This is a genomic window from Paenarthrobacter sp. PPS72 (assembly GCF_048537125.1).
GTDB classification, from domain to species: Bacteria; Actinomycetota; Actinomycetes; order Actinomycetales; family Micrococcaceae; genus Arthrobacter; species Arthrobacter nitroguajacolicus_E.
The window spans coordinates 1-41,582 of the sequence record NZ_JBLYIE010000007.1 but is presented as its reverse complement, the minus strand read 5'-3'; the positions used below and the strand labels follow the sequence as shown (position 1 = coordinate 41,582).

The following is a 41,582-nucleotide window of genomic DNA, read 5'->3' as shown; positions in this document are numbered from 1 at the left end:
GATCGGGTTGAAGGGCTTGGGATGTGAGAGAAGGTTAGAAGAGGCCCATGGGGTTGCCATCAGCATCGACGTCCATGCGCATGGCCGCCGGTTCCTTGGGGAGCCCGGGCATGGTCATCACCGCGCCGGTCAGTGCAACAATGAACCCGGCACCCGTCTTGGGAATCAGCTCGCGGACGTGCACCCGGAACCCTTTGGGCGCACCAAGCCTGGAGGCATCGTCGGTGAAGGAATACTGGGTTTTCGCCATGCAGACGGGGAGTCTTGACCAGCCATTCTTCTCGATCTCGGCAAGGCGTTTGAGCGCGGGGACCGAGAACTCCACGCCGTCGGCCCCGTAGATCTCCTGCACAATCGTCTGTATCTTGTCTTCAACGCTGAGTTCCAGCGGGTACAGATGATGGAAATTGGACGGAGCATCCAACGCCGCCGCGACCTTGGCGGCGAGCTCGTCACCACCGTCGCCTCCGCCCCCGCGGCCCCAAACATCAGCGACGGCGGCCTCCACGCCCTCTGCTGTACACCAAGCGAGTAACCACTCAAGTTCCTCTGGAGTGTCGGTTCCGAACTTGTTGATGGAAACAATGGGGGCGATGCCGAACTTCGCGACGTTGCCCACGTGCCTCTTCAAGTTTTCGACGCCGGCTGCAACGGCTTCGACATTAGGCTCGGCGAGGTTCTCCTTGGGAACGCCGCCCTGCATTTTGAGGGCGCGGATTGTTGCAACCACCACGACGGCGGACGGCGCCACTTCGGCGATGCGGGCCTTGATGTCCATATACTTCTCGGCACCCAGGTCTGCGCCGAACCCGGCTTCGGTGACCACGACGTCGGCAAGCTGCATCGCGGTGCTTGTAGCGATCAATGAATTGCAGCCGTGCGCGATGTTCGCAAAGGGGCCGCCATGGACCAGTGCGGGGGTGCCTGCAATGGTCTGGACGAGGTTCGGCTTGATGGCGTCCTTCAAGAGCATGGTCAGCGCACCCTCCACGCCCAAGTCCGAAACGGTGACGGGGGCACGATCGTAGGTGTAGCCGAAGGTGATGCGTCCCAACCGTGCGCGAAGATCATCAAGGTCGGTGGCGAGGCAGAAGACCGCCATGATTTCCGAGGCGACGGTGATATCGAAGCCGTCTTGCCGAGGGACTCCCTGTAGGGGGCCGCCGAGCCCGATAATGACTTCCCGTAGCGAGCGGTCGTTCATGTCCAGCACGCGTTTGAACGTCATGCGGCGGGGATCGATGCCGAGTTGGTTGCCTTGGAAAATGTGGTTGTCAACGAGTGCCATGAGGGCGTTGTTGGCAGAGGTGATGGCGTGGAAATCGCCCGTGAAGTGCAGGTTGATATCGTCCATGGGCAACACTTGGGAGTAACCGCCGCCGGTTGCCCCGCCCTTCATTCCCAGGATGGGACCAAGGGACGGCTCGCGCAGTGCGATCATCACTTTGTGGCCGGCGCGGGCAAGGGAGTCCGCCAGTCCCACGGTGGTGGTGGATTTGCCTTCGCCTGCCGGGGTGGGGGACATGGCCGAGACCAGTACTACTTTGCCGGGTGCCTTACCTTGGGGGAGCACCAGCTTGGAGGTGTTGATCTTGGCCTTGTACGGTCCGTACAGCTCGAGGGCATCCACATTGATGCCCGCGCGATCTGCGATCTCTTCAATGGGAAGCATGGTGGCGTTATGGGCAATTTCAAGATCGCTGTGGATCTTGTTTTCAGACATCGTTGTCCTTCGGCTCTGCCCGCAGCGGGGATGCTGCTGCTGGGGTGCTTACGCTGTGCGCGCCAATCTACCAGCCCGGGAACGGTTCCCGGCGGAGACTCAGCGCCGGGGAACCAGCAGGCCGCCCACAGCTTCCCGGTAGCTTTCCAAGGTGATGGCGGCAGTGCGCTGCCATCCAAAGGACTCGGCATGGGTGGCGGCGAGCCGGCCCATGTCCTCCCGGGTTTGAACGTCGTCGTAAAGATCTTCGAGGGCATCTGCCCAGTCGGTGGGGTCGTGACCGTCCACCAGCAGGCCGGTCCGCCCGTCCGAGATGGCACGGGAGAGGCCGCCCACGTTGGTGGCCACTACAGGTGTACCGCACGCCTGTGCTTCCAACGCCACAAGCCCGAAAGACTCGCTGAAGGAGGGCATCACCACCACGTCTGCGGACCTGAACCAACTGGCCAGCTCCGGCGCCACTACTGGCGGCCGGTGCGTGACGACGTCGGCCAGCCCGGCGTCTTCAATAAAGTGCTGGAGGTTGAAGTCCTTGGCTCCGCTGAGGGAACCCAGAATGGTCATTTCCAGATCGATGTCAGGCCTTCGTTGACGAAGGATGCCGGCTGCCTTAACGAAAACCTGGGGGCCTTTGAGTCGCTGTATCCTCCCGGCGAAGAGGATATGGAAACTGTCAGGCCTGACACCCCGCAAGGACCGTGACTTCCGCCGGAACGACGGCGTGAAAACTTTCAGGTCAACCCCGGGCGGCGCGACGTCAATCCGGTCAAGGTCAGCCCCGTAGTGGGACACCAGTTCGTCCGCCTCTGCAGGGGTATTGGCCACCAGCCGGGAGGCGCCGTCAACAATCCGTTGTTCTCCTTCTTCCCGGCGCCTTGGCTCAGGCCGTTCACCGGATTCCAGGACGAGGTTCTTAACCTTCGCCATGGTGTGCATGGTGTGGACCAGCGGAACGCCCCACAGCTCTGACAAGTCAAGCCCTGCAACGCCGGAAACCCAGTAGTGGGAATGGATGGCGTCGTAACGGCCATGGAGTTGTTGGTGGCGGATCTTGTCGATCTCTTCCACCATGTGATGCAGGAGGGCCGGCAGTTCTTCCTTGGGAACTTTGCGGCGCGGGCCTGCCATGACGTTATGAACGCAGACACCCGGGCCGGGATGCTCGACGGCGGGCTGGCCGGCTTTCGTGGACCGCGTGAAGATTTCCACCTCCACACCGGACTCGGCAAGTGCCATGGCCAGGGCCCGCACGTAGACGTTCATTCCGCCCGCATCTCCCGCGCCGGGCTGCTCCATGGGGGAGGTGTGCAATGACAGGAACGCCACACGACGGATCAACGGCACCCGGTCCTCCTCAAGATCACGGCAATAATCAGCTTTGCCCTGCAGAAAACACTACTCCTGCGCTCGAGTCCCAAGCCGAGCAAACTCCGCTATGTGGACAAGGCTGCTAGCGTGGCGGCTGTGAGCCAAGAACAAAACTTCCACGTCCGTAAAGCAATGCCGGAAGACTGGCCCGGCATGTGGTCCATCCTGGAGCCTGTGATCCGCGGCGGCGAGACCTTCACCTGGGACCGTGACACCACAGAGGATGCAGCCAGGACCAAGTGGAACAAGGAAGCTCCCGGACAGACCTTCGTGGCGGTGCATGACGATACCGGTGAGATCCTGGGCACAGGGGAGTTCCACGCCAACCAAGCCGGAGGTGGGAGCCATGTTGCGAACGCCGGATACATGGTGGGGGCCAACAACTCAGGGCAAGGCATCGCCCGGGCGTTATGCGCTTATTCGCTGAGCGAAGCCAAGGCAGCAGGCTTCCTTTCCATGCAGTACAACGCCGTAGTGGAAAGCAACGTTCGCGCCGTGTGGTTGTGGCAGTCCATGGGGTTCAAGATTCTGGCCACGGTTCCCGAGGCCTTCAACCACCCGGAGATCGGCTTGGTGGGCCTCCACGTCATGTACAGGAAGCTCTAGGTCCACAACTGGCTTAGCTCAGGAAAAGCTGCCTCGTACCCCGCCAGCAGTTGCTCGCCCAAGGGCACGGAACCCACCAGCGGGTGCGCGGCGAAGGCCTGTACGGCGGCCTCACGATCACCGCCAACCACAGCACGGACCGTCAGCCGCTCAACCTCTTTAACGTGTTGCATCAGGGTGAGGAACTGCCCCTCCGGTCGGTCCTGCGGAAGCGGCAACGCGCCGTCGGGCGTCACCTCGCAAGGAACCTCGACGACGGCGTCCGCCGGCAACCCGGGAACAGCCACCTCGGCGGTAGACCCGGCACGCAACACCGGCGAGTTGGGCACATTGAGGATCAACTGGGCGGTCCCGCCACTGGACAGGGCACGCATGACGGACAGGGCAACGCGTTCGTAGCCGCCGCCCGCGAGGTCGGATTCGTCGCGCTGCTCCCCGTGCGTCCGGGCCTCGGCCAGATAGCCTTCCTCGCGGGAGCGTCGCGCAGAGTCCCAGAGCCCATAAGGATGCGAATCCTGGAGGAGCGACGGATAGAGCGACTCTTGCTGGTGGTGGATGGACGCGCCCCGCGTTTCACGCTGTCCGCGGATGGCCTCGGTGGCTTGTGGGGTTTGGTAGTAGTAGTAAAGGTATTCGTTGGGCAGGCAGCCGAGCTTTTCCAAAGTGTGCTGCCCGAACAACCGCCCCTCTTCCATGGTTTCAAGAGCGGCGTGATCGGACAGCAGCCCCGGCAACAGATCCCGTCCACCAGGCGCCAACCGGTAAAGCCAGCCCAGGTGATTCAGCCCGTAGTAGCCCACGCCGTCGAGCGTTCCTTCTTCAAGGGGCGCACCAGCAGCGCGGGCAGCACGCTGGACCAAGCCACCGGCGGAATCGCAGATACCGATCACCTTGCGCCCAAGGACAGGAACCAGTGCTTCGGTGACCATGCCTGCAGGATTGGTGAAGTTGATGAGCCACGCGTCAGGGCAATGGCGACGCATCGCTTGGGCAAGCTCCAGCATGCGGGGGATCGAGCGGAGCGCATACGAGATGCCGCCGGCCCCGGTGGTCTCCTGTCCAAGCAGCCCCAACCCCAAGGGCACTTGTTCGTCCGCGATCCTCCCGGCAGTGCCGCCCGGGCGGATCGCGGCGAACACCATGTCTGTGCCCGTGAGTGCCTTCGCAAGGTCTGTTGAAACCACGACGGCGGGTGCGGAACCTTGGTCCGCGGGCATGTCGCGGAGTACCGCCTCAATAGCGGCCAGGCGTGCGCCGTCCACATCAAAGAGGACAAGTTGGTCCACCAACCCGGCAAAAGGACCCGCACACAAGGCCCGGTATATAAGTGGAACCCGGAATCCGCCGCCACCGGCGATCATGAGCCGCATGGTCCGAGTCTATGCAGCCCAGTACGTGCAGCGTAGTCTGCCGTGCATGGACGCTATGCCCCAGCGACGGTTCGACCCCCTGGCTGCCGTACGGTCGGACGGAGACCACCAGTGCGACCTCCTCCTGACCGGAACCGTTTTCCAGGACATCATCTTCACCGGACTCCCGCACGCCCCCGAACCCGGCACGGAGGTGTGGAGCGAAGGCATGGGCAGCTGCCCCGGTGGCGTTGCCAACCAGGCCATCGCTGCCGCACGCCTCGGCTTACGGACCAACCTCGCGGCAACCTTCGGCGACGACGGCTACGGCGACTATAACTGGCAGATCCTGGAAAGCCAGGAACACGTTGACCTCTCACTCTCGCAAAGAGTTCCCGGCTGGCACTCACCGGTCACGGTATCCATGTGCGTGAACCAGGACCGGTCCATGGTCACCCACGGGCATCCCGCCCCGATCAGTTCCTCCGAACTCATCGGCACGCCACCCAAGGCGCTTGCCGCGGTCGCTGACCTGGGCGAGGAACTGGAACCATGGATGCTCTCAGCCAAGGAGGCGGGAACCAAACTCTTTGGCGTGGTGGGCTGGGACCCCACAGGTCAGTGGTCAGAGCGCCGGCTGGACCAGTTGGGGAATTTCTACGCTTTCCTGCCCAATGCCCCTGAGGCAATGGCGTTCACCGGCAAAGCAGACCCTTGGGCAGCGCTGTATTCGCTGGCTGACCGGGTTCCCGTGGCAGTGGTAACCCTCGGCCCCCAAGGTGCGGTGGCAGTGGATTCGGAAACCGGGGAAGAGGAATGGGTGCCGTCCCTGCCGGTATCAGCGTCCGACCCCACAGGTGCGGGCGACTGTTTCGGGGCAGCCTTCATCGTGGGGTGCCTTGCAGGGTGGAGGCTGGGGGACAGGCTTCGGTTCGCGAATCTTTGCGCCTCCTTGGCGGTCCAGGAGGTGGGCGGCTCACTGGCAGCCCCGGGATGGGGCGACATCGCTGACTGGTGGCAACGCGCCAACGCGCGGAAGGAGCGCCAGTCGAGTCAATGGCTACGGCGCTTCGCCTTCCTGGAACCGATCGTGAAGGACATCCCGGCGGAAGCCCAGCGGCGGGCACGGGCCACCATCGCCCACCTGTCTGACGCCCAGTAGCGCCCCTCTGCCGTTCCGGCGGGCGCTGCAGTTAACCCGAGTTCACTGACAGCACTAGAATCTCTAGGGTGACTTACGAAGCAGCTGCAGATATCGGTATCGGGTCGAGGGCCTCCATAGCAAAGTCAGCGGTGCTGGAACGCTCCGCCGTGATCGACCTCGACGCCGTGCGGCATAACGTACGTCAGTTCGTGGGGATCGCCTCCCCGGCCGCTGTCATGGCCGTGGTGAAGGCAGACGCTTATGGCCACGGGGCCGTACAGGTTGCCCGGGCAGCACTCGACGCAGGAGCGGCCTGGCTGGGTGTCGCCCACATTTCCGAGGCGCTCGCCTTGCGCGCCGCCGGAGTCGATGCCCCGCTGCTGGCCTGGCTGCATACCCGCGAAAGTAACTTCCAAGCGGCAGTCGCCGCCGGCCTCGACGTCGGAATTTCCGGCTGGGAACTCGAGGCCGTGGTAGCTGCAGCCCGCGAACAGGAGCGGCCTGCGCGTGTGCACCTCAAAGTTGATACGGGATTGGGTCGAAACGGCTGCACCATTGAGGACTGGGACCAGTTGCTGGGCCAGGCCATGGAGTACCAGGACCAAGGGCTCCTGAGGGTGGTGGGGATATTCTCGCACCTGGCCGTAGCCGACGAACCGCAACGCCCGGAAACCGATGATCAACTGGCTGTGTTCCGCGAAGCCCTCGCCATGGCAGAGGACGCCGGCGTGGATACCGAGGTCAGGCACATTGCCAACACCCCTGCCGCACTGTCCCGCCCCGATACACACTTCAACCTTGTCCGCGTAGGCCTGGGGATCTACGGGTTGTCCCCGTTTGACGGGGCAACGTCCGCGGAACTTGGGCTGCATCCGGCCATGACCGTCCGGACCCTGCTGTCCAACTGCAAGAAGGTCCCCGCAGGCCAGGGTGTTTCCTATGGACTCAACTACCGGACCAGCCAGGAAAGCACGCTGGGCCTGGTGCCGCTGGGCTACGCGGACGGTGTCCCCCGCATCGCCACTGGAGGTCCTGTAAGGGTGGACGGAACCAACTACCCCGTAGTAGGCAGAATTGCCATGGACCAGATGGTAATTGATTTGGGACCGCTGTCCCCTGAACAGGCGGCGGGCCTGAAAGGCGCTGAAGCCGTCATGTTCGGCAACGGTGCCCACGGTGGTCCCACCGCGGATGACTGGGCGGCCGCAGCGGGAACCAACAACTACGAAATCGTGACGCGCATCAGTCCCCGTGTGCCACGCACCTACGTCAACGAGCTACCCGCCCGGGCCGACCACCACAACGCAACAGATACGGCAGGCCTGTGAGCGAAGCCCAGTGGGAGCGCACCCTTACGGTCACGACGGCGGAGCAGACCCACGCGCTCGCAGCAGCTTTGGGTGGGGTGCTTGAGGCTGGGGATCTCCTGGTCCTGACCGGCGAACTGGGCGCGGGCAAGACGACTTTCACCCAAGGACTTGGCGAGGGGCTGGGAGTCCGTGCGGGCATCATCTCCCCGACGTTTGTCCTGGTACGGATCCACCCCAATCTTGCCGATGGCCCCAGGCCTGGCGGGCCGGACCTGGTCCATGTTGACGCTTACCGGTTGGACTCGGCAGCGGAAATTGACGACATCGATCTTGAGAACACCATGGACACGGCGGTCACTGTGGTGGAGTGGGGCCGGGACCGGGTGGAGCACCTCTCGGACAGCCGCCTGGAGGTTGACCTGCTCAGGCCTCTTGGTGGGGAAGGTTCAGCAACCACAGGGGAAAGTTCAGCAACCACAGGGGACGTGCTGGGCTTTGACACCGATGACGACGACGAACCCCGCACCATCATCTTCCGTGGCTTCGGTCAGCGCTGGGCCGAGGTACCGCAACTCCTTGAAAACACAACACCGGTGGAAGGCAACTGATGCTGATACTGGCCATTGATACCTCAGCGGTTGCCAGTGCGGCCCTGATTTCCGACGATGCCATGGAAAGCGTGGTGGATTCTTTCGCCACGGAGGACACCCGAAGCCATGCCGAAGTGCTGGCTCCCGGAATCGGGAAGCTCTTGGCCGGCGCGGGCGTCACCGGGTCGGACATCGATGCGATCGTCACTGGTGTGGGACCGGGTCCTTTCACCGGATTGCGTTCCGGCATTGCCACCGCCCGCACCCTCGCTTTCGTCTGGGACAAGCCGTTGTACGGGGTTATGAGCCTGGATGCCATCGCCCTTGAAGTAGCGGAGTCCACCGCTGCGACTCCCGAATTCCTTGTGGCTACCGATGCCCGGCGCAAGGAGGTCTACTGGGCCCGCTACACCCTGGCCGAGGGCCAGCTTCCGGAACTCGTGGACGGCCCCCATGTTGGTTTCGCGTCCGAACTTCCTGACTTGCCGGTGTTCGGCGCGGGTGCCGGCTTGTACGCCGATGTACTCACAGCGGATGAAGATTTCGCGGCCACCCAACCGGATGCGGCCTCGCTGGGCCAGTTCGCCCTGGCCAAGCTCACTGCCGGGCAGGCCCTGCTGGACTCGACACCGTTGTATTTGCGGGAATCGGACGCCCAGGTCCCCGGGCCAAGGAAGCGTGCACTGTGAGGGAAGGGACACTGTGAAACTCTCACCCAAGCTGGAACTCGCCGGGGTTTCCCTCCGCGAGATGACGGAGGCGGACATCCCGGCCGTTGAGGCCTTGGAGCGCCGGCTGTTCCCGGTGGACGCCTGGCCTTTGCAGATGTTTTTCGATGAGCTGGCCCAACCCGAGACCCGGCGTTATGTGGTGGCCGAGGTGGCTGGGGAGATCGTGGCTTACGCGGGATTGATGTGTATCGAGCCGATCGCGGACGTCCAGACGATCGCCGTCGTGCCTGAATTTGAGGGCAAGGGCATTGGCTCAGCAGTCCTGACCGAACTCATTGACGAAGCACGGCGCCGTCGTGCTGAGGACGTTCTGTTGGAGGTCCGGGCGGACAACCCCCGTGCCCAGCAACTGTATTTGCGGTTCGGCTTCGAGCAGATCCACGTCCGTCCCCGCTATTACCGGGACGGCACGGACGCGCTGATCATGCGCCTTGAACTGAACAAACCACACGAAGGAGCCACAGCGTGAGCGGGCCGTATCCGGAACAGTCCCGGCAGCCGCTGGTGCTTGGCATCGAGTCGTCCTGCGACGAGACCGGTGTCGGGATCGTGCGGGGGACCACCCTGCTGACCAACACGGTGTCCTCCTCCATGGAGGAGCATGTTCGCTTTGGCGGTGTTATCCCGGAGATCGCCTCGCGCGCGCACCTGGACGCTTTCGTGCCCACCCTGCAGGAGTCCTTGCGCGTGGCCGGCGTTACCTTGGACGACGTCGACGCCATTGCGGTCACCTCCGGTCCCGGCCTGGCGGGTGCCCTGATGGTGGGCGTCTGTGCTGCGAAAGCCCTGGCCGTTGCCACCGGCAAGCCGCTCTACGCCATCAACCACTTGGTGGCGCACGTCGGCGTGGGGCTGTTGGGTAGGCCAGCCTCGCCAGGAGCGCCCGACGCCGGTGCTGCCGCCGGCTTGGGTGCCGGCAAACTGCCGGACAATCTCGGAGCCCTGCTGGTATCCGGTGGGCACACTGAAATCCTGCGCATCCGGAGCATCACGGACGACGTCGAGCTACTGGGTTCAACAATCGACGACGCCGCCGGGGAAGCCTACGACAAGGTGGCCCGCATCCTCGGCCTTGGGTACCCGGGCGGACCCGCAATCGACAAATTGGCACGCCAGGGCAACCCGAAGTCCATCCGCTTCCCGCGTGGCCTCACGCAACCCAAATACATGGGCACTGCGGAGGAAAAGGGCCCGCACCGCTACGACTGGTCCTTCAGCGGCCTGAAAACAGCTGTAGCCCGGTGCGTTGAGCAGTTCGAAGCCCGCGGCGAGGAAGTCCCGGTGGCGGACATCGCAGCAGCGTTCCAGGAAGCGGTGGTGGACGTCATTAGTTCCAAAGCGGTCCTGGCCTGCAAAGAGCATGGCATCACTGACGTCCTGCTGGGCGGAGGTGTTGCAGCGAACTCGCGGCTCCGGGAATTGACCGGGCAGCGCTGTACGTCCGCGGGAATCAAGCTGCACGTTCCACCGCTGGACCTGTGCACGGACAACGGAGCCATGGTTGCCGCGCTCGGAGCCCAGCTGATCATGGCCGGTATCAGGCCCAGCGGAGTCTCCTTCGCGCCGGATTCCTCCATGCCGGTGACTACGGTGTCAGTGACCGCCTAGCGCCTTCGCGGGCTACGCGTCCGGTCCCTTGCGCATCTGCTGCACGAGGTCCCTGACCACTGCCTGCAGGTCGCCGTTGTGTTCCGCGGCCACGCGGCGCTGGCGCTGGTAGCTTGCCCCGCGCTCGATGATCTTCAGGACGTCGGCCAGTTCTTCGGTGCAACCGAGCTTGGCCGCTACAGGCTCCAGTCGCGCGACGGTTTCCGCCAGGTGCTCTGTGACCAGCTGCTCGTTGCCGGCGGCGTCAAGGATAATGATGGCTTCCATCCCGTAGCGCGCTGCACGCCATTTGTTTTCCTGCACATGCCAGGGAGGCATGGTGGGGATGCTTCCGCCGGCGTCGAGGATGGAGGAGAACTCATCCACCAGGCACTGTGTCAGGGCGGCAATGGCCCCTACTTCTTCAAGGGTGGCCAAGCCGTCGCAGATGCGCATCTCGATGGTGCCCAGGTTCGATACTGGCCGGATGTCCCAGCGGATTTCCGACGTTGCGTCGATGACTCCGGTGGTGAACATGTCCTGGACATAGGACTCGTAGGCCTCCCAGGTTTCGAACTGGAAGGGAAGACCGGCGGTGGGAAGCTGCTGGAACATGAGCGCACGCTGGGACGCGTAGCCGGTTTCCTCTCCGGCCCAGTAAGGGCTGGAGGCGGACAATGCCTGGAAGTGCGGAAAATAGTTGACCAGGCCATCCAAAATGGGAAGGACCTTGTCCCTGCGGTCGATGCCAACGTGGACGTGGACGCCGTAAATCACCATTTGGCGTCCCCACCATTGGGTCCGCTCGATCAGCTTGGCGTAACGCTCCTTGTCCGTGACGGGTTGGAGCAGGGGAGGGCTGAACGGGTGGCTGCCTGCACAGAACACTTCCACGCCCATGGGATCGGTGACTTCCCGGACTGCCGCGAGGGAACGGCTGAGGTCCTCTTTGGCCTCCTTGACTGTCTCGCAAATGCCGGTGACCAGTTCCACAGTATTGAGGAGCAGCTCGCGCTTGATATGGGGGTGTTCGTCATCCTCATTGAGGTCGGGGTGGTTCGCGGCGACGCCCTTGAGGACGTCGTTGGCCACTGATACCAATTCCCCGGTGCGTGCATTGACGAGCGCCAACTCCCATTCCACACCCAGTGTCGATTGCCTGGATGGCGCAAAATCAATCTGCACGTAGTCCCCTCATTGTTTGTCTCAGCCGGGCACGGTTCCCCGCTGTGGGGCCGCCAGCGGTCGGATCAAGTCTAATGCAGCCGGAACGCCTACAGAGGCGCGGGTGCACCTTCGTCATCAACAAGAACAACCCGCGGATGCAGGTGCGGCAGGGCTGACCGCGCGGCCGGATGGGCAAGTCAGCGTGGAGGCCCGTTGTTTAATGGGGGAATGCCAATCCTGAACAAAGACATGTCCCTGTGCATTTCTCTTGCGGCCCGGCCCAGCAATATCGGGACCCGGTTCCACAACTATCTGTACGATCTGCTGGGCTTGAACTTTGTCTACAAGGCATTCGCCCCCGCGGACATCACCCTTGCAGTGGCGGGCATCCGCGGCCTCCCGATCCGGGGCGCCGCGGTGTCCATGCCCTATAAGGAAGCCGTCATTCCACTGGTCGACGTGATGGACCCGTCGGCAAAAGCCATCGATTCGGTGAACACGATCGTCAATAACGACGGCGTCCTCACCGCGTACAACACCGATTACATCGCAATTGCCCGGCTCCTGAAGGACCACCAGGTTCCCAGCAGCCATACCGTTTTGCTCCGTGGTGCCGGCGGCATGGCAAAGGCAGTAGCCGCAGCACTCCGGGACGCCGGCTTCACTGCCGTTACCATCGTGGCCCGCAACGAGAACACCGGCCGTGCGCTCGCAGATCTTTACGGCTTCGGGTGGCAGGACGACGTCAACGGCTCAACCGCGGACCTCATCATCAACGTCACGCCGCTGGGGATGGCAGGTGCGGATGAAACCGCCCAGTCCTTCGATGACGCCACGATTGCCGCCGCGCAGGTGGTGTTCGACGTCGTGGCCTTGCCGTCGGAAACGCCACTCATCAGCGCTGCCCGAAATGCGGACAAGAAGGTGATTACCGGCGCCGAGGTCATCGCCATCCAGGCCGAAGAACAGTTTGTGCTGTACACGGGTGTTCGCCCGAGCGCCGAGCAGGTCCGCGAAGCATCGGAGTTCTCGCGCCGCTGACCCCTTCAGCTTGTGGCGCCCCAGGCCGTTACCGGCTCCACCACGACGACCACCTTTTCCTCACCGATCCTGGTGAGGACCAAGGTGGCTGTCTTCGCATCCTTACCCTTGGCGGGTTTGGCGGGTTTAGCGGGCAGAAGTTGCTTTCGCAGCTCTTCCGGGGTCACTGACGTGCCCCGCTTCTTGATATCCAACACTGTGATGCCATTGTCCTTCACCCACGATTTGAGTGCCTTGACGTTGTAAGGCATCACGTCAAGCACCTTGTAAGCGCGGGCGAACGGGGTGTCATGCAGCTCAGGGGCGCAGATGTAGGCGATGTGCTCGTCCACCAGGTGCCCACCCAGCCGCTCGGCGATGTCGGCTACCAGTCCCGCTCGGATCACCGCACCATCCGGTTCGTAGAGGAAGCCTTCCACAGGCCCGACGACGGCTACCGGGCCGCCGTCGAAATCCGCGCCGCTGGTGATCTCAGCGGCACCCTGGCTGCCAATAACCAGCGCGGCCCGACGCACGCCGGGGCGGGCCACGGCGTTGAACCACAGGGTCATCTCGGTAACGTCGCCTCCCACTGATACCCACTGGGCTTCGCAGCCTGAGGGCACTGAATCATGGGGGATGCCCGGGCCCATTTTGACGCCGATGGCCTGGCCGGTGGCCGCCAGGCGCTCCACGAAGGACAGCGGGGGAGAGAAAGCTTCAGGGTCCCAGATCCGTTTGGTTCCGGAAGTCGAAGTGGTCCGACGCGCAGGATCCAGCCACACGCCGTCCATCCCGTCCAGCTCCACCGAAGTTGCATCCGCGTGCACCACGGTCGCTTGGGGGAAGGGCATGAGGTTGATGGTGGCGCAGGCGGCAGTGGTTTCATCCACCTCAACGGCGGTCACCGAGATGTCCATTGACGCCATTGCCATGGAATCAGCGCCAAGGCCGCAGCCGAGATCGGCAACGTGCCGGATGCCGGCCTTCGCGAACCGCTCGGCGTGCCGGGCCGCGACGTTCAGGCGCGTGGCCTGTTCCAGCCCGGCTTGGGTGAACAGCATCTGGCGCGCGAACTCCCCGAACTTTGCCTCCGCCCGAGTGCGTAGGCGCGATTGCGTGAGGACGGCGGCCACGAGTTCGGGGGAGTGGCCCGCCTTCCGGAGCCCGGCGTTCAGGCTGAAGGAGTCAGCCTCCCGGTAGGGCCCCAAGGAAGCAAGAAGTTCCCATCCTTCAGTGGTCAGCAAGGGTGCGATCTGTTCCTGCGGTGCGTGAGGCATGTGATCAAGCCTAACGGGGCGGCACTTGACAGAGTGACCGGCGAATCAGCCGGATAGGGTTGTTTTCATGGAAGACAACGCAGCCCCGCACCCCTCCACCTTGACAAAACTCGCCCGCCCCGCCCTCATAGCGGGGGCTGTGATCGCGGTGGTCTGCATCGGCCTGCTGATCATTATCTTCGCGTTGGATTCCTTCAATGCCGCCACCTACACAGTCGCCGGCAAGAGCGTCAACGACGCCACTGATGAAGCGCGGGGCATCCGTGAACTCTATAGCGGCGCCAGGACCGGTGGAATCATCACCCTGGCGATCTCCGGCGTCGTAGCTGTTGCCGCTGCCGTGGTGCTGTATCTGAATCGGGGCAACGCTCCGCTGGACGAGGATGACGACGGCGAAGACTACGATCTGGACGACCTCACCGGCCGGTGACGGAGGTTCACTCATGACGAAATGCTGGCACTCGCCTTGACCGAGTGCTAACGCTTACATAGAGTCTTGTTAGCACTCTCCCCCGGAGGGTGCTAATCACGCCAAGCGTCTTCCGGCACCGCGACGACGGTTGTACGCTCCGGCACCCTAGTTCTTAGTCCATGAATCAGCTCATGAAAAGGAGAGTCCGAGTGTCGGTCTCGATTAAGCCTCTTGAGGATCGTATTGTTGTTCGCCCGCTCGAAGCAGAGCAGACCACGGCTTCCGGCCTGGTAATTCCGGACTCCGCACAGGAGAAGCCGCAGGAAGGCGAAGTTGTTGCAATCGGCCCCGGCCGCTTCGATGACAACGGCAACCGCGTACCGGTTGACGTAACTGTTGGCGACGTCGTCATCTACTCCAAGTACGGCGGAACCGAAGTCAAGACCGGCGGCAACGAGTACCTCGTTCTGTCCGCCCGCGACGTCCTTGCGATCGTCGTAAAGTAACTTCCCGGAGCCCCGCACCGCCGTCGCGTTGGAATCATTCCAACCGTCAGCGGTGCGGGTTTTCTGTCTTGAAAGGACACAACCATGGCAAAGCAGCTTGCTTTTAACGATGCTGCCCGCCGGTCTCTTGAGGCCGGTATCGACAAGCTCGCCAACACTGTCAAGGTGACGCTTGGCCCGCGCGGCCGCAACGTCGTGCTGGACAAGAAGTGGGGCGCTCCCACGATCACCAACGACGGCGTGACCATCGCCCGCGAAGTTGAGCTTGACGACCCCTACGAGAACCTTGGCGCACAGTTGGCCAAGGAAGTAGCCACCAAGACCAACGACGTCGCCGGCGACGGCACCACCACGGCTACCGTGCTGGCACAGGCCCTGGTCAAGGAAGGCCTGCGCAACGTTGCTGCCGGCGCTGCTCCGGGCGAGATCAAGCGCGGCATCGAGGTTTCCGTCGAAGCCGTCGCTGCCCGCCTCCTGGAGAACGCCCGCGAAGTCGAAGGCACCCAGGTTGCCAGTGTTGCAGCCATCTCCGCGCAGAGCGACGAGGTTGGCGAACTGCTGGCTGAAGCGTTCGGCAAGGTTGGCAAGGATGGTGTCATCACCATTGAAGAATCCTCCACCACCCAGACCGAACTGGTCCTGACCGAGGGCATGCAGTTCGACAAGGGCTACCTTTCCCCGTACTTCGTCACCGACGCAGAGCGCCAGGAAGCCGTCCTTGAGGACGCCCTCATACTGATCAACCAGGGCAAGATCTCCTCGCTGCAGGACTTCCTGCCGCTGCTGGAGAAGGCCCTGCAGGCCAACAAGCCGCTCTTCATCATTGCTGAAGACATCGAAGGCGAAGCCCTGTCCACGCTGATCGTCAACCGCATCCGCGGCACGCTCAACGTTGTTGCCGTCAAGGCGCCGGGCTTCGGCGACCGCCGCAAGGCCATGCTCCAGGACATCGCGACGCTCACGGGCGCCCAGGTTGTCTCCCCGGACCTCGGCCTGACCCTGGACAGCGTTGGCCTCGAGGTTCTCGGTACCGCACGGCGCATCACGGTGACCAAGGACAACACCACCATCGTTGACGGTGCCGGTACGGCCCAGGACGTGGCCGACCGTGTGGCTCAGCTGCGTGCTGAGCTCACCCGTACGGATTCGGACTGGGACAAGGAAAAGCTGCAGGAACGCCTGGCCAAGCTGGCTGGCGGCATCGGCGTGATCAAGGTTGGCGCAGCCACCGAGGTTGAGCTGAAGGAAAAGAAGCACCGCATCGAGGACGCCGTTTCCTCCACGCGTGCAGCCCTTGAAGAAGGCATCGTTTCCGGTGGCGGTTCCGCTCTCATCCACGCCCTCAAGGCACTGGACGAGTCCCCGGCCGTCAAGGCGCTGGAAGGCGACGCCGCAGCTGCTGTGGGCATCGTCCGCCGCGCCCTGGTTCAGCCGTTGCGCTGGATTGCCCACAACGCCGGCTTCGACGGCTTCGTTGTTGTTGCCAAGGTCTCCGAGTTGGAAGCCAACCACGGCTTCAACGCCAAGTCCGGCGAGTACGAGGACCTGATCGCCGCTGGCGTGATCGACCCCGTCAAGGTCACCCGCTCCGCTCTCCGCAACGCCGCTTCCATCGCTGCCCTGGTTCTCACCACCGAGACCCTGGTTGCCGAGAAGCCGGCTGAGGAAGAAGACGCACACGCAGGCCACCAGCACTAACCGCCTGTTTTACAGAAGCCCCGGTCACTTTGACCGGGGCTTCTGTTGTCTCTTCAGGTTGTTGCGGGGCCGATCAGAGGGTCATATCGCGTTCCAAGGGCTTCGCGAACGTGTAATGGGCCACATTGAAGGCAGTTGCGCCGAGGGGCAAAGTAGGCGAGGCCGGGGAGCATCAGTACAGGTCACGCACAGGTTGTGGTGGCACAATGTATGGCTGGACCTGCGCTGATGGGGCATTGGATGGCGGCCGGGAACACCCTCGACCATGAATTGCGCGGCTGAAACCGCGTAATATTGATGCTTTGTGCCACAGCTTTGAGGAACTGCCTAACGTGACGACGCCAACCATTCCAGCCCCTGCCCACCGTGGTAGGCGGGCCGCCGGACCCCTTGCGAAGTCTAAGTTCCGCCCCGAAATCCAGGGCCTTCGGTCGCTCGCCGTCCTCATGGTGGTGAGCTACCACATCTGGATTGGCCGGGTCTCCGGAGGCGTTGATGTCTTCCTCCTGATCTCATCGTTCCTCATGACCCTTCAGTTCACGGGACGGTACAAACAGGGACGCCCCATGGACCTCGTGCGCCACTGGCTGCACCTGTTCAGGCGGCTGCTGCCGGCCGTCGTTGTAGTCCTTGTGGGAACCCTCGCAGCAACGTTCATCTTCCTGCCGGCCACGCGCTGGGTTGAGATCGTCCAGCAAACCTGGGCATCGCTGTTTTACTTTGAGAACCGGCTGTTGCAGGAACTGGCAGTAGACTACTACGCCACCGACCACAGCATGGCGAGCCCTGTTCAACACTTCTGGTCGTTATCCATTCAGGGCCAGGTTTTCATTTTGTGGCCCATCATCTTTGCAACGGTCGCTCTGGTGTGCCGCCGCTTTGCCCTCCGCTACCGCGCGACGCTGGTGTACGTCTTCGCGATCATCTTCCTGGCCTCGTTCATTTACTCCATCATCTTCACTGCCGGCAACCAGGCAGTGGCCTACTTCGATACCTTTGCCCGCTTGTGGGAGTTCGCCCTGGGGACATTGGTGGCCTTGATCCTGCCGGCCCTTGATTTTTCCAAGCCTGTCCGTGTCATCATGGGCTGGGTTGGCGTGGCGGCGATGCTCAGCTGCGGAGTCCTGCTGCAGGTACAAACCGCCTTCCCGGGATTCGTTGCTTTGTGGCCAACTCTGGCTGCGGTCGCGGTCATTGCGGCCGGTCAGACCGGGAGCCGTTTCGGCGTCGACCGCATCCTGAGTTCCAAATTCCTGGTCAGGCTCGGCGACAACTCCTACGCCCTGTACCTCTGGCACTGGCCCATTCTGGTGATTGCCTTGGCCTGGAGCGGCAAGGATCAAGCTGGCTGGCTTTCCGGCACGGCCATCGTTGCGGCGTCACTCGTTTTGGCTTTCCTGACAACCAAGTTCGTGGAGAAACCGTTCCGGGAATGGAAGTGGCCGGAGGTGAAGCGGCGTCGCTCCGTTATCGCGATTGTGGCGTGCCTGGCGGTCGTGTCCGCGCCCCTCATGGCTTTCCAGTACCGACTGGACCTGGACCAGCAGGCTGCAGAGGCCCGGATGGTTTTCGATAACCCCGGCGCCAAGGCACTCCTGCCTACCTATGTAAATGAAGCAGCTCCGAATGCGCTCACCCAGCCCACCGCGGAAAGGATCGGGCGGGACTGGGCGAAGCTGTCCGACGGATGTTCCGGCGACACTAAACCGAAATCGCAGTTACTGCAGGACAACTGCCAGCAGAACGGCGTCGGGTCCGACGCCACCAAGACGGTCCTGGTGGTGGGGAACTCGCATTCCCAGCAGTGGCTCGCTGCCTTGGAAGTGTTGGCGGAGCAGTACAACTGGCGCCTCTACTCGTTGCTGTACGGCGCCTGTCCCTTCATGACTGAAGACCCCGAGGCGGAGCCTGGCTGTAATGAGTTCAACAGCCAAGTGCGCAGCCACATCCGGGAACAGGCGCCGGATGCTGTCTTCATGGTGGGCACGGCAGCTGTGTCGTCCTTGCCCGATGAAAGACTGACCTACGGTTTTGAGGATCTGATTCCCGAGGTCACAGGACTGGGCGTCCAGGTGGTAGCGGTCCGCGACAACCCACGGTTTACCTACAGCCTCACGGACTGCGCCCTCGCCAAGGGCGTGGATAGCCCTGATTGCCGCCCATTGAAGGCAGACGTCCTGGCTGAGCCCAGCCCCTTTGATTCGGTGACGGGTAAGTACCAAGGCCTGGCCCTGCTGGATATGACCGACCTCATCTGTTTGGGAATCTACTGTCCGCCCATCATTGGCAACACCTTCGTCTACCTGGATGACAACCACCTGACTAAAACCTATGTCAAGAGCATGGCAGGCATGCTCGACGAGAGGTGGTTTGCCGCGACAGGGTGGCAACGATGATGGCTTCGCGCGCAAGAGCTGCTGCCCCTGCGGTCAATGAACCCAAGCCTTCACGTGCGAGCAAGGGGACCTGCCACGGGATGGCGCGGTAGCTAGGTGCGACACCCGCCAGCGTCTTCAAACGTACGACGACGGCCTGCCGCCAGTGCTGTTGCTCACAGTCAGGCGTCGCGGAATATGGCGATCGGCGCGGAGGTTCTAGTATTTATCCAATACCTGCTGCACAAGCAACTTTTGCACAGGCAGTTTCTGCACAGGCCAGTCCCGTAATGACGGGCTGGTCATCAGTTGCAACCCCTACCAGTTAAGCCCCCGGAACCCAGGTAAGAGGCGCACACTCATGACCCAGCCCGAACACGATCCCTTTGGCTTTGTTGGCCTGACCTACGACGACGTCCTGTTGCTGCCCGGCCACACTGACGTCATTCCGTCCGATGCTGACACGTCGTCCCGTATTTCCAAGCGCATTTCCGTGCAGACTCCATTGCTTTCCGCAGCAATGGACACCGTAACTGAGTCCCGCATGGCCATCGCCATGGCCCGCCAGGGTGGTTTGGGCGTGGTCCACCGCAACCTGTCCATTGACGACCAGGCCGAGCACGTTGACCGCGTCAAGCGCAGCGAGTCCGGCATGATCACCAACCCGCTGACCATTGGACCGCAGGCCACGCTGCAGGAACTGGATGAACTCTGTTCCCGTTACCGTGTCTCCGGCCTTCCCGTGGTGGACACCGACGGACGCCTGCTGGGCATCGTCACCAACCGCGATACCCGCTTCATTCCGGAATCGGAATTCCCCCTGCGCAGTGTCAGCGATGCCATGACCAAGATGCCCCTTATCACCGGGCACGTGGGCATCAGCCGCGAGGAAGCCTCGCACAAGCTTGCTACGAACAAGATCGAGAAGCTCCCGCTTGTTGACGAGCAGGGCCGCCTGAAGGGCCTGATCACCACCAAGGACTTCACCAAGGCAGAGCAGTACCCGCTGGCCACCAAGGACGACGAAGGCCGGCTGCGTGTTGGTGCTGCCATCGGCTTCTTTGGCGACGGTTGGGAGCGCGCCATGAAGCTGATCGACGCCGGCGTCGACGCGTTGTTCGTTGACACCGCCAACGGCCACTCCCAGGGCGTGCTGGATATGATCCGCCGCCTGAAGTCGGATCCCATTGCTGCCCACGTAGACATCATCGGCGGCCAGGCAGCCACCCGCGAAGGTGCCCAGGCCCTGATCGACGCAGGCGCAGACGGCATCAAGGTAGGCGTCGGCCCCGGCTCCATCTGCACCACGCGCGTGGTTGCCGGTGTTGGCGTTCCGCAAATCACCGCCATCTACGAATCTGCCAAGGCTGCCATCCCTGCAGGTGTTCCGCTGATTGCCGACGGCGGCCTGCAGTACTCGGGCGACATCGGAAAGGCGCTGGTTGCCGGGGCCGATACTGTGATGCTTGGCTCCCTGCTGGCTGGCTGCGAGGAGTCCCCGGGCGAACTCATCTTCGTCAACGGCAAGCAGTTCAAGAGCTACCGCGGCATGGGCTCCCTCGGCGCCATGCAGTCCCGCGGCAAGAACACGTCCTACTCCAAGGATCGTTACTTCCAGGCCGACGTCTCCGGTGACGACAAGCTCATCCCGGAAGGCATCGAAGGCCGTGTAGCCTTCCGCGGCCCGCTGGCTTCTGTGGCATATCAGCTGGTAGGTGGCCTCCGCCAGACCATGTTCTACACCGGTGCTCCCACCATTGCGGAGCTGAAGGCGCGCGGCAAGTTCGTTCGCATTACGCCCGCGGGCCTGAAGGAGTCGCACCCGCACGACATTCAGATGACGGTGGAGGCACCCAACTACGGTTCCCGCTGATCATGAACTTGGGCTGTTCCCCGTGGAAATTTCCGCGGGGAACAGCTGTTTAACAGGACGCGGCAAGATTGTCGGTCCCTAAGAATAGGCTGGGCACATGTCAGAAAAGCCCGCGCAACTGCGGCACCCGGAGTCGGTCCGGCTGAATCCGGCTCCACCGGGCAGGACGCCGCCCCGCAAGCTGGCCCTGCGGCCGTATGCACGCGCCGTCGGGCAAGTCCTGAAGGTGAGCTTCAAAGCTTCGCCGGGCGCGGTCATCATGAAGGTGGCCGGCTCCCTGATTTCGGCCACGCTGCCGCTGGTCACCACGTATTTCGCCGCCCTGACCACCACAGCGCTGGCGGCGGGCTACGCGGGAGACCCCGACGCCGGCCCGCGGGCAATTCTGTATGTCATCATCACTGCGGCCCTTGGATTGTTCTGGGGCGCTTTCAGCAGCGTGGACCGCTACATCCAGCAGTTGATGAGCTTCAAAGTAGGCGCCATCGTGGGCGACATGATGTACCAGCGCTTCCTGGCGCTGGAGTTCTGGCGCTACGACGACAAGGAAACGGTGGATCTTTACGACCGCGCCAAGCGGTTCTCCGATTCCTATGCGCGGGTCCTGGACCGGATAGCCGCCATCTTCACGCAGTTCGTTTCCGTGGTGCTGGCCATCGGTGCTTTGCTGCTGGTCAGCTGGTGGATCGCGGTGATCGTATTGGTAGCTATCGTCCCCAGTGTCTACCTGCAGTTCAAGCTGTCGCGCGAACAGATCGCGCACTGGAATACGCAAGTGGATTCGCGACGCCAACGCCGGATGATCGAACAGAACCTGCTCCGTCCCCAGCACATTGCGGAAATGAGGCTTTACGGGATAGTTGGATACCTCATGGACCTGAGGTCCAAACTGAGGGATGCTGACGAGCGCAGGCGCCTGGACTTCCAAAAGCGGTACATCCCCAAGCAGTTGGCCGCCGATTCCCTGCAGTACGGTGCCGAAGTCGTGTCCCTGATCTGGGTGGTTGGCCAGATCATCGCCAGGGCGCAGCCGGTGGGACAATTCCTGTATGTCCAGCAGATTGTGAGCCGGGCGCTTTCCACTGCCAACAGCCTTGTCTCCTCTTTGAGCTCCATTGATGAGGACCTTGCCAACCTCAAGGACTACGAGCTCTTCATGGCCCTTCCTGTTCCCAGCGGGAAAGAGAAACCGCTGGCATCCTCGCCCACCACCGTGGAGTTGCGGGACATCCGCTTCAGCTACACGGGGAGCGACATTGAGGTCATCAAGGGCATCTCCATGACCATCAGGGCAGGTCAGCACATCGCCATTGTGGGGGAGAACGGGGCCGGCAAATCAACGCTGATCCGAATCCTGGCCGGGCTCTACCGGCCTGACTCGGGCCAGGTCCTGCTCGATGGCGTGGACCTCGCCGGGATTGACGTCACCAGCTGGCACCGCCACCTGGCAGTACTGAGCCAGGAGTTCCTGAAGTATGAGTTCGCCACCGCGGCAGAGAACATCTACCTCGGCGATGTGGACCAGCCTCGGGACGACGACCGGATCCGGAGGGCGGCCTCGGACGCCGAGGCCATGGAGTTCATCAACAAGCTGCCCAACGGCTTGGAGAACCATGTCAGCAACTGGATGGAGGACCCCCGCGGGCGGAAGGGAAGCGGGCTTTCAGGCGGTCAATGGCAGCGACTGGCCATGGCACGCAATTTCTACCGGGATGCCGCGTTCATGGTCATGGACGAGCCCACGTCTGCCATCGACGCCTTGGCGGAGCACCGCATCTTCACCCGGCTCTTCGCAGACCGGAGCAGCACCATCATCGCCATCAGTCACCGTCTGGCCACCATCGAGAAGGCAGACATCGTGTACATGCTGGAGGACGGACGCATTGCGGAACAGGGGACTCACAAGGAGTTGGTGGCGTTGAGGGGACGGTACTTCCGGATGTTCGAATCCCAGCTCTCGGTGGACGAGACCAGCCGCAACACTCCTGCGACCTAGGGCGGGCCGTATCCGGCATCGCCATAAGGGTCACGCCACGATTCCGATTCCGGCAGCCCAAGCGCCCATGCAGGCTCCACGTGCATCCCCGAGCTTGCGCAGGCGCGAACGCGCATTCGGCGGGGTGATGGCCGTGAGCTCCGGGGAAAGCCAATAATCCAAGGGGCGGCGAGAGTGGAAAAGGGGAGCGGGGCCGGCCTGGTAACTCACCCGGGGTTCTGCCCCAACCCCGCGCGAACCCGGGGGCCGAGTTGCTTGGATTGCGGCCGGATGTGTTCAATGCCGGCTCCGTGGAAGCCCGGCGCCATGGGTCCCCTGCCATGTGGAAAGCCGCTTTATGAAGTGTTCACTTTCTTGGCCGAATCGGGGTTCCGGGAGGGGTCCAGTAAAGTAAGAGCCGTGACTTATGAGATTGAGATTGGCCGTGGCAAGCGTGGGCGTCGTGCCTACTCCCTGGATGACATCGCGATCGTCCCGAACCGCCGGACGCGCGACCCGAAGGACGTCTCTGTCTCCTGGCAGATCGACGCCTACAAGTTCGACACCCCCGTCATCGCGGCTCCCATGGACTCAGTGATGTCCCCGGACACCGCCATCGCCTTTGGTCGGCTCGGCGGCTTGGGTGTCCTTGACCTTGAAGGTCTCTGGACGCGTTACGAGGATCCCCAGAAGGTACTCGATGAGATCGCAGAACTTGCCGACGAGACTAACAGCCCTGCCGTCACGCGTCGCATGCAAGACCTTTACCAGGCACCCATCCAGCCTGAACTCATCAGCTCCCGCCTGGCCGAGATCCGCGCCGCCGGTGTTACCGTAGCCGGGTCCCTGACTCCGCAGCGAACCCAGGAACACTACAAGACGGTGGTGGCTGCCGGCGTCGACATCTTTGTTATCCGCGGAACCACGGTTTCAGCTGAACACGTCTCCAAGAATCACGAGCCGCTGAACCTCAAGCAGTTCATCTACGAGCTCGATGTTCCGGTGATCGTTGGCGGAGCAGCCGGCTACACTCCCGCCCTCCACCTCATGCGCACCGGCGCTGCGGGCGTCCTGGTAGGCTTCGGCGGCGGTGCCACCACCACCACGCGCCGTGCCCTCGGTATCCACTCGCCCATGGCTTCGGCCATCTCCGATGTCGCTGCTGCCCGCCGCGATTACATGGATGAGTCCGGCGGCCGGTACGTCCACGTCATTGCCGACGGCGGCATGGGCAGCTCCGGAGACATCGTCAAGGCTATTGCCATGGGCGCCGACGCCGTCATGCTTGGCAGCGCACTGGCACGTGCCGAAGAGGCTCCGGGCCGGGGCTGGCACTGGGGTCCTGAAGCACACCACCTCGAATCCCCCCGCGGCGATCGCGTCAATGTTGGAACAGTTGGTCCGTTGGAAGAGGTCCTCTTTGGGCCGGGCCACCACACCAACGGAACGTCCAACCTTATTGGCGCCCTGCGCCGTTCCATGGCGACCACCGGCTACTCGGACCTCAAAGAGTTCCAGCGCGTCGACGTCGTGGTTTCGCCTTACGCGGGAAACTGAAAACCAAGCGCTAAAAGCCCCTGTTGGCTCCGACTCCTGTCGGAGCCAACAGGGCTTCCTGCATTGGGCGTATTTCTCCCCTGTCAGCTTCCAGCCGTTGCCCTGCCCAAGGCGGCAAGCAACAAGTAGGGTAGGGGACTACCAGCTGTTGCATTTGAGGAGGGGTCCGATGAGCAATGTCGCAGGCGGTCCGCAGGTGAATTCCCCGGGAGCACTGAGCCCGGAATCCCGTGTCGCATCAATCGAAGTCTTGAAAGCCACAGCCCAGGCCGGCAAAGAGCTCGACATCCTGATTGTCGGCGGCGGAGTGGTGGGAGCCGGTGCAGCCTTGGATGCTGTGACGCGTGGCCTTACCGTCGGCATCGTGGAGGCCCGCGACTGGGCATCCGGCACCTCGTCCAGGTCCTCCAAGCTCATCCACGGCGGGCTGCGTTACCTGGAGATGCTGGATTTCGGCCTGGTCCAGGAAGCCCTTCAAGAGCGCGGGTTGCTGATCCAGCAGATCGCGCCGCACCTGGTCCGCCCCGTGCCCTTCCTCTACCCTCTGACCCGCCGTATTTGGGAGCGCCCGTACGTGGGTGCGGGCATCATGCTATACGACACCCTGGGCCTGACTTCCGGCCATAGTCGCGGCGTCCCCATGCATAAGCACCTCTTCCGGCGCGGAACCCTGCGGGCAGCTCCGAGCCTCAAAGAAGATGCCTTTGTTGGATCCATCCGCTACTACGACGCCCAGGTGGACGACGCCCGTCTTGTGGTCAACCTGGTAAGGACAGCAGCGCATTACGGTGCCCACGCCGCCAACCGTGTCCGGGTGGTGGATTTCCTCCGCGAGGGTGAGCGCGTAGTCGGAGCCAAGGTGGAGAACCAAGAGGACGGCAGCGTCTTCGAAGTCAGGGCCAAGCAAGTGGTCAACGCTACGGGCGTCTGGACGGACGAAACGCAGGCCATGGTCACAGACCGGGGCCAACTCAAGGTCCGGGCGTCCAAGGGAATCCACCTGGTGGTGCCGCGCGACCGCTTCCAGTCCACGGTTGGGCTGATTCTTCGCACCGAGAAGTCAGTGCTCTTTGTGATCCCATGGGGCAGGCACTGGATCATCGGCACAACGGATACCGATTGGACGCTGGACAAGGCACACCCGGCAGCTTCCAGCAAGGACATCGATTATGTGCTGGAACATGTCAACAAGGTCCTCAAGCGTCCACTGACACGTGAAGACGTGGAGGGCGTTTATGCCGGGCTCCGCCCCTTACTGGCCGGCGACAACGACTCCACGGCCAAGCTGTCCCGGGAACATGTAGTGGCGCATCCTGTGCCCGGTCTCGTGGTGGTTGCCGGCGGGAAGTACACAACCTACCGTGTCATGGCCAAAGACGCCGTGGACGAGGCAACCAGGGCCATGGACGAACGTGTTCCGTCCAGCTGCACCGAAACCATTCCGCTCCTCGGTGCTGAGGGATTCAAAGCGGCGTGGAACCGACGCGGCAGATCCGCTGAACAGGCCGGTGTGCACGTGGCACGCGTGGAGCACCTGCTCAACCGTTTTGGATCCCTGACACCGGAAGTCCTGGACATCATCGCCGGACGGCCGGAGCTGGGGGAACCCCTTCCCGGAGCCGATGACTACCTGGCCGCAGAAGTTGTCTATGCAACAAGCCACGAGGGTGCCCGTCATGTTGACGATGTTTTGACCCGACGCACCCGGATATCCATAGAAGCATGGGACCGGGGTGTGTCAGCCGCGCCCGTAGTAGCTAAGCTGATGGGAGAAATCCTTGGCTGGAGCGAGACTCAGCGCGAAAGTGAAATCAAGCACTACCTGGCGCGCGTGGAAGCCGAACGGCTTAGTCAGCAGCAACCTGATGACGAATCGGCTGATGCCGCACGCATGGGAGTGGATGACATCGTTCCCCTTCGCTGACCAGCACAAGGAATTGAGGCCGGGAGGCCACAGGGAGGGAACACGACTTGGCTGAACCACTTGACCGGTACGACGCGGAACTGACCACCCCGGAGACGGTCATCCTTGAGCTTGTTGCCCAGGACAAGATCGATGCCGCTGCACAACTGGCTCATAGGCTCCACGCAGCAGGCAGAATTTCCGATCTTGAGGGCTTCCTCGAGCAGGTGCATTCGCGTGAGCACCAACTTGCCACCGGGCTTCCCGGCGGCATCGGATTGCCCCACGCACGTAGTGAATACGTAGACAGGATCTCCATCGCCGTTGGCGTGACCAAGTTTGGCCATGCCCTGGACTTCGGGGCAACTGACGGTCCGGCAACCCTGATCCTCCTTATCGCCACGCCTGCAAGTTCCTTTTCGGACCACCTTGAGGTTCTCGCCACGCTTGCACGATCACTTTCAAAGGAGTCGTTCCGGGAATCCCTGCGCCGGGCCCACGATCCCGAAGTCATTTCCGAACTCATCAACTCGAGCCTGGTGTTTTTCGACCACTAAAGAGTGGCGCTACCCTCCGGGCCGGCGGAACACACCTCGTTTCGTTGTTCTACAGCCGGACGAAGTACGGTTAAGGGGTGTTGAAAACCGCGTTGAAACCCCGCTGGATCGCAGGACTGGTCTTTGCCCTTCTGTTATCCGGGGTATTTGTGCTGCTCAGTCAATGGCAGCTCAGCCGGTCCGCCCAGTACGAGCCCCCTGCGCCGTCCAGTATCGAAGAAGTAAAACCGCTGGTGGACGTCCTCGAGCCTGGCCAGTTTTTCCCCGGTTCGGTCTCGGACCAGATGGTCACCGCGACGGGAACATACGATCCCGCTAAGCAGGTCCTCGTTGAGGGCCGCCTTTTTAACAACCAAAAGGGTTTCTGGATCGTCTCTGCCTTTGCGGTCGACGGTGCTCCCACGCTCAAGGGCGTCGGTGCCTCCCCACAAACGTGGATCCCCGTTGCCCGCGGATGGGTGGCTGATGCCGCCCAAGCCGGCCCGCCGCCGTCGGGAACCATCACCTTGACCGGTCGCCTCATCCCTTCCGAAGCGCCGCTTCCAAAAGTCGACGCCGGTCCGGGTCGGGCTTCTGCAGTCTCAACGGCAGAACTCATCAACAAGTGGGAAGTCTCCAGCTATCAGGGCTTCATCGCGGCGACATCGGAAGTCTCCGGCGGAGTGACCATTCCCCTTGGTGATGACATCAAGGCATTGAACATCCCACCACAGCCCCCTGCAGAGCAGGTCAACTGGCTGAACCTCTTCTATGCGGTGGAATGGGTTGTCTTTGCCGGCTTCTCGATCTTCATTTGGTGGCGGCTGGTGAAGGACGACTACCGGCGCGACCTTGAAGAAGACGAAGACGAAGACGAAGACGAAGATGACGACTTCGACGAAGCAGACCAAGCCGGGGCAACCGCAGAACCCACCAGCCCAGAGCCAGAACAAAAGGTGCAGCAATGATTGAGCCAAAACCGGCGATCCAGCCCGAACAATCCGGACCCAAGCCCAAGAAGCGGCGCTTCGGGGGGACGGAAGCGCAAATCCGTTCGGCGTTGAAGTTTTACAAAGTCATGGCATACCTCACGGGTGCAATGCTTCTGCTGCTGTGCGCCGAATTGATCGCCAGATACGGCTTTGGTGCCTCACTCTTCGCCGGCGGGACAAATGCCGTTACGGGCCAGCCGTTCGGCTTTGGTTTTGCTGAATCCGAGCCCAAGGGGGTCATCGGCGGCTTCAACATCTCCACTTCCGTGCTGATCGTGCACGGTTGGATGTACGTGGTCTACCTGGTTTCCAACTTCCGCCTGTGGTCGCTCATGCGCTGGCCGTTCGCCAAGATGGTCCTTTTGGCGCTGGGTGGAGTCATCCCGCTGCTTTCCTTCATCGTGGAGAAGAAATTCCACGCGCAGGTGGAAGTGGAACTCGCAGCGAACCCGCAGGCATCCAAGCGCTACTAGGCCCTCACGGCCTTCTTATGTGAGATGCCTAACGGCGAGGCCTCTTTTGGCCCTCGGCCGCCCTTGTCAACGTGCACCGGGGCGGCCCGGCAAAGTAGTCTTGTCTGGTGACTACTCCCACCGCACCCCAAACTTCCCAGAAGCCGGTGCTGGTTGTTGACTACGGTGCCCAGTACGCGCAGCTGATTGCCCGCCGCGTCCGCGAAGCGAATGTGTATTCGGAAATTGTTCCGCATACCTTCACCACCGAGCAGCTTCTGGCCAAGAACCCGGCAGCCATCATTCTCTCCGGAGGTCCCTCAAGCGTCTACGCCGAGGGCGCCCCGTTCGTGGGCGCCGACCTCTTCGAGGCCGGCGTTCCCGTTTTCGGCATCTGCTACGGCTTCCAAGCCATGGCGAATGCCCTCGGTGGCAAGGTGGCCCAGACCGGTTTGCGGGAGTACGGCGCCACCGAAGCGCTCCTTGTGGGTGACGCACGCTCCATCCTCGACGGTGTTCCGTCGTCGCAGAACACATGGATGAGCCACGGCGACTCCGTTCACGAGGCCCCCGAGGGCTTCGAGGTGCTGGCCACGACGGCGGGAGCTCCGGTAGCTGCCTTCGCCAATGACGAGAAGCGCCTTTACGGTGTGCAGTGGCACCCGGAAGTGAAGCACTCCGTCCTTGGACAGCACGTCTTGGAGAACTTCCTGTTCAAGGGCGCGGGCCTGAGCCCAAACTGGACCACGGGCAACATCCTCGAAGAGCAGGTGGACCGTATCCGCCAACAGATTGGCGATTCCAAGGTCATCTGCGGCCTCTCCGGTGGTGTCGACTCGGCAGTGGCTGCCGCTCTGGTGCAGCGCGCTGTCGGTGACCAGTTGACTTGTGTGTTCGTTGACCACGGTCTGCTGCGTGAAGGCGAAGCGGAACAGGTTGAACGTGACTTTGTGGCAGCAACGGGTGTCAACCTGTACGTTGCGAACGAGCAGGAGCGTTTCCAGTCAGCTTTGGCCGGAGTCAGCGATCCCGAGACAAAGCGCAAGATCATTGGCCGGGAATTCATTCGCGCGTTCGAGGAAGCGGAACGGGCCATCATCGCCCAGGCTGCTGCCGAGGGTGAAAAAATCAAATTCCTGGTCCAAGGCACGCTGTACCCGGACGTCGTAGAATCCGGCGGCGGCGAAGGCGCTGCCAACATCAAGAGCCACCACAACGTGGGTGGGCTCCCGGAGGACCTGCAGTTTGAGCTCGTCGAGCCGCTGCGGGCCCTTTTCAAGGACGAAGTTCGTGCCGTTGGCGCCCAGCTTGGCCTTCCGCAGGAGATCGTCGGCCGCCAGCCCTTCCCGGGGCCCGGCTTGGGAATCCGCATTGTGGGCGAAGTAACCAAGGAGCGGCTGGACCTGCTGCGCAAGGCTGACGCCATAGCCCGCGCTGAGCTGACGGCGGCCGGTCTGGACAACGACGTATGGCAGATGCCGGTGGTCCTCCTGGCTGATGTCCGCAGCGTTGGTGTCCAGGGCGACGGCAGAACCTATGGCCACCCGATTGTGCTGCGTCCGGTGTCTTCTGAAGACGCCATGACGGCTGACTGGTCGCGGTTGCCGTATGACCTGCTTGCCCGGATCTCCAACAGGATCACCAATGAGGTGGACGGCGTTAACCGCGTGGTACTGGACGTCACCAGCAAGCCACCGGGAACCATCGAGTGGGAATAGCATTCTAAGTGGCCGGCTTCCTCTGGGAGGCTGGCCACTGTGCTTGAACCTGGCAGCCGTCAGCGAGGATACATACTTATTTCGCAATTGCCGCCAGCTGTGAAAAGACGGCGAATTTCGCGATGGAACAGCGTTGCGGAGCGGGCTTCCCAAGGATTCCCGCTACTCTCGAAAGTATGCCGGTATGGTCCAAGGCGTCTAAAGCTAGTACAGAAAAGAAGGCAGAAGTCGTGTCAGTAGGTCAAGGCCAGGAAGAGGGCTCCGAAGAGCTCCGCAAATGGCTGTCTGGTCTTAAACCCGTCACCGGGGCAGATACGATGCTGCGCTTCGTCAAGACGCCTGAAGGCGCCATCGATCTGAGCAACGCGCACCCTTCCGGGCTGGCGCAGTTGCTTGCTGGCCGCCGAACACGGTTGTCCACGCTGATCAGGGACCGTCAACAGTATTTGGTGGCGGCCAGGGCAGCCCGCAACATACGGTCCAAGATCTTCGAGCTCAGCAACGACCGCGGCATTGAGGCCGGTTACTTGTCCGCCGGGACTGTGGTGTGGACTTCGGCCGTTGGTGGAAAGCCACAGCGCGTTTCCGCTCCGGTGATGCTCACGTCCATCGTCCTTACGGTCAGGCCGGGCGAAGATGACTTCGAACTCCAGCTCACCGAGCAAGCACGCATGAACCCCGCGCTGGTGCGTCATCTGAAGACCGTGCACGGCATTGTCTTCGACGTCAACGCTGTGGCGCGCATGGCCTACAACACTGCCAGGCTCGATCCCCAACCGGTCTTGGACCGTCTGTCTACGCTCATCCAGCCTATTCATGGCGCAGAGGTGGAATTCAACCTGCTGGTCACCACCCTGGCTGACCTCTCCGGCAACCTTGATGATCCCTGGATCAACATGAACAACCCCACGGTTGCGGCCCTCTCGACTGCGGCCAACGGAGGTGACATTGAGCCGGAGCCCATCAAGGCGGGCAGGTTCCCCAGCTTGGACCTCCGGGATCCTGCCGATGAACTCCTTTTGCTCGATGCCGATACCGATCAGCAGTACGTGGTGGACGCCGTCCGCGCCGGGGACTCCCTTGTTGTGTCCACTCCCCCTGGAAGCGGACAGACGCAGACTGCCATTAATGCGATCGGTGCGTTGGTCAGCGAGGGAAAGTCCGTCTTGGTGGTGGGAGACAGGCAGTCCAGCCTGGCGGGTCTTTCTGCCCACCTCGAATCGCTGGGCCTTGAGTCGATGCTGTTCCGGCCTGGTAACGGGACCACTCCGCAACAACTCAAGGGTCAGCTGGTCAGGGCCATCATGCGCAATGAGAAAGCGCTTGAACCCCAACTTGGCAATCTTCACCAGACACTGACCGGCCACCGGCATGCCTTGATGGACCATGTTGCCTCGTTGCACAACGTACGTGAGCGCTGGGGTTGCTCGCCTTATCAGGCGATGCAATCGCTCGCCGAACTGACGTCCATACACCCCGCGCCTTCCACCACCGTGCGCTTGAAGCGAAGTGTCCTGGACAATATCAAGGACCGCGAAGAGCTTGCGGGCCGGCTGCGTCGTGCTGCTGAGCTTGGCAGCTTCAGCAAGGCCTCCACGTCCAGCCCTTGGTACGGCGCCCGTTTGGTCACCCGCAAGGAGACCGGGGAAGCACAGCAGCTTGCCCGTTTGACGGAGGAGAAGCTCCCCGTCCTGCGTGACCGCATGAAGCAGCTTTCCGATCATGCCGAGATTCGTTTGGGCGAAACTTTTTCAGAGTGGGGCGCCCAACTCGAACTGTTGATCGCCGTACGGGAAAGCCTGGACAAGTTCACCCCGGATATCTTCGACCGGCCCGTGCATGACCTCATCTCCGCCACTGCCAGCTCCGCTTGGCGCCGTGAGCGCAACCTTGAAATGCCCTCGATGCAGCGCTCCCGCCTTCGCAGGGTGGCCAAGGAGTACGTGCGGCCCGGCGTCCACATCGTCGACCTCCACAGCTCCTTGGTCCTTGTCCAGGAACAGCGTGCCCTATGGGCGGGGTACGCTACAACCCAGCGGCACCCGGCCGTACCTTCCGGCCTGGCCGACCTCGGGGCCCTCTACCGGGAACTCGATGGCGAACTGACCCGCCTTGGCGAGGCGCTCAAGCACACGTCCGACGGCGGTTCGCTGCACGAGACGCCGTATCTGCAATTGATGGAACGTCTTGAGCGGCTTGTCGCGGACACAGCCACCTTGGAAACTCTTCCCGAGCGGACGCTCCTCATCGAAGAAATGCGCGAGCACGGACTTGGTGAGTTGCTTGCCGACCTTGCAGCCAGGGAAGTCCCGGCGTCGTCCGTGGCCGCCGAGTTGGACCTGGCCTGGTGGCAGTCCGCTTTGGAAGCCATGATCAGCGGTGATGATTACCTTGCCATGTCTGATGGTGATTCGTTGCGTCGCCTCGAAGCGGAGTATCGCTTGGCCGACCAAGCGCACATCGCAAGTGGCGCGGCCCGCCTCCGTTGGCAGCTTGCCCGGAAATGGCGCCAGGGCCTTGTTGAGCACCCCAGGCAGGCGGAGTTGCTCCGTGCCCTGTTGAAGGATGGACGGGTGACCCTGCCCGCGCTGAGTGCCCAAGCGCCGGACCTCGTGCCGCTGCTGGTCCCCGTGTGGTCCGTCAGCCCATATTTGCTGACGGGCGTTCTCCCGGCGGAGCAGAAGTTTGACGCCGTGGTGGTCATCGATGCCGAATCCACTTCCCTGCAGGCGGTTCTTCCGGCGATCGCCCGAGCACCGCAGGTAGTCGCCTTCGGTGATGCGAAGATCGCCAGTGCGCGTACTTTCAGCGTGGCCGTGGAACCTCCGGTTGCCGGGGTGGCCAACCATGAGAACGTGGACAGCGCATTCAAGGCTCTGGCCCGGGTCCTTCCCACTTGGCAATTGAACTGGGTCTACCGTGCGGTGGACGAGGACTTGATCCTCCAGTTGAGCAAGAACTACTACGACGGCGGCCTCCGGCGCCTGCCCGATGGCAATTCGGTGACGGGCCTGGACCGGTCCATCCACGTTGAGTACATACCCGACGGAACCGGGCTGCCCGGAGCGGACCACGAAGGTGTCGAGTCCGTCACTGCGGAGGTCAACCGAGTGGTGGACCTTGTATTCGAACACGCGAGGCTCCGGCCGCGTACCTCCCTGGCGGTAGTGACCGCGAGCCTGCGCCATGCTGCCAGGATCGGCGAGGCCATCAGGCTTCAATTGCCCAACCACCCCCTCTTGTCCAGCTTCTTCGGAGCTGGCCCCGAGTCCTTCCGTGTGGTTGACCTTGAACGCGCTCAGGGCTTGGTGCGGGACCACGTGATTTTCTCGCTGGGCTACGGCCGCACTCCGCATGGCCGGGCGCTGCACTCCTTCGGCCCGCTGTCCACGGAAGGCGGGCGGAACCGCTTCGCGCTGGCGATGACCCGGGCCCGGCGCTCCATGCACGTCCTGACGTGCTTCCGGCCCGAGGATCTCGACCTTGATCGCCTGGCACATGGCGCGGTGGACTTCTATGAACTGCTGGATCGTGAGCTCTCCGGTAACAGTAACCTCGGAACACCCGCCTCCCGTGCCGTGGCCAGTGAGCAGGCACTGGGCGAGGATCCTTTGGTGGCCGATCTTGGCGAAAGGTTGCGTGCCCGGGGAGCCCGCGTTTGGCATCTTTACGATGGCGTGCTGGACATCGCGGCGGCGGCTGACCCCGTCCACACCATTGGGCGGGAGGGTGCTGAAATACCCACCCCTGTGGCCATTGAATCCGATGGCACTGAACGGTACCGGCGGATGAGCGTCCGTGAACGGAGCCGGTTGCGGCCGCAATTGCTTGAGCGCATGGGCTGGCGCTACATGTCGCTCTGGACCATCGAGGTCTTTACGGATCCTTCGTCCTGTGCGGACAGGATTGGTGCCTACCTGGGGCTTGAGAACCACATCGCCCAGTCGGCATCGGCCCACCATGGCTTCCTGCATTCGGATGGTGAAGAATTGAATTCGGGCAAGGAACGGCCCGCTGTAGACTCGGCTTCCGTCGACGATGATGGCGAACCTCAAGGCGTCGAGCGTAGGGCAGCTGGCGATCTTGAGACAATCAGCTCGGCGGAAAATGGGAAAGAAGCACCACTGATGGATCAGGAAACAGGCACTGAAGACCTGGCTACGCCGGAACCCGGCATGCCGGGCAACAGCGCAGGCGACGAAGCTGCGGAGTCCAAGGCAACTGCGGCTAAGGCGGGCTCCGGCGGAATCCTTCCAACCAGGGCGGCCGAAGATGATCCCCGGCGTTGGGGCGATGACTCCGGCTACGACCATGAGCAGTGGCTTAAGGAGCAGAAGCCCCCTCACTGGGGATGAATCCTTGGCGGTAGCTGAGCCGGCCATTACGGGCTGACCAAAACAAAGAAGAGCTTGCCTTGCGTTGATGCGCCGGCAAGCTTTTCTGCTTGTTGGGGATCGGCGGCCACCACCACCAGCCCATCGGTGTCTCCTGTCCCGAGCCATTCACCAGGCTTGCCGCCCTGCGCTGATGTCCAAAGAACGGGCACCGGGCCTGCAAGAACCTGGCTTTCCCTGGCCTCGTCATAGGAACCCGCTGCAGTGAGGACCACCGTTACCAATTGCCCGGGAGTGAGGAGCTGGATAGAGGAGGGGTCAGCCATCCGGAGGGGGACTGCTGCCGAGCCCAGGGGTGCACCCGTCAGGAGTCCAGGTCCCAACAAGCTCGCTTCTGTGGGTATTTGTCCTCTGCGGAGGGGGGACGCGAGCTGGCGGCCAGCAAGGATGCCTAAGCTATCTGCAGCGCCGGTAATTGCGAGGTCGGATGGCACCCCAACGCTGGTGAAATCAGATTCAGTGAGGCTGGTTCCCGTGGGGAGGTCCCGGGCCGCTACAACGACGCTCACTCGCTGCTCCGAGGCGGGAGTAAGCTGCTGGACTGCTATGCCGGCAGCCACGCACAGCAGAAGCGCTACGGTCAAACGGCGGTTTCGTGCGATCCAGGATCCAAACCCGGAACGCCGGCCCCTTTGACCGACATGAGTTCCAGTGCGGAACCGGCTGAACGTTGAAGTGTTGCCGGCGGGGGAGCGATTCAGCGGGGGCCGATTACCTGCGGCTGCTGCTGAACGTTCGGCCCGGGCAAGGAGGGCGCTGCGTGACGTATAAGACATGCAGCCACGCTAGCCAGCTCCCTGGACCGCTAGACAGCGCTTAGTTGCGCTATGTGGAAAACCCTCTAGCTGACCGCAGCTGCAGCAGCCGGTGCTGCAGGAGCAGCTGGTGCGGCAGGTGCTGCCGAAACGGTGCTGCCCTTGGCGTCACGGGAATCAGTCCGGTAGAAACCGGAGCCCTTGAAGACGACGCCGACGCTGTTGAACTTCTTGCGAAGCGCACCCTTGCACTCAGGGCACTCCGTCAGGGAGCTGTCAGAAAAGGACTGGACGATGTCAAAGGCATGGTCACAGTCTTTGCAGGCGTATGCGTATGTGGGCACTGAGTTCCTCCTTCAGGACAAAGTTCAGGTCCTGTGCAACCTCAGCGGAGAAATTCCGCTTTAGCAGTCGCAGGGCCTGAGTGCCAATTCTATCATCGGTCCATGTGGGGAGTACCAGCGGATGTGCCTGACCTCACTTGGCAGGCAAGGATCGGTCAATCGAGCTCAGCAGCGGCATTGAGCCGGACGATACCCGACGGGGTCAGCACTTGACGCACCGGGCGATCGAACGCTTCGGCGGGAATGGAGCCGGAAGGCAACAAATCGTCGTCGTAAACCACTGCGATGGTGGGCGGCCGCCGGCCTGAAGCATCGAGGCCTTGGAGGAGTCGGTCGTAGTATCCACCGCCTTGGCCGATACGGTTTCCGTCCCGGTCCACCGCTGTTGCCGGCATGAAGATTCCAGCCGCTTCGGCTACCACCGAGCTTTCAAGGCGTTCACCCTCCGGCTCATCTATAGGTGCGTAGGAGGACCTGGCAAAGACCGTGGAAGGTGTCCAATACACCCAACTCAGTAGCCGGCCCGGCTCACAAACGGGAAGCAGGACCCGGTGCCCGGCCTCGTGCAGTGAACTGATGAGGGGGAGGGTGGGTGGCTCGAAAGCTACGCCCAGGTACACGGCGAAAACGGCGGCGCCGTCGGAGGAGACCTCCACCGCCCAAGCTGTCCCGTGCCGCGCAAGCGAGTCGCCCGCCGCGGCTATGTGCTCAGGAGTGAGGGTCCTCCTGTACAGCCGGCGACTGCTGCGGATGTCTTCCTTTGTTGCCATCTGTGTCCGATCGTGTGGTCCCTGGCTTGCCCCTGCGGCAGCAGATGCTGCCGCGCCCAAAAAGGAAATGTGCGTCCCAGGCGGCGAGGGGTTTAGCCGATGATGTGTTCCGTCCGTTACATTAGTCCGGTGACTCTAGAAAACAACGCTGTCCGTAAGGCCGTCATCCCCGCAGCGGGCCTTGGCACCCGGTTCCTTCCCGCCACCAAGGCAATGCCGAAGGAAATGCTGCCCGTGGTGGACAAGCCTGCCATCCAGTATGTCGTCGAAGAAGCGGTCAAAGTAGGCCTGCATGACGTCCTGATGATCACGGGACGCAGCAAGCGCGCACTGGAAGACCACTTTGACCGAGTGCCGGCTCTGGAAGCCACCTTGGCTGAAAAGGGCGACACCGCCAAGCTTGAAGCCATCCAATCCGCCACCAACCTCGGTGATATCCACTACGTCCGTCAAGGCGACCCGAACGGCCTCGGCCACGCAGTCCTTCGTGCAAAGCAGCACGTCGGCTACGAGCCCTTCGCCGTCCTGCTTGGCGATGACCTGATCGATGCCCGCGAAGACCTGCTGAGCGAGATGATCGCGGTTCAGCAGAAGACCGGCGGTTCCGTGGTTGCCCTCATTGAGGTGGAGCCCTCCAAGATCAGCGCCTATGGTTGCGCCGATGTTGAAGACAACGGTGAGGATGGCTACGTGCGCATCAAACAGCTTGTTGAGAAGCCGTCTCCGGAAGAAGCGCCGTCAAACCTTGCCGTGATCGGCCGCTACGTGCTCCACCCGGCCGTGTTCGACGTCCTGGAAAACACTAAGCCCGGACGTGGTGGAGAGATCCAGTTGACGGACGCCCTTGAGGTGCTCGCTGCCGGCGAGGGCGAAGGCTACGGCGTCTACGGCGTCGTCTTCCGCGGCCGTCGCTATGACACCGGTGACAAGCTCAGCTACCTCAAGGCCTGCATCGAGCTTGCCTGCGAACGCGAAGACCTCGGTCCCGAGCTTCGCGAGTGGCTGCCCAACTTCACAGCCGCCCTCCCCAAATAAGCAAATTCATGGTGTATGGCTCTGCGATCTGGCCGGTGACGCTGGAAAGCGGAGACCTGACGCTTCGGCCTATCCGCTACCGCGACAAGAGGGAGTGGTCCGAGGTTCGTTCGCGGAACAGTGAGTGGCTTGCGCCGTGGGAGGCGTCCAACCCGGCCCCGGGTGGGCGCCTTCCCAGCTACCGCCAAATGGTGGGATCCTTGAACGAACAGGCCCGTCAGGCGACCGCTCTGCCGTTTCTCATTGTTGAGCGCACCGACGGCTTTCGCGATCCACGAATTGTCGGGCAACTGACGGTCTCGTCCATCGTGTGGGGGTCGGCCATGATGGCGACGCTCGGATATTGGGTTGATAAGGACCGTGCCGGGCACGGCATCGCTCCCACAGCGGTGGCGATGGCCACTGACCACTGTTTCAGGGTCTTGGGATTGCACCGTATGGAGATCAACATCCGGCCGGAGAACGCACCCAGTTTGAGGGTGGTGGAGAAACTCGGATTCCGGGATGAGGGTTATCGGGAGCGCTACCTCCACATCAACGGAGAATGGGCTGACCACCGCTCTTTTGCGCTGACCTCAGAGGAAGTTCCAGAGGGACTTCTGCGACGGTGGCTCAGAGGATAAACGGGCAGGTCATGGGCCTTTTTGCTCATATCTCCAGTCATTTGCGGACTCGCCGACGACACACCGGCCGCAATGCCGCCGCACCCGTCGATTTGCTTCTACGGTTTTGAATGTGGACTTCCCTCTCAGCAGCTCAGTGATACTCGTGGTCACTGTTGCGCTGTGGATGGTCTGGGTGGCGCCCTATGTTCTGCGGAACAGGCGGCAACAAGTCCAAACGGCCGCTGTTCCAGCAGAGGCTTTTGATGACGAACCAGACGAAACGCAGGCAGGGGTGGTATTGACTTTGGCACCTCAGCAGGAGAAACCGATGGAGACCATGCACAGCAAAGCACCGGCGTCGCCCCAGGAATCCCGTGCGGCCGGGCCCTCCCTCGGGAAGGTCCCCACCACTCCGTTCACTATCCGCTATGCCCGGCTGACGCTGGCATTGGCAGGTCTTGCCCTGCTGGTGACAGCCGCTGTTTCCGGCGTCCTCAGGATTTTGGGGATCGGTTCCGTCTGGTTGCCGCTGGTGTCTCTCATCGGTGCGGTACTCGCCGTCGTAACCTTGCGGAAACTCGCCCTGCGGGATCTTCGCGAACGCCGGGCGCGCCGTGCTGCCCAGGCCACCCGCATCCCAACACCTGCGCGGTACCTGCCGAAGGAGCCGGCTGTGGATTCGAAGGCAACCACGGTTTTCGACGCCGAAGCCTCCAGCCGTGAGGCCGCCCGATTGTCTGCCGTCGAACTGCGGCAGGCAGCCCTTGCAGTTGCCGTTGCCGCCGGAGACAAATCAGCTGAGGTTGCAAAGGATTCGAAGGGTGCCAGTTGGCAGCCAGTCGAGGTCCCGAAGCCAACGTACGTCGCTGCTGCCAAGGCGCCGCGTCCAGCTCCTGAGCCTTTGGATCTCCCCGAGGCACCCAAGCCCGTGGGCAAGCCTGTCCTGAAGCAAAACGTCGAACAGTCTGAGGCCGCAGCTGCTGTAGTTGCCTCCGCCAAGGGCCACAGTGCCCTGAGCAACCTGGACGATGTCCTGCAGCGTCGCCGCGCCTAGCCAACCATGACGACGCTCTGCGTTGCGGGTGGCACGGGCCAGGTAGGTCGTGAGGTTGTCCGGCTCGCCGTTGCGGCCGGGCACAGGGTTTCAGTCCTCAGCCGCCATGTGCCGCCACTCGGCTCGTCCAAGCACCACGACGGCGTTACTTACCTTGCGGGCGACGCCACCACAGGAGAGGGTTTGGCAGCCGCCGTGGCGGGTGCCGACGTCGTCATTGACTGCCTTGAGGGGCAGTTCGGAAAAGCTCAAAAGCAGTTCGCCGACGGCGGCGGGAGACTTCTCACTGCAGCGCACATGGCTGGTGTTCAAAAGGCGGTGACGCTGTCCATCATCAATTGCGACCTGACTTCCTTTGCCTACTACGCCTCCAAGGCTGCCAAGGAACGGAAGTATGCGGAGTCGCCGCTGCAGACTGTCGTAGTCCGTGCCACCCAGTTCCATGGACTGGTGGCGATGATCTTCGCGGCCGGTGCGAAGGTGCGGCTGGTCCCCACTTTCAAAGGGGCCAGGTTCCAATCGATCTCGCCTGAGGATGCTGCAGCGGCGTTGCTTGCGGCCGCTGTGGATCATTCGCAGCCGGAGCAGCATCGCACGGTGACAATAGCGGGTCCGGAAGTCCAGACCATGCGGCAGATGGCAGAGTCCTGGAAGCTGGTAACGGGCGCGAGGGGCAAGATTGTTGAGCTGCCTCTACCCGGGCCGATGGGCGACTTTCTTCGCGCCGGACACAACCTGAGCGCGGAGCCGCCGTATGGCAGGCAGACGTTCGTGTCCTGGTTGGAAAAGCGAAGGGAAAGTTTGTAGCCTAAGGACACCGGCCACCCAGGTGTGGTTTGGCTCGGGGGCTATAGCTCAGTTGGTAGAGCGCTTCGTTCGCATCGAAGAGGTCAGGGGTTCGAATCCCCTTAGCTCCACAGATTTCGAGTCCCTACGGCTGCTCGAAAAGCCAAAAATCGTCCGTCCACGCATCAGGGGCAATTCAGTGTGCCGCTCAGGGGCTGTCCGGTCCAGGAATTCGTGGAGTTAGGGACCTTGTAATACCCGCGGATCTGGTAGGTCCAGGTTCCGGACAAGTTGCTAATGCTCTGGACCCCTGAGGTGTAGGAACGTCCGGAGCTCTTGCTCATATCGCCGCTGAACTGCACCACGCCATCCGGATCGATGACCTTCAGCTCGTGATAGTTGGCGAACGGGACAGTCGGGAAACTGGTGACACTGATCTTGGCTTGGGCGAACCAGAGGAAGGAATCGCAGCTTTTGGTCACAGCCACGGTGTTGGCTGCCGGGGCCGGAATGCGCGCCGCAGTGAGTGCCATTGCACCAGTATCGGTGTCGTTGAACCGCGCGTGTGCGGGTGACACCTGGACACCCATCACCAGGAGTATCGCGGCCATGATAATGACCGGTACTTGCCAGATGATGCCCTTGCCCTGCATGCGCGTGGTCCTCGTTCCCGTAGCGTGGTGTTCTCTCCTTCCAAGTCTGCCCACGCGGTCTCAGGAACGTCCTCGGTGAACGCTCAAGGTCTGCTCAAGAATGGAAATATCCCCTACGCCGGTTCAATGTGGCGTGGGCTGCCCGGATGACGCTGGACCGTGACGCCAGGCAGCGGTCGGCTGTCTGTTGCAGGGCAGGGAGTGCTTGGGTGGCTTCGTCGAAGTGGTTTTCCCGGATCATCGAGAGGTACTTCGCCAGGAACCTCAGGGCGGGTTTCGGGTCACCAAGTTCATTGGCGAGGGGCTGGATTCGGCTCACATCCCATTCGCTGGCGGCGGGCTTACGCGGGGGCTTCATCCCCGGCCCCTGCGACGCCTTCCGGCGTTGACTTGTTGGGGTCTTTGCTCCAGATGGAGGCGAGCATTCCGATGACCAGGATGGTGGGTGCGCCGTACATGAGGATGTTCATGACGATGGGTTCGCGGAGGGCGCGGATGGCGTTGCCCACGTAGGGGATGGTGGCGATCTGCTTGTCCACGGTTTTGCCTTGGAGGGTCGCGATCCAGGGGTCGATTCCGTTGTTGGCGTCGCCTTTGGTTTGGACTGCGACGCCGCCGTCGGCGGTGGTGGTGATCTCGGTGACGCGGTGGGTTTCCACGCGCTGGTCTTCGACGGGGATGTGGTAGGTGATGACGTCGCCCACTTTGATGTCCGTGACGGGTGTGGGAATGGTGACGACGACGTCGCCGGGGTTGATCAGCGGGGCCATGGAGCCGGTGAGCATGGTTGAGGTCTGGTAGCCCAGTATCCGGGGTCCGATTGCCAGGAAGAGGAACACTATGGCGGCGAGGATCAGCATGCCCGCGCCGATGCCCTTGGCTGCCTTGCCGGCAACCCGGCGGACGGCGCGCAGCTTGCCGCTGACTACAGTTGCGTTGGCCGCTGCGGACTGCTTCACAGCGGCGGTCTTGGTGACCTGTGTGGATTTCCCAGCGGAACGCCGGCCTTGGACGGCGGGAGTGGAGATGGTGCTCAGTGCGCTCATGCCTGCGTTCCTTTCACGTGTTCGTTGTGCTTTTAGTTTGTGCGGCCAGGCTCAAGGCCGGGTGCACCGCGGCCTCAAGACTTGCTCAGGAAATGGCAATGTGACTGGATCAGGAAAATGGACCGGGGACCGGCCTGAAGGGCAAACAGGCCGGCCCCCGGGGCCTTGGGAGGAGCCTTCTTGGTTCCTTGTGTCGCAGTGCTTATTTGGTGGTTTCGGTGCGTTGGGTGCCGGTGAAGGCGAATTCGATGGTGGAGGTGGCGCCTTG

Annotated in this window: 36 protein-coding genes, 1 tRNA gene and 1 pseudogene; 27 read left to right on the top strand and 11 right to left on the bottom strand. The window is 62.4% G+C overall.

Annotated elements, in window-relative coordinates; genetic code table 11:
• Positions 1 to 34: 34 nt before the first annotated feature.
• Together ACLRGI_RS04205 and mshA are read right to left on the bottom strand one after the other, a co-directional pair.
• Complete coding sequence (locus tag ACLRGI_RS04205; RefSeq protein WP_419200440.1) at positions 35 to 1,723, bottom strand: formate--tetrahydrofolate ligase; 1,689 nt, start codon at positions 1,721 to 1,723, stop codon at positions 35 to 37.
• Positions 1,724 to 1,822: 99 nt separating this feature from the next.
• Positions 1,823 to 3,067, bottom strand: coding sequence for a D-inositol-3-phosphate glycosyltransferase (gene mshA / locus ACLRGI_RS04200; protein WP_419200439.1), 1,245 nt, complete (start codon positions 3,065 to 3,067; stop codon positions 1,823 to 1,825).
• A 120-nt stretch (positions 3,068 to 3,187) separates the two neighbouring features.
• Here mshA and ACLRGI_RS04195 point away from each other — a divergent pair, with 120 nt between their 5' ends.
• Complete coding sequence (locus tag ACLRGI_RS04195; RefSeq protein ID WP_419200438.1) at positions 3,188 to 3,697, top strand: GNAT family N-acetyltransferase; 510 nt, start codon at positions 3,188 to 3,190, stop codon at positions 3,695 to 3,697.
• Here the strand turns inward: ACLRGI_RS04195 and ACLRGI_RS04190 are convergent.
• Positions 3,694 to 5,067, bottom strand: coding sequence for a 6-phospho-beta-glucosidase (locus ACLRGI_RS04190; protein ID WP_419200437.1), 1,374 nt, complete (start codon positions 5,065 to 5,067; stop codon positions 3,694 to 3,696). The genes ACLRGI_RS04195 and ACLRGI_RS04190 overlap by 4 nt on opposite strands.
• Before the next feature lie 46 nt (positions 5,068 to 5,113).
• On the opposite strand from ACLRGI_RS04190, the gene ACLRGI_RS04185 reads away from it, so the two are divergent.
• The 6 genes from ACLRGI_RS04185 (at position 5,114) to tsaD (ending at position 10,429) form a co-directional block, all read left to right on the top strand.
• Positions 5,114 to 6,208: a carbohydrate kinase family protein gene (locus tag ACLRGI_RS04185; protein WP_419200436.1), complete on the top strand. Its 1,095-nt coding sequence runs from the start codon at positions 5,114 to 5,116 to the stop codon at positions 6,206 to 6,208.
• A 68-nt stretch (positions 6,209 to 6,276) separates the two neighbouring features.
• Positions 6,277 to 7,518, top strand: a complete 1,242-nt coding sequence (gene alr, locus ACLRGI_RS04180) for an alanine racemase (protein WP_419200435.1) — start codon at positions 6,277 to 6,279, stop codon at positions 7,516 to 7,518.
• Complete coding sequence (tsaE, locus tag ACLRGI_RS04175) at positions 7,515 to 8,108, top strand: tRNA (adenosine(37)-N6)-threonylcarbamoyltransferase complex ATPase subunit type 1 TsaE (RefSeq protein ID WP_419200434.1); 594 nt, start codon at positions 7,515 to 7,517, stop codon at positions 8,106 to 8,108. The genes alr and tsaE overlap by 4 nt, the downstream gene beginning before the upstream one ends.
• A complete protein-coding gene (gene tsaB / locus ACLRGI_RS04170) occupies positions 8,108 to 8,779 on the top strand; it encodes a tRNA (adenosine(37)-N6)-threonylcarbamoyltransferase complex dimerization subunit type 1 TsaB (protein WP_419200433.1) in 672 nt (223 codons plus the stop codon). The genes tsaE and tsaB overlap by 1 nt, the downstream gene beginning before the upstream one ends.
• A 13-nt stretch (positions 8,780 to 8,792) precedes the next feature.
• On the top strand, positions 8,793 to 9,290 hold the full coding sequence (gene rimI / locus ACLRGI_RS04165) for a ribosomal protein S18-alanine N-acetyltransferase (RefSeq protein ID WP_419200432.1): 498 nt from the start codon (positions 8,793 to 8,795) through the stop codon (positions 9,288 to 9,290).
• A complete protein-coding gene (gene tsaD / locus ACLRGI_RS04160; protein WP_419200431.1) occupies positions 9,287 to 10,429 on the top strand; it encodes a tRNA (adenosine(37)-N6)-threonylcarbamoyltransferase complex transferase subunit TsaD in 1,143 nt (380 codons plus the stop codon). The genes rimI and tsaD overlap by 4 nt, the downstream gene beginning before the upstream one ends.
• A gap of 12 nt (positions 10,430 to 10,441) precedes the next feature.
• Here the strand turns inward: tsaD and ACLRGI_RS04155 are convergent, their stop codons facing one another.
• Positions 10,442 to 11,593 carry a glutamate--cysteine ligase gene (locus tag ACLRGI_RS04155; RefSeq protein ID WP_419200430.1) on the bottom strand — a complete coding sequence of 384 codons (1,152 nt, stop codon included), beginning with the start codon at positions 11,591 to 11,593 and terminating at the stop codon, positions 10,442 to 10,444.
• 89 nt (positions 11,594 to 11,682) lie between these two features.
• Between ACLRGI_RS04155 and ACLRGI_RS04150 the strand changes: the two are divergent.
• Positions 11,683 to 11,751, top strand: a pseudogene (locus tag ACLRGI_RS04150) (50S ribosomal protein L36); the annotation flags it as partial.
• A 52-nt stretch (positions 11,752 to 11,803) separates the two neighbouring features.
• Positions 11,804 to 12,616, top strand: coding sequence for a shikimate 5-dehydrogenase (locus tag ACLRGI_RS04145; RefSeq protein WP_419200429.1), 813 nt, complete (start codon positions 11,804 to 11,806; stop codon positions 12,614 to 12,616).
• 5 nt (positions 12,617 to 12,621) lie between these two features.
• Here the strand turns inward: ACLRGI_RS04145 and ACLRGI_RS04140 are convergent, their stop codons facing one another.
• Entirely contained in the window at positions 12,622 to 13,875 is a 1,254-nt protein-coding gene (locus tag ACLRGI_RS04140; RefSeq protein ID WP_419200428.1) for a THUMP-like domain-containing protein, read from the bottom strand.
• Positions 13,876 to 13,942: 67 nt separating this feature from the next.
• On the opposite strand from ACLRGI_RS04140, the gene ACLRGI_RS04135 reads away from it, so the two are divergent.
• The 13 genes from ACLRGI_RS04135 to ACLRGI_RS04075 all read left to right on the top strand — a co-directional run bounded on the left by ACLRGI_RS04135 (position 13,943) and on the right by ACLRGI_RS04075 (position 34,227).
• Complete coding sequence (locus ACLRGI_RS04135) at positions 13,943 to 14,305, top strand: hypothetical protein (protein ID WP_419200427.1); 363 nt, start codon at positions 13,943 to 13,945, stop codon at positions 14,303 to 14,305.
• Positions 14,306 to 14,496: 191 nt separating this feature from the next.
• Positions 14,497 to 14,793, top strand: a complete 297-nt coding sequence (groES, locus tag ACLRGI_RS04130; RefSeq protein WP_211711208.1) for a co-chaperone GroES — start codon at positions 14,497 to 14,499, stop codon at positions 14,791 to 14,793.
• Positions 14,794 to 14,877: 84 nt separating this feature from the next.
• Positions 14,878 to 16,491, top strand: coding sequence for a chaperonin GroEL (gene groL / locus ACLRGI_RS04125; protein ID WP_419200426.1), 1,614 nt, complete (start codon positions 14,878 to 14,880; stop codon positions 16,489 to 16,491).
• A gap of 332 nt (positions 16,492 to 16,823) precedes the next feature.
• On the top strand, positions 16,824 to 18,887 hold the full coding sequence (locus ACLRGI_RS04120; protein ID WP_419200425.1) for an acyltransferase family protein: 2,064 nt from the start codon (positions 16,824 to 16,826) through the stop codon (positions 18,885 to 18,887).
• 340 nt (positions 18,888 to 19,227) lie between these two features.
• Complete coding sequence (guaB, locus tag ACLRGI_RS04115; protein WP_419200424.1) at positions 19,228 to 20,739, top strand: IMP dehydrogenase; 1,512 nt, start codon at positions 19,228 to 19,230, stop codon at positions 20,737 to 20,739.
• Positions 20,740 to 20,836: 97 nt separating this feature from the next.
• Positions 20,837 to 22,735 (top strand): ABC transporter ATP-binding protein, encoded by a 1,899-nt coding sequence (locus ACLRGI_RS04110; RefSeq protein WP_419200423.1) that lies wholly within the window; start codon positions 20,837 to 20,839, stop codon positions 22,733 to 22,735.
• 399 nt (positions 22,736 to 23,134) lie between these two features.
• The gene (locus tag ACLRGI_RS04105) at positions 23,135 to 24,271 is read left to right on the top strand and encodes a GuaB3 family IMP dehydrogenase-related protein (RefSeq protein ID WP_419200422.1); all 1,137 of its coding nucleotides are present in this window, start codon (positions 23,135 to 23,137) and stop codon (positions 24,269 to 24,271) included.
• A gap of 169 nt (positions 24,272 to 24,440) precedes the next feature.
• Positions 24,441 to 26,195 carry a glycerol-3-phosphate dehydrogenase/oxidase gene (locus tag ACLRGI_RS04100; RefSeq protein WP_419200421.1) on the top strand — a complete coding sequence of 585 codons (1,755 nt, stop codon included), beginning with the start codon at positions 24,441 to 24,443 and terminating at the stop codon, positions 26,193 to 26,195.
• Between the two features lie 47 nt (positions 26,196 to 26,242).
• Entirely contained in the window at positions 26,243 to 26,731 is a 489-nt protein-coding gene (locus tag ACLRGI_RS04095) for a PTS sugar transporter subunit IIA (RefSeq protein WP_419200420.1), read from the top strand.
• Positions 26,732 to 26,808: 77 nt separating this feature from the next.
• The gene (locus tag ACLRGI_RS04090) at positions 26,809 to 27,678 is read left to right on the top strand and encodes an SURF1 family protein (RefSeq protein ID WP_419200419.1); all 870 of its coding nucleotides are present in this window, start codon (positions 26,809 to 26,811) and stop codon (positions 27,676 to 27,678) included.
• Positions 27,675 to 28,175: a DUF3817 domain-containing protein gene (locus ACLRGI_RS04085; RefSeq protein ID WP_419200418.1), complete on the top strand. Its 501-nt coding sequence runs from the start codon at positions 27,675 to 27,677 to the stop codon at positions 28,173 to 28,175. Before ACLRGI_RS04090 ends, ACLRGI_RS04085 begins: the two co-directional genes overlap by 4 nt.
• Positions 28,176 to 28,282: 107 nt before the next feature.
• Entirely contained in the window at positions 28,283 to 29,872 is a 1,590-nt protein-coding gene (gene guaA / locus ACLRGI_RS04080; RefSeq protein ID WP_017200327.1) for a glutamine-hydrolyzing GMP synthase, read from the top strand.
• Between the two features lie 176 nt (positions 29,873 to 30,048).
• A complete protein-coding gene (locus ACLRGI_RS04075) occupies positions 30,049 to 34,227 on the top strand; it encodes an AAA family ATPase (RefSeq protein ID WP_419200417.1) in 4,179 nt (1,392 codons plus the stop codon).
• A gap of 26 nt (positions 34,228 to 34,253) precedes the next feature.
• Here ACLRGI_RS04075 and ACLRGI_RS04070 read toward each other — a convergent pair whose 3' ends face one another.
• The 3 genes from ACLRGI_RS04070 to ACLRGI_RS04060 form a co-directional block, all read right to left on the bottom strand.
• Positions 34,254 to 34,850, bottom strand: a complete 597-nt coding sequence (locus tag ACLRGI_RS04070) for an RcpC/CpaB family pilus assembly protein (RefSeq protein WP_419200416.1) — start codon at positions 34,848 to 34,850, stop codon at positions 34,254 to 34,256.
• Between the two features lie 257 nt (positions 34,851 to 35,107).
• Positions 35,108 to 35,365, bottom strand: coding sequence for an FmdB family zinc ribbon protein (locus tag ACLRGI_RS04065; protein ID WP_419200415.1), 258 nt, complete (start codon positions 35,363 to 35,365; stop codon positions 35,108 to 35,110).
• Between the two features lie 155 nt (positions 35,366 to 35,520).
• The gene (locus tag ACLRGI_RS04060) at positions 35,521 to 36,135 is read right to left on the bottom strand and encodes a 5-formyltetrahydrofolate cyclo-ligase (protein ID WP_419200414.1); all 615 of its coding nucleotides are present in this window, start codon (positions 36,133 to 36,135) and stop codon (positions 35,521 to 35,523) included.
• A 99-nt stretch (positions 36,136 to 36,234) separates the two neighbouring features.
• Between ACLRGI_RS04060 and galU the strand changes: the two genes are divergently transcribed.
• The 5 genes from galU (at position 36,235) to ACLRGI_RS04035 (ending at position 39,746) form a co-directional block, all read left to right on the top strand.
• Positions 36,235 to 37,170, top strand: a complete 936-nt coding sequence (gene galU, locus ACLRGI_RS04055) for a UTP--glucose-1-phosphate uridylyltransferase GalU (protein ID WP_419200413.1) — start codon at positions 36,235 to 36,237, stop codon at positions 37,168 to 37,170.
• Positions 37,171 to 37,178: 8 nt separating this feature from the next.
• Positions 37,179 to 37,793, top strand: a complete 615-nt coding sequence (locus ACLRGI_RS04050; RefSeq protein WP_419200412.1) for a GNAT family N-acetyltransferase — start codon at positions 37,179 to 37,181, stop codon at positions 37,791 to 37,793.
• A gap of 145 nt (positions 37,794 to 37,938) precedes the next feature.
• Positions 37,939 to 38,829 carry a hypothetical protein gene (locus tag ACLRGI_RS04045; protein ID WP_419200591.1) on the top strand — a complete coding sequence of 297 codons (891 nt, stop codon included), beginning with the start codon at positions 37,939 to 37,941 and terminating at the stop codon, positions 38,827 to 38,829.
• A 6-nt stretch (positions 38,830 to 38,835) separates the two neighbouring features.
• The gene (locus ACLRGI_RS04040) at positions 38,836 to 39,636 is read left to right on the top strand and encodes an SDR family oxidoreductase (RefSeq protein WP_419200411.1); all 801 of its coding nucleotides are present in this window, start codon (positions 38,836 to 38,838) and stop codon (positions 39,634 to 39,636) included.
• Positions 39,637 to 39,673: 37 nt separating this feature from the next.
• Positions 39,674 to 39,746: transfer RNA gene (locus ACLRGI_RS04035), tRNA-Ala, on the top strand.
• Between the two features lie 54 nt (positions 39,747 to 39,800).
• Here ACLRGI_RS04035 and ACLRGI_RS04030 read toward each other — a convergent pair.
• From ACLRGI_RS04030 to ACLRGI_RS04020, 3 genes are all read right to left on the bottom strand, one after another.
• Complete coding sequence (locus tag ACLRGI_RS04030; protein ID WP_419200410.1) at positions 39,801 to 40,268, bottom strand: hypothetical protein; 468 nt, start codon at positions 40,266 to 40,268, stop codon at positions 39,801 to 39,803.
• A gap of 94 nt (positions 40,269 to 40,362) precedes the next feature.
• Positions 40,363 to 40,626 carry a hypothetical protein gene (locus ACLRGI_RS04025; protein WP_419200409.1) on the bottom strand — a complete coding sequence of 88 codons (264 nt, stop codon included), beginning with the start codon at positions 40,624 to 40,626 and terminating at the stop codon, positions 40,363 to 40,365.
• On the bottom strand, positions 40,610 to 41,314 hold the full coding sequence (locus ACLRGI_RS04020) for a signal peptidase I (RefSeq protein WP_419200408.1): 705 nt from the start codon (positions 41,312 to 41,314) through the stop codon (positions 40,610 to 40,612). Before ACLRGI_RS04020 ends, ACLRGI_RS04025 begins: the two co-directional genes overlap by 17 nt.
• Between the last annotated feature and the right edge of the window lie 268 nt (positions 41,315 to 41,582).

Excerpts from the sequence above, each read along its gene's own strand:
- tsaB (WP_419200433.1), top strand. The coding sequence starts at position 8,108 with ATGCTGATACTGGCCATTGATACCTCAGCGGTTGCCAGTGCGGCCCTG.
- ACLRGI_RS04100 (WP_419200421.1), top strand. The coding sequence starts at position 24,441 with ATGAGCAATGTCGCAGGCGGTCCGCAGGTGAATTCCCCGGGAGCACTG.
- ACLRGI_RS04040 (WP_419200411.1), top strand. The coding sequence starts at position 38,836 with ATGACGACGCTCTGCGTTGCGGGTGGCACGGGCCAGGTAGGTCGTGAG.
- ACLRGI_RS04020 (WP_419200408.1), bottom strand. The coding sequence starts at position 41,314 with ATGAGCGCACTGAGCACCATCTCCACTCCCGCCGTCCAAGGCCGGCGT.
- ACLRGI_RS04075 (WP_419200417.1), top strand. The coding sequence starts at position 30,049 with ATGCCGGTATGGTCCAAGGCGTCTAAAGCTAGTACAGAAAAGAAGGCA.
- ACLRGI_RS04185 (WP_419200436.1), top strand. The coding sequence starts at position 5,114 with ATGGACGCTATGCCCCAGCGACGGTTCGACCCCCTGGCTGCCGTACGG.
- ACLRGI_RS04145 (WP_419200429.1), top strand. The coding sequence starts at position 11,804 with ATGCCAATCCTGAACAAAGACATGTCCCTGTGCATTTCTCTTGCGGCC.
- ACLRGI_RS04085 (WP_419200418.1), top strand. The coding sequence starts at position 27,675 with ATGATTGAGCCAAAACCGGCGATCCAGCCCGAACAATCCGGACCCAAG.
- ACLRGI_RS04030 (WP_419200410.1), bottom strand. The coding sequence starts at position 40,268 with ATGCAGGGCAAGGGCATCATCTGGCAAGTACCGGTCATTATCATGGCC.
- ACLRGI_RS04140 (WP_419200428.1), bottom strand. The coding sequence starts at position 13,875 with ATGCCTCACGCACCGCAGGAACAGATCGCACCCTTGCTGACCACTGAA.
- groL (WP_419200426.1), top strand. The coding sequence starts at position 14,878 with ATGGCAAAGCAGCTTGCTTTTAACGATGCTGCCCGCCGGTCTCTTGAG.
- ACLRGI_RS04135 (WP_419200427.1), top strand. The coding sequence starts at position 13,943 with ATGGAAGACAACGCAGCCCCGCACCCCTCCACCTTGACAAAACTCGCC.
- ACLRGI_RS04110 (WP_419200423.1), top strand. The coding sequence starts at position 20,837 with ATGTCAGAAAAGCCCGCGCAACTGCGGCACCCGGAGTCGGTCCGGCTG.
- ACLRGI_RS04190 (WP_419200437.1), bottom strand. The coding sequence starts at position 5,067 with ATGCGGCTCATGATCGCCGGTGGCGGCGGATTCCGGGTTCCACTTATA.
- galU (WP_419200413.1), top strand. The coding sequence starts at position 36,235 with ATGATGTGTTCCGTCCGTTACATTAGTCCGGTGACTCTAGAAAACAAC.
- ACLRGI_RS04205 (WP_419200440.1), bottom strand. The coding sequence starts at position 1,723 with ATGTCTGAAAACAAGATCCACAGCGATCTTGAAATTGCCCATAACGCC.
- ACLRGI_RS04060 (WP_419200414.1), bottom strand. The coding sequence starts at position 36,135 with ATGGCAACAAAGGAAGACATCCGCAGCAGTCGCCGGCTGTACAGGAGG.
- guaB (WP_419200424.1), top strand. The coding sequence starts at position 19,228 with ATGACCCAGCCCGAACACGATCCCTTTGGCTTTGTTGGCCTGACCTAC.
- ACLRGI_RS04050 (WP_419200412.1), top strand. The coding sequence starts at position 37,179 with ATGGTGTATGGCTCTGCGATCTGGCCGGTGACGCTGGAAAGCGGAGAC.
- ACLRGI_RS04025 (WP_419200409.1), bottom strand. The coding sequence starts at position 40,626 with ATGAAGCCCCCGCGTAAGCCCGCCGCCAGCGAATGGGATGTGAGCCGA.